General features: G+C 64.3%; 38 protein-coding genes. 15 read left to right on the top strand and 23 right to left on the bottom strand.

The window, feature by feature from the left end; genetic code table 11:
• Positions 1–833 (bottom strand): HD-GYP domain-containing protein (locus C7C56_RS16015; protein ID WP_106758377.1); only part of this gene is annotated, 833 nt, incomplete at its 3' end.
• 68 nt (positions 834–901) lie between these two features.
• Positions 902–1,402 (bottom strand): putative toxin-antitoxin system toxin component, PIN family, encoded by a 501-nt coding sequence (locus C7C56_RS16020; RefSeq protein WP_106758378.1) that lies wholly within the window; start codon positions 1,400–1,402, stop codon positions 902–904.
• Positions 1,403–1,461: 59 nt separating this feature from the next.
• Here C7C56_RS16020 and yaaA point away from each other — a divergent pair, with 59 nt between their 5' ends.
• Positions 1,462–2,232 (top strand): peroxide stress protein YaaA, encoded by a 771-nt coding sequence (yaaA, locus tag C7C56_RS16025; protein WP_106758379.1) that lies wholly within the window; start codon positions 1,462–1,464, stop codon positions 2,230–2,232.
• An 85-nt stretch (positions 2,233–2,317) separates the two neighbouring features.
• Here yaaA and C7C56_RS16030 read toward each other — a convergent pair whose 3' ends face one another.
• On the bottom strand, positions 2,318–3,118 hold the full coding sequence (locus tag C7C56_RS16030; protein WP_106758380.1) for an outer membrane protein assembly factor BamD: 801 nt from the start codon (positions 3,116–3,118) through the stop codon (positions 2,318–2,320).
• Positions 3,119–3,259: 141 nt separating this feature from the next.
• On the opposite strand from C7C56_RS16030, the gene C7C56_RS16035 reads away from it, so the two are divergent.
• Together C7C56_RS16035 and pgeF are read left to right on the top strand one after the other, a co-directional pair.
• On the top strand, positions 3,260–4,219 hold the full coding sequence (locus tag C7C56_RS16035; protein WP_370660216.1) for an RluA family pseudouridine synthase: 960 nt from the start codon (positions 3,260–3,262) through the stop codon (positions 4,217–4,219).
• A gap of 47 nt (positions 4,220–4,266) precedes the next feature.
• Positions 4,267–5,118, top strand: a complete 852-nt coding sequence (gene pgeF, locus C7C56_RS16040; protein ID WP_106758409.1) for a peptidoglycan editing factor PgeF — start codon at positions 4,267–4,269, stop codon at positions 5,116–5,118.
• Between the two features lie 11 nt (positions 5,119–5,129).
• Here pgeF and C7C56_RS16045 read toward each other — a convergent pair whose 3' ends face one another.
• Positions 5,130–5,399 (bottom strand): hypothetical protein, encoded by a 270-nt coding sequence (locus tag C7C56_RS16045; protein WP_106758382.1) that lies wholly within the window; start codon positions 5,397–5,399, stop codon positions 5,130–5,132.
• A 41-nt stretch (positions 5,400–5,440) separates the two neighbouring features.
• Here C7C56_RS16045 and phaC point away from each other — a divergent pair, with 41 nt between their 5' ends.
• The 4 genes from phaC to C7C56_RS16065 all read left to right on the top strand — a co-directional run bounded on the left by phaC (position 5,441) and on the right by C7C56_RS16065 (position 11,187).
• Positions 5,441–7,186, top strand: coding sequence for a class I poly(R)-hydroxyalkanoic acid synthase (gene phaC / locus C7C56_RS16050; protein WP_106758383.1), 1,746 nt, complete (start codon positions 5,441–5,443; stop codon positions 7,184–7,186).
• Between the two features lie 187 nt (positions 7,187–7,373).
• A complete protein-coding gene (phaR, locus tag C7C56_RS16055; RefSeq protein ID WP_106758384.1) occupies positions 7,374–7,925 on the top strand; it encodes a polyhydroxyalkanoate synthesis repressor PhaR in 552 nt (183 codons plus the stop codon).
• 308 nt (positions 7,926–8,233) lie between these two features.
• Positions 8,234–9,646 carry a 30S ribosomal protein S12 methylthiotransferase RimO gene (gene rimO / locus C7C56_RS16060; RefSeq protein WP_229458812.1) on the top strand — a complete coding sequence of 471 codons (1,413 nt, stop codon included), beginning with the start codon at positions 8,234–8,236 and terminating at the stop codon, positions 9,644–9,646.
• Positions 9,647–10,017: 371 nt separating this feature from the next.
• Positions 10,018–11,187 (top strand): cystathionine beta-lyase, encoded by a 1,170-nt coding sequence (locus C7C56_RS16065; protein WP_106758385.1) that lies wholly within the window; start codon positions 10,018–10,020, stop codon positions 11,185–11,187.
• A gap of 218 nt (positions 11,188–11,405) precedes the next feature.
• Here the strand turns inward: C7C56_RS16065 and C7C56_RS16070 are convergent, their stop codons facing one another.
• The 8 genes from C7C56_RS16070 to C7C56_RS16100 all read right to left on the bottom strand — a co-directional run bounded on the left by C7C56_RS16070 (position 11,406) and on the right by C7C56_RS16100 (position 21,959).
• On the bottom strand, positions 11,406–11,765 hold the full coding sequence (locus C7C56_RS16070) for a DUF4870 family protein (protein WP_106758386.1): 360 nt from the start codon (positions 11,763–11,765) through the stop codon (positions 11,406–11,408).
• A gap of 70 nt (positions 11,766–11,835) precedes the next feature.
• The gene (gene trxC / locus C7C56_RS16075; protein ID WP_106758387.1) at positions 11,836–12,279 is read right to left on the bottom strand and encodes a thioredoxin TrxC; all 444 of its coding nucleotides are present in this window, start codon (positions 12,277–12,279) and stop codon (positions 11,836–11,838) included.
• Between the two features lie 24 nt (positions 12,280–12,303).
• A complete protein-coding gene (locus C7C56_RS28230; RefSeq protein ID WP_146204511.1) occupies positions 12,304–12,816 on the bottom strand; it encodes a hypothetical protein in 513 nt (170 codons plus the stop codon).
• An 89-nt stretch (positions 12,817–12,905) separates the two neighbouring features.
• Positions 12,906–13,748 carry a phosphoserine phosphatase SerB gene (serB, locus tag C7C56_RS16080; RefSeq protein WP_106758388.1) on the bottom strand — a complete coding sequence of 281 codons (843 nt, stop codon included), beginning with the start codon at positions 13,746–13,748 and terminating at the stop codon, positions 12,906–12,908.
• Between the two features lie 18 nt (positions 13,749–13,766).
• Complete coding sequence (gene mfd, locus C7C56_RS16085) at positions 13,767–17,213, bottom strand: transcription-repair coupling factor (protein ID WP_106758389.1); 3,447 nt, start codon at positions 17,211–17,213, stop codon at positions 13,767–13,769.
• 225 nt (positions 17,214–17,438) lie between these two features.
• Positions 17,439–18,380, bottom strand: a complete 942-nt coding sequence (locus C7C56_RS16090) for a 5'-nucleotidase (protein ID WP_106758390.1) — start codon at positions 18,378–18,380, stop codon at positions 17,439–17,441.
• Between the two features lie 59 nt (positions 18,381–18,439).
• Positions 18,440–20,860: a penicillin-binding protein 1A gene (locus C7C56_RS16095; protein ID WP_229458813.1), complete on the bottom strand. Its 2,421-nt coding sequence runs from the start codon at positions 20,858–20,860 to the stop codon at positions 18,440–18,442.
• Positions 20,861–21,026: 166 nt separating this feature from the next.
• Positions 21,027–21,959: an NAD-dependent epimerase/dehydratase family protein gene (locus C7C56_RS16100; RefSeq protein WP_106758391.1), complete on the bottom strand. Its 933-nt coding sequence runs from the start codon at positions 21,957–21,959 to the stop codon at positions 21,027–21,029.
• A 104-nt stretch (positions 21,960–22,063) separates the two neighbouring features.
• Here C7C56_RS16100 and C7C56_RS16105 point away from each other — a divergent pair, with 104 nt between their 5' ends.
• Positions 22,064–22,960: a LysR substrate-binding domain-containing protein gene (locus C7C56_RS16105; RefSeq protein ID WP_106758392.1), complete on the top strand. Its 897-nt coding sequence runs from the start codon at positions 22,064–22,066 to the stop codon at positions 22,958–22,960.
• Positions 22,961–23,021: 61 nt separating this feature from the next.
• Here the strand turns inward: C7C56_RS16105 and C7C56_RS16110 are convergent, their stop codons facing one another.
• Complete coding sequence (locus tag C7C56_RS16110; protein ID WP_106758393.1) at positions 23,022–24,527, bottom strand: peptide MFS transporter; 1,506 nt, start codon at positions 24,525–24,527, stop codon at positions 23,022–23,024.
• A gap of 319 nt (positions 24,528–24,846) precedes the next feature.
• Here C7C56_RS16110 and ppnN point away from each other — a divergent pair, with 319 nt between their 5' ends.
• Positions 24,847–26,217 carry a nucleotide 5'-monophosphate nucleosidase PpnN gene (ppnN, locus tag C7C56_RS16115; protein ID WP_106758394.1) on the top strand — a complete coding sequence of 457 codons (1,371 nt, stop codon included), beginning with the start codon at positions 24,847–24,849 and terminating at the stop codon, positions 26,215–26,217.
• A gap of 275 nt (positions 26,218–26,492) precedes the next feature.
• Here ppnN and lysS read toward each other — a convergent pair whose 3' ends face one another.
• From lysS to prfB, 3 genes are all read right to left on the bottom strand, one after another.
• Complete coding sequence (lysS, locus tag C7C56_RS16120; RefSeq protein ID WP_106758395.1) at positions 26,493–28,025, bottom strand: lysine--tRNA ligase; 1,533 nt, start codon at positions 28,023–28,025, stop codon at positions 26,493–26,495.
• A 33-nt stretch (positions 28,026–28,058) separates the two neighbouring features.
• Positions 28,059–28,724, bottom strand: coding sequence for an HAD family hydrolase (locus tag C7C56_RS16125; RefSeq protein WP_106758396.1), 666 nt, complete (start codon positions 28,722–28,724; stop codon positions 28,059–28,061).
• Between the two features lie 3 nt (positions 28,725–28,727).
• A protein-coding gene (gene prfB / locus C7C56_RS16130) for a peptide chain release factor 2 (RefSeq protein WP_109246577.1) occupies positions 28,728–29,832 on the bottom strand; the annotation gives its coding sequence in 2 pieces (ribosomal slippage) (positions 28,728–29,750 and positions 29,752–29,832; 1,104 coding nt in all).
• Between the two features lie 145 nt (positions 29,833–29,977).
• Here prfB and C7C56_RS16135 point away from each other — a divergent pair.
• The gene (locus C7C56_RS16135; protein ID WP_106758398.1) at positions 29,978–31,996 is read left to right on the top strand and encodes a bifunctional 2',3'-cyclic-nucleotide 2'-phosphodiesterase/3'-nucleotidase; all 2,019 of its coding nucleotides are present in this window, start codon (positions 29,978–29,980) and stop codon (positions 31,994–31,996) included.
• Positions 31,997–32,391: 395 nt separating this feature from the next.
• The gene (locus C7C56_RS16145) at positions 32,392–32,892 is read left to right on the top strand and encodes a tetratricopeptide repeat protein (RefSeq protein WP_106758400.1); all 501 of its coding nucleotides are present in this window, start codon (positions 32,392–32,394) and stop codon (positions 32,890–32,892) included.
• On the opposite strand, the gene C7C56_RS16150 is transcribed toward C7C56_RS16145, so the two are convergent.
• The 3 genes from C7C56_RS16150 to C7C56_RS16160 are packed head-to-tail and all read right to left on the bottom strand — an operon-like array spanning position 32,889 to position 34,378.
• On the bottom strand, positions 32,889–33,209 hold the full coding sequence (locus C7C56_RS16150; RefSeq protein ID WP_106758401.1) for a DUF2288 domain-containing protein: 321 nt from the start codon (positions 33,207–33,209) through the stop codon (positions 32,889–32,891). The genes C7C56_RS16145 and C7C56_RS16150 overlap by 4 nt on opposite strands.
• 45 nt (positions 33,210–33,254) lie before the next feature.
• Positions 33,255–33,938: an RES family NAD+ phosphorylase gene (locus C7C56_RS16155; RefSeq protein ID WP_370660215.1), complete on the bottom strand. Its 684-nt coding sequence runs from the start codon at positions 33,936–33,938 to the stop codon at positions 33,255–33,257.
• Positions 33,939–33,940: 2 nt separating this feature from the next.
• Entirely contained in the window at positions 33,941–34,378 is a 438-nt protein-coding gene (locus C7C56_RS16160; RefSeq protein WP_106758402.1) for an MbcA/ParS/Xre antitoxin family protein, read from the bottom strand.
• Between the two features lie 14 nt (positions 34,379–34,392).
• On the opposite strand from C7C56_RS16160, the gene C7C56_RS16165 reads away from it, so the two are divergent.
• Both C7C56_RS16165 and C7C56_RS16170 read left to right on the top strand, forming a co-directional pair.
• On the top strand, positions 34,393–35,070 hold the full coding sequence (locus C7C56_RS16165) for a YybH family protein (RefSeq protein WP_229458814.1): 678 nt from the start codon (positions 34,393–34,395) through the stop codon (positions 35,068–35,070).
• Between the two features lie 114 nt (positions 35,071–35,184).
• Complete coding sequence (locus tag C7C56_RS16170) at positions 35,185–35,943, top strand: SGNH/GDSL hydrolase family protein (protein ID WP_146204512.1); 759 nt, start codon at positions 35,185–35,187, stop codon at positions 35,941–35,943.
• A 103-nt stretch (positions 35,944–36,046) separates the two neighbouring features.
• Here the strand turns inward: C7C56_RS16170 and C7C56_RS16175 are convergent, their stop codons facing one another.
• Entirely contained in the window at positions 36,047–37,054 is a 1,008-nt protein-coding gene (locus tag C7C56_RS16175) for an aldo/keto reductase (RefSeq protein WP_106758404.1), read from the bottom strand.
• 110 nt (positions 37,055–37,164) lie between these two features.
• Between C7C56_RS16175 and C7C56_RS16180 the strand changes: the two genes are divergently transcribed.
• On the top strand, positions 37,165–38,046 hold the full coding sequence (locus C7C56_RS16180; RefSeq protein ID WP_229458815.1) for a LysR family transcriptional regulator: 882 nt from the start codon (positions 37,165–37,167) through the stop codon (positions 38,044–38,046).
• 15 nt (positions 38,047–38,061) lie between these two features.
• Here the strand turns inward: C7C56_RS16180 and recJ are convergent, their stop codons facing one another.
• The 3 genes from recJ to C7C56_RS16195 form a co-directional block, all read right to left on the bottom strand.
• The gene (gene recJ, locus C7C56_RS16185; RefSeq protein ID WP_106758405.1) at positions 38,062–39,756 is read right to left on the bottom strand and encodes a single-stranded-DNA-specific exonuclease RecJ; all 1,695 of its coding nucleotides are present in this window, start codon (positions 39,754–39,756) and stop codon (positions 38,062–38,064) included.
• Positions 39,753–40,787, bottom strand: coding sequence for a hypothetical protein (locus tag C7C56_RS16190; protein ID WP_106758406.1), 1,035 nt, complete (start codon positions 40,785–40,787; stop codon positions 39,753–39,755). The genes recJ and C7C56_RS16190 overlap by 4 nt, the downstream gene beginning before the upstream one ends.
• Positions 40,788–41,407: 620 nt before the next feature.
• Entirely contained in the window at positions 41,408–41,728 is a 321-nt protein-coding gene (locus C7C56_RS16195; RefSeq protein WP_146204513.1) for a S1 domain-containing protein, read from the bottom strand.
• 289 nt (positions 41,729–42,017) lie between these two features.
• Here C7C56_RS16195 and C7C56_RS30735 point away from each other — a divergent pair, with 289 nt between their 5' ends.
• Entirely contained in the window at positions 42,018–42,179 is a 162-nt protein-coding gene (locus tag C7C56_RS30735; RefSeq protein WP_106758408.1) for a transposase, read from the top strand.
• Positions 42,180–42,967: the final 788 nt, after the last annotated feature.

Genomic DNA, 42,967 nt, shown 5'->3' on the forward strand with positions numbered 1-42,967 from the left:
GCGGCGTCGGCGCGCCGCGCGACCACGGCCAGCGCGCCGCCGTCGAGGCGCACCAGCGTGCCCGGCGGCGTGGCGCCGAGCCGCGCCTCGAACAGCGCGACAAGGGCGGCGTCGCCCGCGCCCGGGTGGTCTTCGCGCAACTTGCGCAAGGCCTCGTGCGCCAGCAGCGAACGGCGGTAGTTGCGCGCCGAGACGTAGGCGCAGTAACGGTCGGCCAGCGCGATCAGCCTGGCCTCGCGCGGCACCGCCGCGCGCGCCGCGCCTGCGGGATAGCCGCTGCCGTCGTCGTTCTCGTGGTGCATCAGGACGCAGGCGAGCCACGCCGGGTCGGCCACGCCGGCCGCGCGCAGCAGGTCGGCGCTCTCGAGCGAATGGCGCCGCAGCGCGTCGCGTTCGGCGCCCGACAGGGTGTCGCCCTGGTAGCTGCCGCGCTGGTCGAGCATGCCCGCGTTCATGGTCAGCGCGGCCGCCACCACGCTGTGCAGCGACGCCGGCGCGGCCGCCGGGGCGGGCCAGACGAGCGCCACCACGATCGCCGTTTCGACGCAATGGCGCACCACATACAGGCCCGCGATCTGGTTCAGGAGGATCGCCGCGAGCGCGATGTCGGGGGCGCGTTCGACGGTGGCGGCCAGATCGCGCGCGAGCGCCATGCCGGTCTGTCCGGCGTCGCTGGCGGTGCGCAGCCCGCGCAGCAGCATCTCGAGGCGCTTGGCGTGTTCGTTGAGGGCATGCAGGACGGAGGAGGGGGCGCCGGCCCCGGGGCGCGGGCAGGCGGCCGGGAACGGCTCGGCGCGGGCGGAATCGGGCAGCGTGGGGCGACTGGTCGTCATGGCTGTTTCCTGGGCGGGGGGTGAGGCCGGTATGGGGGCAGTCAGTATAGGCGAAAACGGCGGCCGGTTTAAAGCGCGGGTACGATGCCGCGGGGCCCCGCGGCGGGTGGTCCGGGCGGCGCCGCCGCGGCCGCCTCGGCCCTGACCCAGGCTTCCGGCAGCATGATGCTGAACATGCCGGCCTGGGCGGTCTTGCGCGCCAACCGCAGCAGCGCCTTGTCCTTGGTGATCAGGATCGCGGCGCCGCCGTCGCGCGCCACCTCGAGGAATTTCTGGTCGTCGCGGTCGCTGCACACGGGCAGGCGCGCCGGCTGTTGCGGCGGCGCCACCACCTTGATCAGGGCGTCGAAGCGGGCGCCGGCTTTGGGGCGGCTGTGCTCGTCGAGCGGCAGGTGGGCGTAATGGAGCACCACCAGGTATTCGGCGCGGCAGTCCTCGCGCGTGATCGCCTCGAGCGCGCCGCTCTCGAGCGCGGCGAGCAGCGCGGCCCAGCGCGGATCGTGGAACACGAACAGGTCGAGGCAGACATTGGTGTCGATGACGATGCGTTTTGTCGGAGCGGGTATCATGTCGGCACTATACTTTCTTGTTCACTTTTTTAATACCCTGTTCGCTTGATTGAAACTTTATGCTGATTGTCCTGTCGCCCGCCAAAACGCTCGACCTTGAAACGCCCCCGACCACCAAACTGCACAGCACGCCCGATTTCCTCGACCGTTCGAGCGAGCTGATCGAGGCCCTGCGCGCCTACTCGCCGGACCAGCTCGGCACCCTGATGGGCATCTCCGACAAGCTCTCGGCGCTCAACGTGGCGCGCTACGCGAGCTGGAACACCGGCCCCGCCGACGGCCGCCAGGCCATCATGGCCTTCAACGGCGACGTCTACGCCGGCTTCGACGCGCGCAGCCTCAAGCCGCGCCAGCTGGCCTACGCGCAGGAGAGCGTGCGCATCCTGTCGGGCCTGTACGGCGTGCTGCGCCCGCTCGACCTGATCCAGCCGCACCGCCTCGAAATGGGCACCCGGCTCGCGACCGCCCATGCCAAGGACCTGTACGGCTACTGGGGCGAGGCCGTCACCGGCGCGCTCAACGGCGCGATCGCGGCCAGGAGCGCCGGCGCGCTGGTCAACCTGGCCTCCGAGGAATACTTCAAATCGGTCAAGCCGGAACTGCTGTCGGTACCGGTGATCACGCCGACCTTCCTCGAGTGGAAGAACGGCAAATACAAGATCATCTCGTTCTTCGCCAAGCGCGCGCGCGGCCTGATGGCGCGCTACGCGGCCGAGAAGGGCGTCACCGACCCCGAGCAACTCAAGCGCTTCAAGGTAGACGGCTACGCCTTCGACCGCGCCGGCTCGGACCACGCGCACTGGGTGTTCCGGCGCAAGGCCGCCGCCTGATTCGGCGGCGGCGGGGCGAAAAAAAAGGGACCGACTCGCGTCCGTCCCTGGTTTTATTTTCCCTGCTCGGCGTTTCCGATCCCGCTTAAAGCTTCTTCCAGAACTTCCACCAGGCAACTTCGGCGCCAGGCTTCAGGAATTTGCTGTCAGGGAAGTTTTTCAGGAGGATGCGCTTGGTGTCGTCGCGCAGCACCGTCATGTCCATCTTGTCGTAGTTGAGCATCATCAGGAACAGCGCCTCCTCGACCGCCGGGGCGTCGCGGTAGTCGCGCACGGCGCCCTGGGCGCGGTTGAGCGAGGCGAGGTAGGCGCCGCGCCGGTAGTTGTAGTTGGCCACGTGCACCTCGTACTGGGCCATGGCGTTGACCAGGTAGTTCATGCGCGCGATCGCATCGGGCGTGTAGATGCTGTTCGGGAATTTATCGACCAGCACCTTGAACGCGGCGAACGCCTCGCGCGTGGCCTTCGGATCGCGCTCGGTCGGGTCTTGCTCGTAGATGACGCTCAGGAAGCCGAGCTGGTCGTTGAAGTTGATCAGGCCGCGCAGGTAATACATGTAGTCGACGTTGGCATGGTTCGGGTGCAGCTTGATGAAGCGCTCGACCGCCGCCAGCGCCAGCGCCTGGTCCTGGGCCTTGTAGTGGCCGTAGGCGATCTCCATCTGCGCCTGCGAGGCGTAGGTGCCGAACGGGTAGCTCGATTCGAGGCGCTGGAAGTTCTTGATCGCCGACTCGTAGTTACCGGTGTCCATGTCGGAGCGCGCCTCGGCGTATAATTTCTCCGCGGGCCAGTTTTTGGTCTCGTCTGTTTTTTCCGGCAACAAGCTGCACGCTGACAAACTCAGCAAAACACATGTGATTACGACTGAAGATAATTTTTTTTGCATAAATTGTGCAGAGAGTATTAACCGAGATTCAACGAAAGGCTGATTATAGCCGATGGGACTGCTGTGATATTAACTCCAACGCCGAATTCGGCGGATTTACCCCTAGACACCGACTTCGACGACGACACCGAGCTCGACTTTTTGCCGGTCGCCCCCGGCATCGACTTGTCGCCGATCACGCTCGAACTGACACCGGCCGCCTGCGGCCACCGGCTCGACAAGGTGATCGCCGGCCTGGTCCCGCAATTTTCGCGCAGCCGCCTGCAATTGTGGTTCGACGCCGGCCATGTGCTGGTCGACGGCAAGGCGGCGCGCGGCAAGGATACCGCATATGGCGACGAGACGGTCGTTATCGTGCCACAAAGCGCGCCCGAAGACGAGGCCTACACGCCCGAGGACATCGCGCTCAACATCGTGTTCGAGGACGAGCACATCATGGTGGTCAACAAGCCGGCCGGGCTGGTCGTCCATCCGGGCGCGGGCAACTGGTCCGGCACCTTGCTCAACGGCCTGCTGCACCACTGCCCGCAGCTGGCCGGCGTGCCGCGCGCCGGCATCGTGCACCGGCTCGACAAGGACACCAGCGGCCTGATGGTGATCGGCAAGACGCTCGCCGCCCAGACCGACCTGGTGCGCCAATTGCAGGCGCGCAGCGTCAAGCGCGAGTATTTCGCGCTCGTGTGGGGCACCCCGCAACTGAGCAGCACGATCGACGCGCCGATGGGGCGCCACCCGAAGGACCGGGTCAAGATGGCCGTCTCAAGCAACTTCTCGGCCAAGCCGGCGATCACCCACTACCAGCGGCTGGCCACCGGCATGCTCGACCGCCGACCCGTCAGCCTGGTCCAGTGCCAGCTCGAGACCGGGCGCACGCACCAGATCCGCGTGCACATGCTGCACATCGGCTACGCGCTGGTGGGCGACGCGGTGTACGGCAAGCAGCACCTGACGCCGGTGTTCCCGCGCCAGGCGCTGCAGGCGCGCCGGCTCGGCCTGGTGCACCCGGACTCGGGCGAGCAGTGCGAATGGATCGTGCCGCTGGCCGACGATTTCGCCGAGCTCATCGCCAAGGCCGGCATCGACGAACCAGAGCGGGCCTGATGCCGGGCCCCGCCATGGGCGCGCCCCCGTCGCACCCAATGCATCCCATGCACCCGCTCGACCCGTCGCACCCGCTGCCGCTGGTGCGGCCCGACTGGCCCGACGCGCCGGCCGGGGTCGGCGCGGCGGCCACCACCCGCCGCGGCGGCGTGAGTGGCGCGCCGTACGACGACGGGCGGGGCGGCGGCGGCCTGAACCTGGGGCCGCATGTGGCCGACGACCCGGCCGACGTGGCGCGCAATCGCGCCATGCTGGCCGCGCGGCTGCCGGCGGCGCCGGTCTGGATCTCGCAGGTGCACGGGGTGGCCGTGGTCGACGCCGCCCTGGTCGCACCCGGCGCGGCGCCCGAGGCCGACGCCAGCATCGCCAGCGTGCCCGGCGTGGTGTGCGCCGTGATGACCGCCGATTGCCTGCCGGTGCTGCTGGCCGACGTCGACGGCAAGGTGGTGGGCGCGGCCCACGCGGGCTGGCGCGGGCTGGCCGCGGGCGTGCTCGGGGCCTCCGTGGCGGCGATGCGCGCGGCCGGCGCCGGCGAGATCACGGCCTGGCTGGGACCGGCGATCGGCCCGCGCCACTTCGAGGTCGGGGCCGAGGTGCGCGAGGCCTTTGTGGCCGGCGCGCTCGACGCGGCCGAGGCGCTCGCGCTGGCGCGCGCGTTTCGCCCGTACGCCGGGCGCGAGGGCAAGCGCGAGGTCAAGCGCGAGGTCAAGCGCGAGGTCAAGCGCGAGGTCAAGTACTTGGCCGACATGGCGGCGCTGGCGCGCTGCTTCCTCGCGCGCGACGGCGTGCTGCGCGTGTCGGGCGGCGACGCCTGCACGGTGACCGACATGGCACAGTTTTATTCCTACCGCCGTGACGGCGTCACGGGGCGTCAAGCAAGTTTGATTTGGATCAAGTAAAAGGCGGGTAATTAACCAATACTTGCGTCATTGTTGGGCTGGGACTTGGGCGCCGACGGCGGCGCCGACGCGGTTGCGGCCCTGGCTGCGGCGGCCTTGGCTGCCTCGGCGTTGATCCTGGCGCGGCGGCGGCCGGAGCCGGCCAGGTAGTTCAAAATCGACAACGGCAACACGCAATAGAATAAAAAAGTCATAATTCCGGCTCCGATGGTGGTGGCGTCCGCCTCCACCACGGCCATCAGGCCGACAACAAAAATCCAGGCAACAAACACGATCCACATACGCAACCTCTATCAAAAACATTCAAAAAATGGACGCACAGATGAACATGCCCGATCCCCAAGAAGTGGCCAACGCCTGGATGTCGCAGTTTAGCGACCCCGCCGTCTGGCAAACCTGGTTCAAGCTGCCCGACCAGGCGGCCCCGGCCAATCCGCTCGCCGGCATGCTCAAGGATAGCGGCGTCAAGGTCGACCCGGTCGCGCTCGCCGCGCTCGAGGCCGACTACCTGGCCAAGGTCGGCGCATTGTGGCAGGATTTCATGTCGTCCAACCTGGCGCCGCCGGCCGACCGCCGCTTCGCCGCGCCCGAATGGCAGGCCAATCCGATGTCGGCCCTCGCGGCCGCCTCCTACCTGCTCAACGCGCGCTTTTTGACGGCGCTGGCCGAGGCGGTCGATGCGCCGGCGCGCGAGCGCCAGAAAATCAGCTTCGCGGTGCAACAGATGGTCGACGCCATGTCGCCCGCCAATTTTTTGGCCACCAACCCGGAAGCGCAAAAGCAACTCATCGAGACCAAGGGCGAGAGCCTGAGCAAGGGCCTGGCCAACCTGCTGTCCGACATGCAGAAGGGCCGCATTTCGCTGTCGGACGAGTCGGCCTTCGAGGTCGGCCGCAACGTGGCGACCTCGCCCGGCGAGGTCGTGTTCGAGAACGCGCTGTTCCAGTTGATCCAGTATACCCCGAGCACCGCCACGGTGCACCAGCGCCCCCTGCTGATGGTCCCGCCGTGCATCAACAAGTTCTACATCCTCGACCTGCAGCCCGAAAACTCGCTGGTGCGCTACGCCGTCGAGCAGGGCAACACGGTGTTCCTGGTGTCGTGGCGCAATCCCGACAAGTCGCTCGCGCACACGCGCTGGGACGACTACGTCGAGACGGGCGCGATCAAGGCGCTCGAGGTGGCGCGCGAGATCTCCGGCGCCGCGCAGGTCAACGCCTTCGGCTTTTGCGTCGGCGGCACCATTTTGAGCACGGCGCTGGCGGTGCTGGCCGCGCGCGGCGACCAGGCCGCCGCCAGCGTGACCTTGCTGACCACCTTGCTCGACTTCGCCGACACCGGCGTGCTCGAGGTCTTCATCGACGAAAGCCAGGTCGCCCAGCGCGAAAAATCCCTGGCCGCCGGCGGCCTGATGCCCGGACGCGACCTGGCCACGACGTTCTCGGCGCTGCGCCCGAACGACCTGGTCTGGAACTACGTCCAGTCCAACTACCTCAAGGGCAAGGAGCCGCCGCCGTTCGACTTGTTGTACTGGAATTCGGACAGCACCAATCTGCCGGGGCCGATGTTTTGCTGGTATCTGCGCAACACCTACCTCGAGAACAACCTCAAGGTGGCGGGCAAGCTCAACGTCGCCGGCAGCGCGGTCGACCTCGGCGCGATCGACGCGCCCGTGTTCGTCTACGGCTCGCGCGAAGACCACATCGTGCCCTGGCACGCTGCCTACGCCTCGATGCGGATCCTCAACCCCGGCAACGCCAAGGCCAACCGCTTTGTGCTGGGCGCCTCGGGCCACATCGCCGGCGTGATCAATCCGGCCTCCAAAGGCAAGCGCAGCTACTGGACCAACGATGCCAAGGCCAAGGGCGGCAAGGGCGCCAAGCCGCCCGAGCAGGACGCCTGGCTCGAGGGCGCGACCGAGCACAAGGGCAGTTGGTGGCCCGAGTGGGCGGCCTTCCTCGCCGAGCACGGCGGCAAGGACGTCAAGGCCCGCACCAAGCTGGGCAACGCCAAACACAAACCGGTCGAGGCGGCGCCGGGGCGCTATGTCAAGGTGCGCGCGGATTGAGAGGCTGAGTGGCGGTATTGACGTTTGGGTGCGCTGCAATAAGTGCGGCGCGCCGAAACGGAATGTGGTATTTTTTGGAGTATCCACTCTATAATGCGGGGAGCAGGCTTGACACCGGCGGACCGAAGTTCGCTTTTTCTTACGGCAGCATTCAAAATGCGTTGCGGCGCAATAAGTGGAACTTGAGATGAGTAGTGGAAAAAAAAGCACCGAACGCCTGATTAAAAAGTATCCGAATCGTCGCCTGTACGATACGCAGACCAGTTCGTACATCACGCTCACCGATGTCAAACAGTTGGTGCTCGACGCCGACGAATTCACCGTCATCGACGCCAAGTCGAACGAAGACCTGACCCGCAGCATCCTGCTGCAGATCATCCTCGAAGAAGAAGCCAACGGCGCGCCGATGTTCACCAGCGTGGTGCTGGCGCAAATCATCCGCTACTACGGCCACGCGATGCAGGGGATGATGGGCTCGTATCTCGAGAAGAACGTGCAGGCGTTCACCGACATCCAGGACAAATTCACCAGCGGCCACGCCGGCAACGTCGAGGGCAAGCCGTTCAGCCCCGAAATGTGGACCCAGTTCATGAACGTCCAGGGCCCGATGATGCAGGGCATGATGAACAACTACATCGACCAGAGTAAGAGCCTGTTCGTGCAGATGCAGGAGCAGATGCAGAGCCAGAGCAAGAACATTTTCGGCGTATTCCCGTTTCCGCCGGTGGACAAGAAGTAAACCGTTGTTGGGTGGTAAATTTAATAAATATCCGCGCCCTAAAAATATCAAGCACATCGTCCTCGCGGAGGCGGGGATCCATAGGGCGGTAGCTTAGAGCAACTGTTCCATGGGTCCCCGCCAAGGGGGGCGCCGAGCCCGAGGACGACGTTGGTTTGGTGGTCGGGTACGATGGGGGCGGCGATTCCTGCCGCAGTCCGTGCGCTGCCCGCGCTGCCCGCGCGCCGGCGCCGGCGCCCTCATTTGGCCCGGCCGCGCCCTTGCCGTCGTATAATGGAGGATTAGCCTGCCTTCACGTCGCCTCCACCATGTCCGAACTTCGCCGCATCCCCGTCCCTTCGTCCGCTCCAGCCCCGCTGGTCACCGCGCCCGTGGCCGCCCCCAAGGTCGGTTTCGTCTCGCTCGGCTGCCCCAAGGCGCTGGTCGACTCCGAGCAGATCCTGACCCAGTTGCGCGCCGAAGGCTACGAGACGGCCAAGTCCTACGCCGGCGCCGACCTCGTCATCGTCAACACCTGCGGCTTCATCGACGCCGCCGTGCAGGAGTCGCTCGACGCGATCGGCGAGGCGCTGGCCGAAAACGGCAGGGTCATCGTGACCGGCTGCCTGGGCGCCAAAAAAGACGCCGCCGGCGACGACATCATCATGAAGGTGCACCCCAAGGTGCTGGCCGTGACCGGGCCGCATGCGCTGGCCGAGGTCATGGACTCGGTCCACCTGCACCTGCCCAAGCCGCACGAGCCGTTCTTCGACCTGGTGCCGTCGCAGGGCGTCAAGCTGACCCCGAAGCACTACGCCTACCTCAAAATCTCCGAAGGCTGCAACCACCGCTGCAGCTTCTGCATCATCCCGTCGATGCGCGGCGACCTCGTCTCGCGCCCGATCGCCGACCTCATGCTCGAAGCCGAAAACCTGTTCAAGGCCGGCGTCAAAGAGCTGCTCGTGATCTCGCAAGACACCAGCGCCTATGGCGTCGACGTCAAGTTCCGCCTGGGCTTCTGGAACGGCCGCCCGGTCAAGACCCACATGACGCAGCTGGTCGAGGCGCTCGGCGAGCTGGCCAAGTCCTACGGCGCCTGGGTGCGCCTGCATTACGTCTACCCGTATCCGCACGTCGACCAGATCATCCCGATGATGAGCGGCGGCCATGTGCTGCCGTACCTCGACATCCCGCTGCAGCACGCCCATCCCGACGTCCTCAAGCGCATGAAGCGCCCGGCCAGCGGCGAGAAGAACATCGAACGCATCCAGACCTGGCGCGCGATGAACCCGGACCTGACGATCCGCTCGACCTTCATCGCCGGCTTCCCCGGCGAGACCGAGGCCGAGTTCGAGTACCTGCTCGACTTCCTCAAAGAGGCGCAGATCGACCGCCTCGGCTGCTTCGCCTATTCGCCCGTCGAAGGCGCGACCGCCAACCTGCTGGCCGACCCGGTGCCCGAAGAAGTGCGCGAGGAGCGCCGCGCGCGCGTCATGCTGCTGCAAGAGGAAATCTCGGCCAAGCGCCTGCAGGCCAAGGTTGGCAAGACGATCCGCGTGCTGATCGACGAGGTCAACCGCACCGAGGCGGTCGGACGCTCGTCGGCCGACGCCCCCGAGATCGACGGTGTGGTCCACATCAAGCGTTCGCTGGTGCCGGGCAAAAAGTTGACGGTGGGCGAATTCGCCGACGTCACCGTCACGTCCTCCGACGCGCACGACCTGTGGGCGTCGGTCGCCTAGGAGCCTGTCGGACTTAGGATCGTCGGCTGCAAAAAGTGCTGGACGGGCCATATTTCGCCGCTTTCTCGGCCAATAGCTCGCTATTGGCCCTGCGAAATCGTCAAAACCTGTCCTCGCCCAGCACTTTTTTCGCTTCGACTCCCTAAGTCCGACAGGCTCCTAGGACGGTGGTGATGGCGGCGGCAAGGCCCATTGCCTTGCCCGCCGCCTTGCAGGGCCGGGCCGCATGCTCCCCGGCCACCTCGCGCTGCCGTCGCGCGCACGATTGACCAATGCCGCCGCAAGAACGCCCGCCGCCGGCATAGAATGGTCGCGCGCCGGGCCGCCTGAATGCCGCCGGTCCGGTTCCGCACTTCGATCCCGAGGCGCCCATGAACCAACCCACGCGCTCCCAGCAAACCGCCCTGGTCCACAACGACTACCGCGCCCCGGCCGGCTTCGACGCCTTTCCGACGCCGGTCCACCGCGCCTCGACGGTGCTGTTCAAAAATGTCGAGGCCATGCGCTCGGAGCGCTGGAAGGACAAGAGCGCCTACACCTACGGCCTGCACGGCACCCCGACCACCTTCACGCTCGAGGCGCGCCTGGCCGCGATCGAGGACGGCCGCTTCTGCCTGCTCGCGCCGAGCGGCTTGGCCGCGATCGCGATGGTCAACTTCGCGCTGCTCAAGACCGGCGACGACGTGCTGCTGCCCGACAATGTCTACAAGCCGAACCGCGACCTCGGCAAGTGGCTCGGCAGCGACTTCGGCATCAGCGCGCGCTACTACGATCCGCTGGCCGGCGCGGCGCTCGCCGACCTGATCTTGCCCAACACCAGGCTGGTCTGGACCGAGGCGCCCGGATCGGTGTCGATGGAGGTGCCGGACCTGCCGGCCATCTGCAAGGCGGCGCACGAGCGGGGTGTGCCGGTAGCGCTCGACAACACCTGGTCGGCCGGCCTGGCCCTGCGCGGCTTCGCGCGCGGGGTCGACATCATCATGCAGGCGCTCACCAAATACCAGTCGGGCGGCTCCGACGTGCTGATGGGCGCGGTGATCACGCGCGACGCCGCGCTGGCCGGGCGCATCGCGCTGGCCCATGCGCGGCTCGGCCTTGGCGTGGGCGCGGACGACGCCTACCTGGTGCTGCGCGGCCTGCCCAGCCTGAAGCTGCGCTTCGCCGCGCACGACGCCGGCGCGCGCAAGGTGGCGGCCTGGCTCAAGGGCTGTCCCGAAATCGCCAGGGTGCTGCACCCGGCGTTCGCCGACTGCCCGGGGCACGCGATCTGGCGGCGCGACTTCGACGGCGCCGGCGGCCTGTTTTCGGTCGTGTTCGACGCCCGCTACAGCGAGCGCCAGACCGACCGCTTCGTCGACCGGCTCACGCTGTTCGGGATCGGCTACAGCTGGGGCGGCGCCAACAGCCTGGTCATGCCGTACCGTATCCAAGCGCTACGCGAGGACTGGCAGGGCGCGGGCATTCTGGTGCGGTTCAACATCGGGCTCGAAGACCCCGACGACCTGATCGCCGACCTCGCGAGCGCGCTGGCCGTGCTCTGAACGGCACGGACCAAAGAGCAAAAATGTACACATAGAAGCTGACCGCGGGCTGGGGCGACATGGATTTCAACGTCCACATGCCAATAGCTCGCTATTGGCACTGCGAAATCGTCAAAATATGACCTCGTCCAGCGTTTTTTTTGCCTCGACCGTTTCGCTTCGACTCCCTAAGCCCGGCAGGCTCCTAGCCGCACGCAGCGCCGCGGTGTCTCAGCCTCTCAGTCCATCGAGCGGTTGTTGTTTAGGTCGACAAAGCCGCGGATGACGCGGTAGCAGTACCAGATCCACAGGATGGCGCCGAGCAGCCAGCCGAACGGGATGCCGATGATCGTGAAGATCAGGAGCCAGGCGATCGCCATGCCGATCAGATAGATCCAGAAGGTGCGGATCATCCACGAATGGTGGCTGTAGACGAAGGTGCCGACGGTGTCGGGCCGTTTGACGTAGTTGACGATCAAAGGAATGATCGACAGCATTCCGAGCGAAAAGATGATGATCAGCCCGTGCGCCACGTACAAGATGCGCGCGAACTGTTTCGCGTCTTCGGTCCGGCTGTCGGTGGTCAGTTCTGGTGTCATGGGGAGTTCCTCCGGTCAATATTAGCCGATTGTACAGCGATTGTTGCCGAAGGCGCAGCCCGGCTGCGCCCTAGGAAACGCCCGCCTGCGATTTGGTCCAGGCGACGATGCTGCTGGCGTCCATGGCGCCGGCCTGGCGCGCCACCTCGCGTCCGCCCAGGAACAAGGCCAACGTGGGGATGCTGCGAATGTTGTAGCGCGCGCCCAGGTCCTGCACCGCTTCGGTGTTGACCTTGAGCAGGCGCACGCCCGGTTCGAGCTTTTGCGCCGCCAGGTGGTAGGCCGGCGCCATCATCTTGCACGGGCCGCACCATTCGGCCCAGAAATCGACCAGCACCGGGATGTCGTTGCGCGATATGTGCTTGGTGAAGCGGGCGCTGTCGACGTCGAGCGGCTCGGCGACGAACAGCGCGCGCGCGCACTTGCCGCAGGCCGGCACTTGGTCGAGGCGGGCGCGCTCGACCCGGTTGACGGCGTCGCAATGGGGACAGACGATGTGCAGGGGATCGCTCATGGTGTTTTTAACCTTTTCTGATTTTTAATGCCGGCGTCCGCGGTGGCCGCGGTGTGTGTGGTGGCCCCGAGGGCTGAAACGCCCGCGGTGGCCGAGGTATTGCCTGTGCGCGAAGTACTGCCTGTGCCCAAAATGAAGGCTGTGTTCAGCATCCCAGTGGCGCCCGAAATTGAATCCGAGCCCAAGGCTGATGGGCGGCGCGTAATAGTTTTGCTGCGGCTGGTAGTAGTATGGCTGATAACCCTGCTGATAACCCGGCTGATAATACGGCTGATAATACGGCTGATAATACGGCTGCGGATTGAGCCGCGGCCGGTACACTGGCGCCGGGTCGACCGGGCGCGAGGAGAATTCGACCGCCGTCCCATCGGGCGAGCCCGACGCCACGCGCGCGGCGGTGCCGGGCGGCACCGGCGTGACGGAAACGACGCGCCACTCGTGCGGCGCGGGGTTGGTGTTGGTGGCGTAAGGTCCATACGGATCGGTGGCGCATCCCGTGAGCGCAAGCAGCGCTGCAAAAACGATAGGTACTTTCATGGGGCCCTCCTGCTTCAAATGGTATAACTATAAGAAGTTTTAAGGCGCACCGCCCACGAATTACAGCTTGTTACATTTGGGCCGCAGTTCTAGACGAGGATGGTCAGCAGTCCATCGAGGCCGCTGAAATCGAGCGCGACGCTGGCCTGCTCGCGCACCACCGGCTTGGCGCGGAACGCCACCGACAGGCCGGCGATGCCCATCATTTTAAGGTCGTTGGCGCCATCGCCCATCACGATCGCCTGCGCCGGGCTGATGCCCATCTCGCGGCACACGCGCTCGACCGTGCGCATTTTCTCGTCGGCGTTGACGATGCCGCCAACCACCCGTCCTGTCAGCTTGCCGTCGACGATCTCGAGCACGTTGGCGTGGGTGTAGTCCAGATTGAGGCGCGCCTTGAGCCGCTCGGTGAAAAAGCTGAATCCGCCCGACACCAGCAGCGTTTTGAGGCCGGCCGCCTGGACCGCGGCCAGCATCGCCTCGCCGCCCATCGAAATGCGCAGCCGCTCGTCGTAGACGCGCTCGAGCGCGCCCGCGTCGAGCCCCTTGAGCAGGGCCACGCGGCGCGTCAGGCTCTCGGAGAAATCGAGCTCGCCACGCATGGCCGCCTCGGTGATCGCCGACACCTGCGCCTTGAGCCCCTGCATGTCGGCGATCTCGTCGATGCATTCGATCGTGATCAGGGTCGAGTCCATGTCCATGGCGACGAGCTTGAAGTCGCCCAGCGTGCGCCCGGCCGGGATGAAGGTCGCGTCGAGCCCGGCCGCGCGCGCGGCGATGCTGACGGCCTGGCGCGCGGCGGGCGATTTGTCGACCTGCTCGCAGCGGAGCGCGTGCGCGCCGATCGGCACCATGCGCGCGCCGGCATCGAGGGCGGCGACCCGCTTGAGGGTGTCGGGGGTGGCGTTCGGGCCTTGTAAAACCAGGTTCATCATGGGGCGGGGAGCGTTTTACGCTAACAGTTGTTTGATCGTTTGCTTGACCTGGGTCACGCGCGCGGCGAGGTCCGGCATGGCGGCGGTGATGCGCAGCTTGTCCTGGCCGGCCAGCTTGATGTGCTTGTTTTTCTGGATCAGCGCGATGATGCGCATCGAGTCGATGGGCGGGTTGACCATGAACTGCAGGCTGGCCGCCTCGCCGTGGGCGTCGATTTTTATGATGCCGACCGCCTTGGCGGCGATGCGCAGGCGGTGCGTTTCGATCAGTGCCTTGACCGGGTCGGGTAGCTTGCCGAAGCGGTCGATCAGCTCCTCCTGCATGTCGTCGATTTTCTCGGCGCCGTTGCAGTTGGCCAGCCGCTTGTAGATCGACAGGCGCTCGTGCACATCGCCGCAGAAGTCGGCCGGCAGCAGGGCCGGCACGTGCAGGTTGATTTCGGTGGTCGTCGCCAGCGGCGCGGCCAGGTCCGGCTCCTTGCCGGCCTTGAGCGAGCGCACCGCCTCGCTGAGCATGTCGGAGTACAGCTGGAAGCCGATCTCGAGCATCTCGCCCGACTGGTTCTCGCCCAATACCTCGCCGGCGCCGCGGATCTCGAGGTCGTGCATCGCCAAAAAGAAGCCGCTGCCCAGTTCCTCCATCTGCTGGATCGCGTCGAGGCGGCGCTGCGCCTGTTTGGTCAGGCCGCTCACGTCGGTCACCAGCAGGTAGGCGTAGGCCTGGTGGTGCGAGCGGCCCACGCGCCCGCGCAACTGGTGCAGCTGCGCCAGGCCGAACTTGTCGGCGCGGTGCATGATGATGGTGTTCGCGGTCGGCACGTCGATGCCGGTTTCGATGATGGTCGTGCACAGCAAGATGTTGAAGCGCTGCGCGACGAAATCGCGCATCACGCGCTCGAGGTCGCGCTCGTGCATCTGACCGTGGGCGACGCCGATGCGCGCCTCCGGCAGCAGCTCGGTGAGCATCGCCATGCGGTTCTGGATGGTCTCGACCTCGTTGTGCAAAAAGTAGATCTGGCCGCCGCGTTTGAGTTCGCGCAGGCAGGCCTCGCGGATCACCGAGCTGTCTTCGGAGCGCACGAAGGTCTTGATGGCGAGCCGTTTTTGCGGCGCGGTCGCGATGATCGAGAAATCGCGCAGGCCTTCGAGCGCCATGCCGAGCGTGCGCGGAATCGGGGTCGCGGTCAGGGTCAGCACGTCGACCTCGGCGCGCAGCGCCTTGAGCGCCTCCTTCTGGCGCACCCCGAAGCGGTGCTCCTCGTCGATGATGACCAGGCCCAGGCGCGTGAACTGGACGTCCGGCGAGAGCAGCTTGTGGGTGCCGATCACGATGTCGAGCGTGCCGTCGGCCATGCCCTTGATGGCGGTGTTGATCTCTTTGCCGGTGCGAAAGCGCGACAGCTCGGCGATGCGCACCGGCCAGTCGGCGAAGCGGTCGGCGAAGGTTTGCGCGTGCTGCTCGGCCAGCAGCGTGGTCGGCGCCAGGATCGCCACCTGCTTGCCGCCCATGACGGCGATGAAGGCCGCGCGCAGCGCCACCTCGGTCTTGCCGAAGCCGACGTCGCCGCACACCAGGCGGTCCATCGGTTTGCCCGAGGTCATGTCCTTGATGACGTTGGTGATCGCCTCGGCCTGGTCGGGGGTCTCCTCGAAGCCGAAGCTGTCGGCGAAGTTCTGGTAGTCGTGCGACGAGTATTCGAAGGCGTGGCCCTGGCGCAGCGCGCGCCGCGCGTACAGGTTGAGCAGTTCGGCGGCGGTGTCGCGCACCTGTTCGGCGGCCTTGCGCTTGGCTTTTTCCCACTGGCCCGAGCCGAGCGAATGGAGCGGCGCGTCCTCGGGCGAGGCGCCCGAATAGCGCGAGATCACATGCAGTTGCGAGACCGGCACATAGAGCTTGGTGTCCTTGGCGTACTCGAGATGCAAAAACTCGGTCTCGCCTTCGCCCAGGTCCATGCTGGCCAGGCCCATGTAGCGTCCGATGCCGTGGTTGATGTGCACCACCGGGTCGCCGATCTTGAGCTCGGAGAGGTCGCGCACCATCGACTCGACCTGGGTCGCGCCCTCCTGCTTCTTGTTGCCGACTCGCCGACCCGAGCCCGCATAGAGCTCCGTCTCGGTGATGAAGACCAGGTCGCCGGCCGCGTCGCCGTGGAGCGCGAAGCCGGTCTGCAGCGGCGCCACGCCGAGCGCGAGCGGGGCGTCGGATTGGCGGAAACCCTCGAAGCCCTCGACCGGCGCCGGGGCCAGCGCGTATTCGTTGAAATACTGCTGCAGCGTTTCGCGGCGCCCGTTCGATTCGGCGCAGATCATCACGCGCTGCTTGTTTTGCAGCAGGAACGCGCGCAGGTTGGTGAGCGGGTCGTCGATGCGGCGGTTGACGGCGATGTTCGGGATCGGCGCCGACAGCTCCGACGGCACCGAGTCGGCGTCCTTGGTGACGACCCAGCGGCCGTAGGGCTTGGCCAGCGTGAAGAAGTCCTCGTCGCTCAGAAACAGTTCGTCGGGCGCGAGGATGGGGCGCTCGCGGTCGGCCTTGAGGAAGCGGTAGCGCGATTCGGTGTCGGTCCAGAAGCGCTTGATGGCGCCGTCGATGTCGCCCACCAGCGCCAGGCTGGCGCCGGCCGGCAGGTAGTCGAACAGGGTCGCGGTTTGCTCGAAGAACAGCGGCAGGTAGTACTCGATTCCGGCCGAGGCGATGCCGCTGCTGATGTCCTTGTACACCACCGAGCGCGAGGGGTCGCCCTCGAAGCGCTCGCGCCAGCGGCTGCGGAAGGTGGTGCGCGCGGTGTCGTCCATCGGGAATTCGCGCCCCGGCAGCAGGCGCACCTCGCGCACCGGGTACAGCGAGCGCTGGGTGTCGGCGTCGAAGGTGCGGATGGTTTCGATCTCGTCGCCGAACAGGTCGAGCCGGTACGGCAGCACCGAGCCCATCGGAAACAGGTCGAGCAGGCCGCCGCGCACCGAGTATTCGCCGGGCGACATGACCTGCGAGACGTGGGTGTAGCCGGCCAGCGTCAGTTGCGACTTGAGGCGCGCCGCGTCGAGATTTTCGCCCTGCTTGAAAAAGAAGGTGTAGGCGGCCAAAAACGCGGGCGGCGCGAGGCGCACCAGCGTGGTGGTGGCGGGCACGATCAGGACGTCGCAGGCGCCGCTTTGGATCTCGTGCAGCGTGGCGAGGCGCTCCGAGACCAGGTCCTGGTGCGGCGAGAAGGCGTCGTAGGGCAGGGTCTCCCAGTCCGGCAGCAGGTGGCAGGCCAGCTTGGCGTCGGCGAACCAGGGGATTTCGCCGAGCAGGCGCTGGCCGTCGCTGGCGTTGGCCACGACCACGGTGAGCATCTGCTTGCGTGATTTGAGTTCGAGCGCCGCCATGGCCAGGGCGTAGGCGTCCGCTGAACCGTACAAGGTCGGAAGGGCGAAGCGGGTGCCGGCTTTGGGCAGGGATTTTATTAAATCGAAAGGCATGCAGGCGGCGGAGCGGGGTGGGGTTTGGTGGGCTTAATTATAGTCGAACAGGCCACGCGGCGTTGACGCGCCGCCGTCACCACATCGTCCCCGCGAAGGAGGGGATCCATAGATCATTTGTTCATCGGTAAACCAAATGAAATACGCTAGGCTCAACGCAGGCGCACTATGGGGGCAGGCATGCCTCCCCACCAAGGGGGGGCGCCGAGCCCGAGGACGACGTGTTTAAGGCAGTGGCCGGCGGTTGGCGATGCCGAAGGGAACGTGCACCATCGGGATGGTGCCGCCGGGCGAGGCCTTCAAGTGCGTAATCTGGTCGTCGAAGAAAATGTGCGGCTTGAACACGCCGAGCACGCGCGCCTTGTCCATGCCGCCGAGGAAAAACGTCTCGTTGGCCGACACGCCCCAGCTCTTGAGCGTGGTCACCACGCGCTCGTGCGAGGGCGCGTTGCGCGCCGTGATGATCGCGATCCGCAGTATCTTTTTATACGCCGGGTCGCGCCGCTGCATGCGCTCCTCCATGCGCTGCATCATCGCCAGCCGCTGGAACATGTCGGCCAGCGGGCCCGGACGGTGCGGTGTGGCCATGTGCAAGGTCTCGTGCGCGTGGAATTCGTCGAGGTCGTTGTTTCTCTTGAACACGGTCTCGGACTCGTCGTCGGCGATCACGCCGTCGAAGTCGAACGCGACCCGCAACTCGGTGTCCTCGTCCTGGTCGTCGATCGCCGACGGCAGCACCAATCCGGCCGGGTAGTCGGCCGCGATGGCGTTCTTGACATCGTCCTCGTTGGCGCTCAGGAACAGCGAGGCGTTGAAGGCGGGCAGGTAGGTGTAGGGCGACTTGCCCGTCATGAAGGCCGCGCGCGAAATGTCGAGCCCGTAATGGGCGATCGAGCGCATCACGCGCAGACCGGTCTCGGGCGAATTGCGCGAAAACAGCACCACTTCGACCGGCGTCTGGCGCGGGAAGCACTTGTTGATGTTCAAGAAGCGCCGGATGAACGGGAACGCCACCCCCTTGTCGAGGATGACGTCGAGATTGCTCTCCTGGTACTTGCGGTATTCGTCCGGTCCGCTGTCGAGGTAGACCTGGTGCGATGCGGTCAGGTCGAACAGGGCGCTCGAGGCGACCCCGATGACCAGCTTGTGCTCAATCTGAAACGGCATCGTGATCCTTGTTTTGCGGTTGCAATAAAAGCCATTTTAACCGAGCGCGCGCGGCCGTGTCAGTTGGCGTGCGGCAGCTCGATCCGGACCTCGGTCGGCCCAGCCGACGGGACCTGTGGCAGCGGCGGCAATGGATCCGGCGCAGGCGCGTCCATCGGCTCGTCCATCGGCGCGCCGTCCGGATCGCCCGGCGCGCGCGGCAAGTCCCAGGGGTCGACGTCGATCGCGCGGACCTCGGGCTGGCCCAGGTATTCGGTGTAGTTCCAGTCGTCGCCGTCGCGGGTGAGTCCCTCGGGGACCGGGCGCTCCTGCTCGGGGCGTTTGGCCAGCGCCACGCGCATGTAGTCGACCCAGATCGGCATCGCCAGCGTGGCGCCGAATTCGCGCCCGCCGAGCGACCTCGGTTCGGCGTAACCCATCCACGCCACGCCGACCACGTCGCCGCCGTAGCCGGCGAACCAGCCGTCGATGGCGTCGCTGGTGGTGCCGGTCTTGCCGGCGATGTCGGCGCGGCCCAGCTTTTGGGTGGCGGCCGCGCCGGTGCCGTAGCGCGCCACGTCGCGCAGCATGCTGTCGACCAAAAAGGCGTTGCGCTCGTCGATCACGCGCTCGCCGCCCTGGCCCGCGACCGGCGGCGTGGCCTGCGCCAGCAGCTTGCCATTGCCGTCGCGGATGCTGGCGATCAGGTGGGGCTGCACCCGGTAGCCGCCGTTGGCGAACACCGCGTAGGCGACGGCCATCTGCTGCGGCGTGACGGCGCCGGTGCCGAGCGCCATGGTCAGGTTTTGCGGATGGCGCGCCGCGTCGAAGCCGAAGTGCCCGAGGAACTGGTGCGTGAAAGGGATCGAGGCGGCGCGCAGCACGCGCACCGAGACCACGTTCTTCGAGTGCGCCAGCGCGTGGCGCATCGTGATCGGGCCTTCGAACTTGAAGTCGTCGTTTTGCGGCGACCAGGTGTTGCCGGCGTTTTCGCCCGGCAGGTCGAGCGCCTCGTCGAGGATCAGGGTGCCCGGGCCGAAGCCCTTTTCGAGCGCGGCCGAATACACGAACGGCTTGATGGCCGAACCGGGCTGGCGCCAGGCCTGGGTCACGGCGTTGAACGGGCGCATATTGAAGTCGAAGCCGCCCACCAGCGCGCGGTAGGCGCCGGTGTTGGCGTCGAGCGCGACAAAGGCGGCCGACACCTGCGGCACCTGGCTGATGGCCCAGGCCTTTTTGGCGTTCTGGGTGATCCGGATCACCGCGCCCGGCACCAGTTTGAGCGCCGGCTTGGCGTTGGCCCTGAGCGCGGCCGTCGCCAGACGCAGTCCGTCGCCCTTGATCTCGATGATGTCGCCGCCGGCCGTTTCGACCGACACCAGCTTGGGCGTGGCGTACCTGACCACCACCGGGACCAGGCGGTCGACCCGCGGCCGCTTGCCCAGCGCCTCGTCGATCGCCTCCTCGCGCTCGTCGTCGGCCGCGGGCAGGTCGATGAAGCCCTCGGGCCCGCGGTAGCCGTGCCGCAGGTCGTAGTCGAGCACATTGCGGCGCAGCGACTCGTAGGCCGCGTCCTGGTCGGCCTTGCGGATCGTGGTGACGACCACGATGCCGCGCGTGTAGGCCTCCTCCTTGTACTGCGCGTAGACGGCCTGGCGCGCTAGTTCGGCCACGTACTCGGCGCGCGTCTCGAACTCGAGTCCCTTGGTGTTGACGCGCAGCGGCTCGGCCAAGGCCTGGCGGTACTGCGCCTCGCTGATCTGGCCCTGGCTGCGCAGGCTGCGCAACACGCTCATCTGGCGTTGCTTGGCCTTTTTGGGATTGACCGCCGGGTTGTTGCGCGCCGGGTTTTGCGGCAACCCGGCCAGCATCGCGGTCTCGGCGAGCGAGAGCCTCTCGAGCGGCTTGCCAAAATAGGTGCGCGCGGCGCTGCCGAAGCCGTAGGCGCGCTGGCCCAGGTAGATGTGGTTCAGGTACAGCTCGAGGATCTGGTCCTTGTTGAGCGCGCGCTCGATCTTGTAGGCCAGCGCGATCTCGTTGAGTTTGCGCGAGACCAGTTTTTCGCGCGAGAGGAAGAAATTGCGCGCCACCTGCATCGTGATGGTCGAGGCGCCCTCGCGGAAACGCCCGCCCATGTTCGACCTGGCCGCGCCCAGCGCGCGGATCCAGTCGATGCCGCCGTGCGCGTAAAAGCGCTTGTCCTCGATCGCGAGCACGGCCTTTTTGATCATGTCGGGCATTTTGCTGACCGGGATGAAGTCGCGGTGCTCCTCGCCGAACTCGCCGATCAGGACGTTGTCGGCGGTATAGATGCGCAGCGGAACCTTCGGCTTGTAGTCGGTGACGGCGTCGATGTCGGGCACGTTTGGCGCGACGACGATGAAATAGTAGGCCGCCGCGCCGAGCAAGGTGATGACGCCGGTGGCGAACAGCGCGGCAAGCGTGATGAGGACGGTGCGGCGCCTCGGCCAGGTCCAGGAGGAGATGTTCGTTAGGCTCAACTGATGCTTTCAGGGCGGAGCCGGTCGGGGAACGCCGGCCCTACGCAGGAAATTATAAGTCATCGTTCTGCGCGCGCGCAGCCCGGCGATCTCTCGGTGCAAGTTTGTGGGGAAGTACCTCCGGGCGGTACGCGGCGGTGCGCCGCGCGCCCCCGCGCGCGAATGTTTACACGTAGGCGAGGTCGTGTTGGCGGATGGTGCGCTCGAGCCAGTCGTCGCAATCGCTGAAGCGAAAGCCGAGGCCGGCCGCGCGGGCGGTGTCGAGCATGAACGGGTACGCGTAGTCGAACGGGCTCAGCACGCCTGTCGGCGCCGCGGACGCGGCCGGCAGCGTGCGGACCGGGGCGTCGAGCGCCATGCCCACGCGGTGCGCCAGGTCGAACGCCGACAGCGCCCCGCCGCAGGCCGCGTTGACCGGGCCCTTGAAGTCCTGCATGCCGACCCAGGCCAGGAAGCAACTGGCCGACTGCGCGCTCAAAAACGAGCTCGCCGCCGCCGAATTCGAGTAGCGCAACGGCGCGTAGGTCCGGACCAGGTCGACGTAGTGCGCGGTGCGGCCCGTGAAATCCTCATCGGGGCCGCCCAGCACATGGCCCAGGCGCACCGTCACCAGCGGCAGCGAGCCGTCGCGGTACAGGTAGGCCTCGGCCTGCAGCTTGCCGGCCACGTAGCTCTGGCTCGCCAGCGAGGTGTCGTGCCACGGATAATTGGTGTCGATGGGCTGGGCCATGATATCGAGGTCGGCCTCGGCGAAGGCGCCGTCCTGCCGGCCAAGCAGGCCGCGGTAGACCTCGATCGAGGAGGCCATGACGTAGCGCCCGACCTTGCCGCCGAAGACCTTGGTCGCAATGGCGGCGTCGCGCGGGTTGTAGCAAAGCTGGTCGTACACCACGTCGTAGGCGGGCTTGCCGGCGAAGGCTGCCAGCATGGCGCGCTCGTCGCGCCGGTCCACCACGATGCGCGCGATGCGCGCGCCGAACGGGTCGTGGGTGCGCCCGCGGGTGGCGATCGTGACCTGGTCGCCGGCCGTGAGCAGGCGCTGGACCAGCATTTTTCCGATGAAGCGGGTGCCGCCGACAAGCAATATATTCTTGCGCATGGTATTTCTTGGGAGAATGACGTATATTTTCTTATCATTGGATCAATACATCAAGCGAGAAAAAATCACCTTATGACTAAGAATAACTTACGCTCGGGCGTGCCATGAAGCAACTGCGCAGCCTTTCAGGCCTGCTCGACTTCGATTGCGCGGCGCGCTGGGGCAGTTTCAAGCTGGCGGCGCAGGAGCTGCACAAGACCCCCGCCGCGATCAGCCAGCAAGTCAAGCATTTGGAGGAGATGCTCGGATTCGCGCTTTTCATACGCCACCCGCGCCACATCACGCTCACGGCCAAGGGGCAGGAGCTGGCGATCACGGTCGGGCGAATGCTCGGCGAGCTGCGCGCCAAGATCGGCGCGCTCGAGGGCGGCGACGAGGAGACCATCTTGCGCATCTCGACGACGCACTCGTTCGCGATCAAGTGGCTGGTGCCGCGCATGCACCGCTTCACCAAGCTGTATCCCGAACTCGACATCCGGCTCGACTCGAACGACGCCCAGGTCAGCCTCGAGGACGACAGCACCGACGTGGCGGTGCGCTACGGGCCGGTGACCGACGGCGACCCGGCACTGCTGTTCCGCGAGCGCCTGATCGCCGTCTACAGCCCCGACCTGCTGGCAAACGGCCAGACCGAACTGACGCTGGCCGACCTGCCCAGGTTCCCGTTGCTGTACGAGACGTCGACCGAGATGTGGCTGCATCTGCTCAAGGAGAACAAGGCGTTGAAGGGTAAATACGACTTCTCGCGCGGCTACAGCCATTGGGGCGTGCTGGCGCAGGCGGCGGTGGCGGGGCAGGGCATCGCGCTGGTCGGCTACGGGATCGCCTGCCAGGATATTTTGAAAGGCTCGCTGCGCCAGATTAACTGCCGCAGCCCGGCCTTCGGGCGCGGCTACCGGTTTTTGGTCAACAGCCGCAAGGAGGGCATGCCCAAGGTGCAGCGCTTCCGCGCCTGGCTGGTGGCCGAGATGGACGAGATGCAGCGCACCCTCGGCGCGTAGGCGCGGCGGGCGAAAAAAAACGGCGGCCCGGAGGCCGCCGTTTTCATGTGCGGTGCGCGGTTTACTTCACGCCGTGCATCAGCTTCTGGATCAGCGGTGCGATCAGGAACAGGATAATGCCGGCGCCAAGCAGGCAGAAGAAGCCCATCTTGTAGCCATCGAGCGCGGATGTCACGGTCATGCCTCCGGCGCCGCTGACATGGCTGGCGAAGATGCCCGACAGGTTGTTGCCGATACCGGTCGAGAGGAACCAGCCGCCCATGCCGAGGCCGACGAGGCGCACCGGCGCGAGCTTGGTGACCATCGACAGGCCGATCGGGGACAGGCACAATTCGCCGACCGACTGGATCACGTAGACCATGAACAGGGTCCAGAACGGGATCTTGCCGCTGCCGTCGACGAGCTGCGACAGTGCGAACACGAGCAGGGCGAACGCGGCGGCGTTGCCCAGCAGGCCCAGGCCGAATTTGCGTGGAATCGATGGATTGGCATTGCGCTTTGCCAGCACGACCCAGAGCCAGGCCATCACTGGTGCGAATGCGAAAATGGCGATCGAATTGACGGACTGGAACCAGGCGACAGGAAACTCCATGAAGCCGAGGTCGCGGTCGACGATTTCGTCGGCCAGGAAGGTGAACGAACTGCCAGCTTGTTCGAAGAACATCCAGAACATGATGTTGAACACGAAAATGATCAGCATGGCGATGGTCTTGTCGCGCGCCACTTTGCCGTCGCGGATGCCTTCGGCCATGATCACGATCATCAGGCCGACCATCAGCGCGCTCAGGATCCACTGCAAGGTTCCCGCGCCGAGCGCGAGCAGCATGAAGATCACTGGAATGACGCACAACGCGCCGACGGTCACATAAATCATGCGCTTCTTGTCTTGCTGATCCGCTTCAGGGGCGCCGATGCCTTTGAGCTGGGCGCGGCCGATCACAAACCAGATCAGGCTGATCAGCATGCCGATACCGGCGGCGATGAACACGACCTTGTACGATGGCATGTCACCCGTGTTGAACACGCGCTTTGCGAGGATCTCGGTGAAGATCGGTGCGAAGAAGGCGCCAAGGTTGATACCCATGTAGAAAATCGTGAAACCGCTGTCGCGGCGCGGGTCGTCGAGCTTGTACAGCTTGCCGACCATGGTCGAGATGTTCGGTTTGAACAGGGAGTTACCGACAATGATCGTCGCCAGGCCGGCGTTGAAGATCATTTGATCTGGCATCGAGATCATGAACAGGCCGGCCGCCATGAAGACGGCGCCGACCAGGATCGAGCGCTGATAGCCGATGACCTTGTCGGCGACGTAGCCACCGAAGACGGCGCCGGCATACACCAGCGCGAGATAGGAGCCGTAGGTCAGGTTGGCGGAGCTTTGGCCCGCCTTGTCGCCGCCGTGGAACTGTTCGACGATATAGAGCACGAGGGCCCAGCGAATGCCGTAGAAAGCGAAACGCTCCCAGAATTCGGTCATGAACAACATCCAAAGCGGGGCTGGGTGGCCCATGATCTGCTTGAATTCTGGAATTTTGACTTCCTGGATAGGTGTGGTAGCCCCGCTCATGCGGTATCTCCTAATTTAGTTTTTATGAATGGTTAAATCATATGGTGCTCACAGACCCACCCGAAGCGAGGTTGTGCTTGGGGCGACCTTGGGAATTCCAATAGGGCTGCATTTTAATGTAAATCGGCGATTGCAAGCGAACTTTTGCCCGATGTGGTATTCGGAGCGCCCAAGGAGCGGCATACCCTGCGCTCGCTCAGTTCAATCGGCAACACAGAGGTGGCCGAGTTGTCGTATATTGGCATTGCACACTGGCGCTGCACACATTGGCGTTGCACACATTACTGTTACATCCGAATTCGAAAAAGGAATCTGCCCTATGGAACACGACGTCGTAGATACCCTGATTTCACCGGAGGGCCACCTGGAGGTGCTGTCGAAGGCAGAAGTGGCAAAACTGCTCGACACCAGCCAAAGCGGCCTGTATAAAATTTTCCGCAGTTGCGCTCTGGCGGTGCTTAACTGCGGCAGCTCGAGCGACGACGGCAAGGAATTGCTCGAGCGCTACAAGTCGTTTGACATCACGATCGTCCAGCGCGAGCGCGGGATCAAGCTCGAGATCAAGGGCGCGCCGGCGATCGCCTTCGTCGACGGCAAAATGATCAAGGGGATCCACGAGCACCTGTTCGCCGTACTGCGCGATATCATTTTTGTAAGTAACGAGGTGATTGGCAATCCCAACTTCAACCTCGCCACGAGCGAAGGGATCACCGATTCGGTGTTCCACATCCTGCGCAACGCCAACATCATGCAGCCGGACCTCAATCCGAACCTGGTGGTTTGCTGGGGCGGGCACTCGATCAGCCGGATCGAGTACGACTATTCAAAAATGGTCGGCTACCAGATGGGCTTGCGCGACCTCGACATTTGCACCGGCTGCGGGCCGGGCGCGATGAAGGGGCCAATGAAAGGGGCGACCATCGGGCACGCGAAACAGCGTTTGTCGGGCGGGCGTTATTTGGGCATTTCGGAGCCGGGGATTATCGCGGCCGAATCGCCCAATCCGATCGTCAACGACCTGGTGATCATGCCCGACATCGAAAAACGGCTCGAAGCGTTTGTGCGCACGGGGCACGGGATTATCGTGTTCCCGGGCGGGGCGGGGACGGCCGAGGAGATTTTGTACATACTCGGCATCCTGCTGCATCCCGAAAACGCCGAAATGCCGTTTCCGCTCTTGTTCACCGGGCCTGAAACGTCGCGCGAGTATTTTAGGCAGATCAACCAGTTTATCGGCGATACGCTGGGGCCGGAGGCGCAAGGGCGCTACAAGATCATTATCGACGATCCGAAGGCGGTGGCGCAGGAGATGGTGGTCGGGATCCGGGCGGTGCGCGAGTTCCGCAAGTCGCGCAGCGACGCTTATTACTTCAACTGGCTGCTCCGGATCGACCACGAGTTCCAGCGTCCGTTCAAGCCGACGCACGAGAACATGCGCAACCTGAGCTTGCACAAGGACCAGGAGGCGCATCTGTTGGCGGCCAACCTGCGGCGCGCGTTTTCGGGCGTGGTCGCCGGCAACGTCAAGGATGAGGGGATTCGCGCGATCGAAAAGCATGGGCATTTCGAGATTCACGGGGATCCGGCGATCATGGGGCCGATGGACAAGCTGCTGTCGTCGTTCGTGTTGCAGAGCCGGATGAAGTTGCCGGGGAAGGAATACATTCCTTGTTATCGCGTGATTCAGTAAGTGACGATGGATAAAAAAACGCTGCCCTCGGGCAGCGTTTTTTTACATCGTCATCCCCGTGCCACCCGGTCCGTCCCGCGCGCCTGCCTCGTCATTCCCGCGCCCCTCCCTCGTCATTCCCGCGCAGGCGGGAACCCATGCTGAGCATCCTGTCACGCAGCGCATCCAATTTATTGTTGAGCGCGATTGCCGCATGTCTGCACGCTCAGCATGGGTCCCCGCTTTCGCGGGGATGACGACAAATTTTTTCGCGGGGATGACGGGTAGGCAGGCGGCTAGTCCTCGCGCCGCAGGTGCGGGAACAAAATCACGTCGCGGATGTTCGGCGAATCGGTGATCAGCATCATCAAGCGGTCGATGCCGATGCCGCAACCGCCGGCCGGCGGCATGCCGTATTCGAGCGCGCGGATGTAGTCGGCGTCGTAGAACATCGCCTCCTCATCGCCTGCATCCTTGGCCGCGACCTGCGCCAGGAAGCGCGCCGACTGGTCTTCGGCGTCGTTCAACTCCGAGAACCCGTTGGCAATCTCACGCCCGACAATGAACAGCTCGAAGCGCTCGGTAATGCCCGGAACCGTGTCCGAGGCGCGTGCCAGCGGCGACACTTCCGCCGGGTAGTCGACGATATAGGTCGGCTCCCACAGCTGCGACTCGGCCGTCTCTTCGAACAGCGACAATTGCAGCGCGCCCAAGCCGGCGGTGGCGAACGGCTTGACGCCGAATTTCTTCAGCTCGGCCTTGATGAACTCGGCGTCGTGCAGCTGCTCGTGCGTGTAGTGCGGCGCGTACTTGTTGATCGCGCCGACGATGGTCATGCGGTGGAACGGCTTGGACAGGTCCAGCTCCTTGCCGCCATAGCTCAGCACCGCGGTGCCGTGCGCATCGACCGCGGCCTGGCGGATCACCGCCTCGGTGAAGTCCATGAGCCACTGGTAGTCGACATACGCCGCATAGAACTCCATCATCGTGAATTCAGGATTGTGGCGTGGCGAGACGCCCTCGTTGCGGAAGTTGCGGTTCACCTCGAACACCCGGTCGAAGCCGCCAACCACCAAGCGCTTGAGGTAGAGCTCCGGCGCGATCCGCAGGTACATCTCCATGTCGAGCGCGTTGTGGTGCGTGACGAACGGCTTGGCCGCGGCGCCGCCTGGAATCACGTGCAGCATCGGCGTCTCGACCTCCATGAAGTCGTTTTTTTCCATGAAGCGGCGGATCGACGACATCGCGGCGGTGCGCGCTTTGAACGTGCGGCGCGTCTCTTCGCTCATGATCAGGTCGACGTAACGCTGGCGGTACTTGGTCTCCTGGTCGGCCAGGCCGTGGAATTTGTCCGGCAGCGGACGCAGCGACTTGGTGATCAGGCGCAGCGCCGTCACCTTGACGGTCAGCTCGTCGGTCTTGGTCTTGAACAGCGAGCCCTCGACGCCGAGGATGTCGCCCAGGTCGTAGTGGTGCAGGGCGGCCATCGCCGCCTCGCCGGTTTTGTCGAGCGTGACGTAGATCTGGATGCGGCCGTCGGCGCGCGCGCCGGAGGAATCCTGCAGCACCGCGAACACCGCCTTTTTGCCGGCTTCGCGGCGCAGCATCATGCGGCCGGCAATGACGACCGGGACTTCGTCGGCTTCGAGTTCCTCGCGCGTCTTGGCGCCGAACCGTTCCTTGAGCTCAGCCATCTTGTGCTGCGGGCGGAAGTCGTTCGTGAAGGCCACGCCTTGGGTGCGGATCTGCGCCAGTTTGGCGCGCCGCTCGGCGATGATCTTGTTTTCGTCTGCCGGCGCTGCGGCTTGGTCCTGGATGTCGGTCGTCATTGTAGGTGTCGATTAAATGTATGAATGGTGTGGTCAGGCGGCGAACAAGGCGTCGATCGTGAACGCCGAAAAATCGCTGGCGATGTGGATTACGTTGTCGAATTCGGCGAACGCGGACGCGGGCAGGGTGGTCGTGAGCACAACGGCGCGCATGCCGGCGCGGCGCGCCGCCTCCACGCCGAGCGGGGCGTCCTCGAACACGATGCAGTGTTCCGGCGCCACGCCGCAGCGCTCGGCCGCGAGCAAGAACACGTCGGGCTCGGGCTTGCCGCGCGCGACATCTGCGGCGCCGACGATGGCGTCGAAATGGCGGCGCAGGTCGAGACCGTCGAGCGTGAACACGATGTTGGCGGGCGGCGCGGCGGTGGCCACGGCCAGCGCGACGCCGGGCCCCTTGGCCAGGCCGACCAACTGCTCGAACCCGGCCACCGTTTTGCGGTGCGGCTCGTACAGTTCGCGGTAGACCGCTTCCTTCTCGTGCACCAGCGCGGCTATTTCGGCGTCGTCGAGATGGTCGCCAAGGTAGCTGTGCAGGATCTCCTTGCCCTGGCGGCCAGCCGTGGCGATGAAGAACGCATCGGGGTCGATGTCCTTGCCGCGGCGCTGGAAAAACGTGATCCAGGACGCGGTGTGGAAGGACATATTGTCGACGATGGTGCCATCCATATCGAAGATGAAGGCGCGTTTGCTCAGTGCCATCGCTTACACGCCTTGCTTGAGCGAGGCTGCGATGAATTCGTCGAGGTCGCCGTCGAGCACGCCCTTGGTGTTGCCCGTCTCGAAGTTGGTGCGCAAATCCTTGATGCGCGACTGGTCGAGCACGTAGGAGCGGATCTGGTGTCCCCAGCCGACGTCGGTCTTGGAGTCCTCGAGCTTTTGCTGCTCGCTCATGCGCTTGCGCAGTTCGTGCTCGTACAGCTTCGCCTTGAGCATCTCCATGGCCTCGGCGCGGTTGCGGTGCTGGCTTCGGTCGTTCTGGCACTGCACCACGATCCCGGTCGGGGCGTGCGTCATCCGCACCGCCGAATCGGTCTTGTTGATGTGCTGACCGCCGGCGCCGGACGCGCGGTAGGTGTCGACCCGGATATCGGCCGGATTGACGTCGATCTCGATCGAGTCGTCGACCTCGGGGTAGACGAACAAGCTCGTGAACGAGGTGTGGCGGCCGTTGGCGGAGTCGAACGGCGACTTGCGCACCAGGCGGTGGACGCCCGTTTCGGTGCGCAGGTGGCCGTAGGCGTAGTCGCCCTCGACCTTGAGCGTGGCGGTCTTGATGCCGGCGATCTCGCCGTCGGACTGCTCGAGGATCTCGACCTTGAAGCCCTTGCGCTCGCAATAGCGCAGGTACTGGCGCAGCAGCATCGAGGCCCAGTCCTGGGCTTCGGTGCCGCCGGCGCCGGCCTGGATGTCGATGAAGCAGTTGTTCGGGTCCATCGGATGGTTGAACATCCGGCGGAACTCCATGCCCTCGATGATTTTTTTGAATTCGTCGGCGTCGACGATGATCGCTTCGAGCGTGTCGTCGTCCTGTTCTTCCTTGGCCATTGCGAACAGGTCGCTGGCGTCGCGCAGATTGGCGTCGGCCTTGGTCAGGGTGTGGACGATCGCCTCCAGCGCCTTTTTCTCTTTACCGAGGTCCTGGGCGCGTTTTGGATCGTTCCAGACGGTTGGATCTTCTAGTTCTTCGTTGACTTGTTCGAGCTTCTCTGACTTTTTATCGAAGTCAAAGATACCTCCGAAGTTCGGCTTCACGTTGCGTGAGGTCGTTGAGCAGGGCGGAGAGGGCGTTAATGCGTTCGGCTTCCATGGCGTTCCGGTCTTATGAATTGGTTGAATCGAACCTTCGATTATACCCTAGCGCGGCCCTTTGCCCGAGCGGTGCCGCGGCGCGCTTGATCAGGCCGCCGGGGCTGCCGTATGATGCATGCGACATTCACACTTCGGACCTGCCCATGCGCGCTCAACTACGTTATCAATTTGGTATTTTGATGGTGCCGGCCGCGCTGGCCGGTTGCGCGCTGACCAGCCAGGAGAGGGCGCCGCTTGGCGCCACCGCGACCCTGGCGCTGCTCGAGACGACCGACATCCATTCGAATGTGGTTGGATACGATTACTACAAGCTGGCGCCGGACCAGTCGCTCGGGTTGGAGCGGACCTCGCACCTGATCGCGCAGGCGCGCGGCGAGTTCCCCAACAATATGCTGCTCGATAACGGCGACACGATCCAGGGCAGCGCGCTGGCCGACTACCAGGCGCTGGCCAAGCCGCTCGCCTGCGACCAGACGCTGGCCGTCTACCGCGCCATGAACCATCTCGGCTTCGAGGGCGGCGGAATCGGCAACCACGAATTCAATTACGGGCTCGCCTACCTGAGCCAGGTCACGGGGAGCCGCTTCGAAGTCGACGGCGTCGACCCGGCGCGCCCGCGCTGCGCGGGGCCGGCCTTTCCGCAGGTGCTCGCGAATATTTACAGCGTCAAGTCGAAGCAGCCCCTGTTTGCGCCATACCGGATCATCGACAAGCGAATCAGCGCGCTCGATGCGAACGGCAAGCCGATCAAGGCCGCGCTCAAGGTGGGCATTATCGGTTTTACGCCGCCGACCATTTTATCGTGGGATAAGCGCTGGCTCGACGGGAAGCTCTACACCGAAGGCGTGGTTGAAACGGCCAACAAGTTCATCCCCGAGATGAAGGCCAAGGGTGCTGATTTGATCGTGGTGATTTCGCACGGCGGGCTCAACGACACGCCGTATTCCCCGTCTATGGAAAACGGCAACTACCATTTGTCGAAAGTGGCGGGGGTTGACGCGATGCTGCTCGGGCACTCGCACCAGGTATTCCCGAATGCGAACAGCAGCATCGCCCAATTCAACCTGCCCGGCGTCGACAAGGTGCGTGGGCTGGTCAACGGCGTGCCGACCGTGATGGCCAATATGTGGGGCAAGCACCTTGGCGTGATCGGCCTGCGGTTGCGTTTTGACGGCAAAAACTGGATGGTGCAGAAGGACCGAACCACGGTCGAGGCGCGTGACACGCAGCTTGCGGACAAGTCGTTCGTGGCGCCCGATACGGTGCTGGCGAAGCTGGTCGCGGCCGAGCATGCGGCCACGATCGACTACGTCAAGACGCCCGTCGGTTCGACCACCTTCCGCATGTCGAGCTATTTCGCCGATGTTGGCGACGTTTCAGCGCTGGCCGTGATCAACGAGGCGCAGGCCGACTATGTGCGCAAGGCGGTGCGGGCGAGTTTTCCGCAGCATGCGGCGCTGCCGGTGTTGGCGATGGCGGCGCCGTTCAAGGCCGGCTTTTCGGGTGTGCGCGACTTCACCGATGTGGCGGCTGGGCCCTTGGGCATTAATAACGCGGCCGATTTGTACCTGTTCCCGAATGTGCTGCACGCGGTGAAGGTCGATGGGGCGGGGCTCAAGGCCTGGCTCGAGAAATCGGCGGAGCGGTTTAACAGGATTGATCCGGCCAAGACCGGGCCGCAGGAGTTGATGAATCCGGCGCACCCGGCGTACAACTTCGATTCGCTCACTTCAAACGAGGTGCGCTACGAGATCGATGTCACGCAGGCGCCCGGGCAGCGCATTAAGAATTTGATCTTCCGTGGCGTGCCGGTGAGCGCGTCGCAGGAGTTTTTGGTCGCGACCAATAACTATAGGGCCGGTGGCGGAGGCAATTTCCCGGGGCTCGACGGCAGCAAGACCGTCATGGCCTCGCCGGATGCGGTGCGCGATGTGCTGATCGACTATGTGCGGGCAACCAAGACGCTGACACGGGAAAAGCATGGCCAAGCGCGCAGCTGGCGTTTTGCCAAGGTGAGCACGGCGGGTCCGGTGGTATTCCACTCGGCGCCCGGCATGCTCGACCTGGCCCATCAGGCGGGTCTGCACAATGTATCGATGCTGCGCGCAGATGATGGGCTTGGCAAAGGCAATGCACTGTATGGGATCGAATTGTTCAAATGATCGTCGCACCCACGACGCTTACTACGCCCACGACACCCACGACGCTCACGACACCCACGACGCTCACTACACCCACGACGATCACTACACCCACGACGCTCACTACACCCACTAAAATTGCCGTCATCCCCGCGAAAGCGGGGACCCATACTGAGCTTCGTGACACGCGGCGGTATTCCAAAGCATCACTGCTCAAAGGTGCTATGGGTCCCCGCCTTCGCGGGGAGTCATTTCTGCCAATGGCAGGAATGACGGTGGGGGCAGCGGGGTTGACGGTGGGGGCAGCGAGGTTGGCGGTGGGGGCAGCGGGGTTGACGGTTGGGATGGCGCGGATAATGGTGGGGCCGGCCCCGATAATTGTGGGGCCGGCGGGGCCGTAATTGAGGTGATGTGCGATGTTTAGAGCCAGCGTTCTGTTATTGCTAATTCTCTGCGCCCCCGCACAGGCACATGACGCGCTCACATCGGCAAAACTGGCAATGCGCGGCCCATCATCCGGCTGGCCCACCGCAGTCGAACAGTTCAAACGCGCGGCAATGGCCGGCAACCCCGGCGCGGCCTACTACCTCGCGCGGATGACCCGCAATGGCATGGGCACCCCCCGCGACAGCGTGCAAGCCGCGCACTGGTTCAAGGTAGCAGCGAAAGGCGGCATCGCCCCCGCCATGTTCACCCTCTCGAACATGCTGCGCGCAGGTGAGGGCCTGCCAAGAGATGACGCCGCTGCCCGCGAAATGCTCGAAGCCGCGGCGGAGCTTGAATCCCCCGAAGCGCTCCAGCAACTGGCGCTCGCGGTCGAGGAGGGCGCGCTGGGATTGGCGCGCGACGAGAAATTAGCCGCGCAACTGATGAAGGAAGCCGCCCACGCCCTCAAGCACAGGCCACAGGAACCTTAATGTAGTTTCGATTTCTCTGGCTGCACGAGCACGAACGGGCTCACAACCGCAGTCCACAACGATGCCTGCGCCGCAGTCCACGCCTGCGTCTGCTCGTCGTTGACCTTGGCGATCTTGCCCTCGGCCATCCAGCGCACGATGCTTTCCTTGTCGTCGTGCGAAACACGCACCGCGACATCGACCAGATCGAGCTCGACGCTCACAAAAATCACCGAGCCCTGGGCAAAATGGCGTTCGAGCTCCGCCCATGGCAGGCGCGCCGTTTCGCGGTTGATCTTGATGCGCAGTTCGGTGTCGTTTTCAGGCTTGGTCTTCATGCTGTAGTCGTGTAGTCGTGTAGTCGTGTAATCGTGTAGATATGGTCAAATAGATTCGATCACCGGAACCGGCGAACCCGCCCATGTTAACCGATAGACAGGTCCTTTGCGCGCATTGCCGACCAGGGCAGGCCGAAAGCACGCAAGGTTGATGCCGCCGGGGCCACGCACGCTTGGGTAGATAATCCCCATCGAACCGGCTTCGAGCAGCCGTTCGGCCAGCAACTGCGAATGGATATAGCTGCGCGGGTCGAGGCATTTGGCAAAACCGCGCGTATCGCGAATGTCGTGGAAGGTGCTGGTGAAGTCGGCCAGCATGGCCTGGTAGGTCACGCTGTCGTCGAAGCGGTCGATCTCCTGGTATTCGACGGTTTTATGAAAGGTGATCTCGGCCAGCGCGGTTTCGGCGTCGAAGGCGCAGTACCACGCGCCGCGCTCGCTGTCGTTGAAGCGGCTGCCCTCGGGCCGCGCATAGGTGAACGCCGCGTTGATGATGCGGAAATTGGGCACGCCGAACACCAGTTCGTCGACGCCGATGCCGGGCAGGCCGCCGTACTCGCCGCGCAGGCGCTCGTTGGTGGCGTTGTCGAGGTCGAACAGGTCGCGCAGCACGTCGGTGGTTTCGGCGAGCGGGCTTAGCACCGAGTCTTCGACGTCGGCAAAGCGCGACGGGATCAGGCGGCAGGTGTCGAATTGGCGCAGTTGGGTCAGTTTGGGTGCAAGTGCCAAGATCAGAGCCCCCCGCGCCGCGCGTCGAGCAGTTTTCGCACCGTCTGCATGGCCAGCAGGCCGCCGGCCAGCATTTGCGACAGCGGTGTGCGTCCGCCAAACACGGGGTTTTTGTTCGGCAGCGCGACCCACTCGTCGGCCAGCTTGTCGCCATAGAGGATGTGCAGCGCCTTGTAAACGCCGAGCAGGTAGGAGATGCGCGTGATGCGGTCGACCTCGAGCACCCGGTCGGGGTTTTTCTTCCACTCGTAAAAGGTCGACGACGACAGGCCGCCCAGCAGTTCGCGGGCGTCCTCGTCGCGCAGTTGCCAGGCCGCCGCAAGCTTGAAAAAACCCTTGAGGGCGGATTTGGAAAGGCGTTCGCGTTCTTCCCTGGCGTTCAGGTCGACCAGCACGGCTGGTTCGAAACGGCTTTTGGGGTAGGCGTAGGCTAGGCTCATGATAGGCTCCGGTAATGGATCATTTATACTCCGGTTTCGCAAATCATGCAAGCATGGTCGCGAACGAATCGCCAGAAAGCTTGCTTTTAAACATTCGCGTGTCAGAATGCTTCGAAACCGCCGGTATGTTTGCCCTTTTCCCATTGGGAGGATTAGCTATGCGTTTTAGAAATGGATTGATGAATGCGGTTGTTGCCTTGGGCCTGGCCATGTTCGCGCTCGCCGCAGCCGCCGCGCCGATGAGCAATGCCGAACTCAAGAAGCAGGTGGCCGACACTGAGCGTGCCTTTGCCGCGTCGATGAAGGCGCGCGACCATGCCGCTTTCGTCAGTTTTCTTTCGGACGAGACAATTTTCTTCAACGGCAAGCAAGTGCTGCGCGGAAAAACGGCCGTCGGCAAGGCGTGGAAGCGTTTTTACGAGGAGCCGCAGGCGCCATTCGCATGGGAGCCCGATGAAGTCGAAGTGTTGGACTCGGGCTCCCTCGCACATAGCAGCGGACCGGTGTACGACCCGAGTGGCAAGCTGATCGCGCGCTACAACTCGATCTGGCGGCTCGAAGCCCCGAACACCTGGCGCATCATCGTCGATAAAGGGGCGGAAGTGTGCAATTGCAAGAAGGAGGCCGACCCCGACAAGAAGGAGCCAGACCCCGACAAGAAGGAGCCAGACCCCGACAAGAAGCAGCCTTGAGTCGATGAGCCTGCCGTACTAACTTGCAAATTTCCGCTTGTTAGATCGAATCATTGGTCAAGACTGCGCTGGTTCCGACCAGTCGAGACAAGCCGTCGATGTGGGCCAAACCCTATGCGTGGTTTCATCGTTGCACTAATACTCTGCACCCTGAATGGCGCCTGCGCGTCGGCGCAGCCTAAGCGTGAGCCCGTTCGCGTCCTGTTTGTCGGCAATAGCCAGATGTATGTTGGCAATCTCCCCGCCGTATTCGATGCGCTGGCCGCCAGCAATGGGCGTGACGCGCAAAGCGAGATGATTGCGAAGGGCGGCCATACCCTGGCCCGACACCTGTCCGATGGCGCCGCGTCAAAGGCGCTGGCAACCGGAAAATTTGACTATCTTGTGCTACAGGAGCGAGGCGGAGACATCATCGGCTCGTTCGGTCAGAATGACCGCGATGGTGCCAAGGTTTCATTGCAGGAGTTCACGAGACTGGCGACTGCCGCGCGCGCTGAACCCATCTATCTGGGGACCTACCAGCCCCTGCCCGCAGTGTCAGACGCGCTGTTAAAAGCCGAGGGGAGTCTGGCCGATCGGCTCAAGCTTGCCTATGTACCCGTCTCGGGACACTTTCGGACGGCGGTCGCGGCGGCCCCCGAGGCGGCATGGCTGGACAAGGACGGCATGCACCCCGGCCGCGACCTGACGTTTCTCAAAGCCGTGCTGCTATACCGGCAGATTTTTGGCGCGCTCCCCGCCGCAACGGCGTTTGCGGTAGAGGCTGTGATGGCAGCGCCGCGCACTTCGGCAAAGTCGACCCACGTCTATTCCAAGGAACGTGTGGCCGTCGTCCTGGAAATTGCGGCCACAAAAGACGCTATACAAGAATGAATGAAGGTTGCTTCTGTCATGCATAATCGCATAGCCTGTTCCAAGACCTTCCAGCCCCGTTTTGGATCCCGCGATAAGCGCCCGCCGTTTGCAAGCACCAGCTTTAGTGGTCGACCATCGCCATCCGTTCCTCGCTGTAGCGCGGCCCGGCCACCTGCAGCATGGCGCGGTCTAGCCGTGCGAGCTCTTCTGCGCTCAGGGCGACAGTGACCGCAGCGACGTTCTGCTCCAGGTAGCTGCGCCGTTTGGTGCCGGGAATGGGAACGAGATCGCCGCCTTGGTGCAGCACCCACGCCAGCGCGATCTGGCTTGGCGCCAGGTTCCTTTCTTTGGCAACGTCGATGACGGTCTTGGCCGCCAGCTTGTTGATGTCGAAATTGGCGCCTTGAAGGCGTGGGTCGAGATGTCGGAAATCCGTGGGGGGATAGTCCTCGGCGCGTTTCGCGCTCGCTGCCAGGAAGCCGCGGCCCAGCGGGCTGAAGGGAACCAAACCGATGCCCAGCTCGCGCAGCACGGGAAGGATCTCCGCTTCGAGGTTTCGTTCCCACAACGAGTACTCGCTTTGCAGGGCGCTGATCGGATGGACGGCATGCGCTTTGCGAATATTGGCGACGCCGGCTTCGGACAAGCCCAGGAAGCGCACCTTGCCTTCGCGGACGAGGTCCGCCATGGCACCGACCACCTCCTCGATCGGGACGTGCGGATCGACGCGATGCTGGTACAACAGATCGATATAGTCGGTCCCCAGTCGGCGCAATGAGCCTTCGACCGCCAGCTTGATGTGCTCCGGGCGGCTGTTGGTGCCGGTGGTTTCGCCGTTCTCGATCCTGAAACCGAATTTTGTGGCGAGCACAATATGATCACGCTTGCCTTTCAACGTGCGTCCCAGCAGCGACTCGTTTTCGAATGGACCGTATTGTTCGGCCGTGTCGAAGAGGGTGACGCCGAGGTCCATCGCCCGATGGATCGTGGCGATCGATTCGGCCTCGTCGACGTCGCCATAGGCATCGTCGCTCATGCCCATGCAGCCAAGGCCGATGGTGGAGACGACCAGTCCGCATTGGCCGAGGCGTCGTTGCGGTACCGCTGTGGTGGTTCTACTCGGGTTCATTTATTTGCTCCGGTTATGTACGCCAGCGAAGTATGATCGTTGAGTCATCGGCCCACAATTGCCTTATTATGCAAAGGATTGTTGATTCTGGCGCAATAAAAGATGATTACATGGATATGCTGAAGGAGATGGCGGTTTTCGCGCAGGTGGTCGATAGAGGGGGATTTTCCGCGGCGGCGCGGCAACTCGGACTGACGACATCGGCGGTGAGCCGGCACGTCTCCCGCCTCGAGGCCCACCTGGGCGGGCGTCTTTTGCATAGGACCACACGCTCCCTGACCACGACCGAGCTCGGACTCGAGGTGCATGCCGGCTGCACGCGCATGCTAAGCGCCGCGCGCGAGATCGAATCGCTGGCCGGAACCTACAGCGCGCGGCCCAACGGCATCCTGCGCATCACGGCGCCGGTCGTGTTCGGCCAAGTGTGGCTGGCGCCGAAGCTGTCGCACTTCCTCGATCTGTTCCCGGAAGTCGATGTGCGCCTGACGCTGGTCGACCGCACCGTCGACCTGATCGAAGAGGGCGTCGATGTGGCGATCCGCATTTCGCGCGAACTGGCGCCCGGACTGGCGGCGCGGCCCTTGTGCGAGATGCGCTATGTGCTGGTCGCGTCACCAGCCTACGTGGCTCGGAACGGCTTGCCGGACAGGCCGGAAGTCTTGCAAGAGCATCGGTGCATCTACCTTGGCTACGGCGCGTTTGGCGAGCAATGGACGCTCCAGCGCGACGACGAGCGGATCGGCGTTCGGGTGCCGAGCAGGCTGACGATCAATAACAGCGCGGCGATCCTTGCAACAGTGGAAGCTGGCGGCGGGATCGGGCTGGTGCCCGATTTTGCCGCGCATGCGGCCCTCGGCGAAGCGCGGGTCCAGCAGGTGCTCGGCGACTGGGATTTTTGCGAGCCCTATGCCGGCACCGTGCACGCCGTGTATATTCCTGGGCGCCATTTGGCGCTGAAAGTGCGTGTGTTGATTGATTATCTCGTGGGCTGATTGTGCAAAACGCGGTCACGCCGGCTCCGCGTGTTCCACCATGAGCTGCACTTTGGTCACGCCGTTGTACTCGTTGGCGTCGAGGCGGAACGCAACGCGCGCGCGTTCCCCCATCGAGGCGGTGTGGCCGAACCAGATCGCGTCGTAGCGGTGGCCGTTGCGCTCCAATAGCAGCTTGAGGTGGCGCTCCTTGAGGATGCGCTGGCTGACCACCCGGAACTCGTCGCAAAAGACCGGCGGCGCGAAGCCCTGGCCCCACACCTGGCCGTCCATGAGCGCGATGAACTGGGTGGTGTAGTAGGCGTCTTCGAGTGGGCCGTCGGTTTCGATCACGCGTTCGAGCTGCTGCTCGCTCAGCCAGGCCCGCCCGACCGCCTCGAACGCCTCCGAGAACGCCTCGAAGGCGTCGGCGCGGATGGTCAGCCCGGCCGCCATCGCGTGGCCGCCGAACTTGTCGATCAGGTTAGGGGCGCGCTTGGACACGAGGTCGAGCGCGTCGCGCAGGTGGAAGCCGGGAATCGACCGGCCCGATCCCTTGATCCAGCCGTCGGCGCCGGGCGCGAAGGTGATCGTGGGGCGGAAGAATTTTTCTTTCAGGCGCGAGGCGACGATGCCGATCACGCCCTGGTGCCAGCCGGCGTCGAACACGCTGATCGTGCTGCTGTTGGCCGGCTCGAACGCGTCCAGGTGCAGCAGGGCCGCGTCCTGCATCTCGGCTTCGATCTCGCGCCGCTTGAGGTTGATCTCGTTGAGCTGCTGGGCGATCGCCCAGGCGCGCCCCTCGTCGTCGGTGACCAGGCATTCGATCCCGAGCGACATGTCGTCGAGCCGGCCGGCCGCGTTCAGGCGCGGCCCGAGCGCAAAGCCAAGGTCGAACGGCGAGGCGGTGCGCGCCTCGCGTCCGGCCACGCGGAACAGCGCGGCCACGCCCGCGTGCATGCGGCCGGCGCGCATGCGCTTGAGACCCTGGGCGACGAGGATGCGGTTGTTGGAATCGAGCCGCACCACGTCGGCCACGGTGCCCAGCGCGACCAGGTCGAGCAGGCTATCGAGCTTGGGCTGGCTCTGGGCGTCGAACACGCCGCGCTTGCGCAGCTCGGCGCGCAGCGCGAGCAGCACGTAAAACACCACGCCCACGCCGGCCAGGTGCTTGCTCGGAAAGCCGCACTGGGGCTGGTTCGGGTTGACGATCACGCGCGCCTCGGGCAGCGTGTCGGCCGGCAGGTGGTGGTCGGTGACGACGACCTCGATGCCGCGCCGCTTCGCCTCGAGCACGCCGTCGATGCTGGCGATGCCGTTGTCGACGGTGATGATGATGTCGGGCGATTTCTCGCGCGCGGTCAGTGCGACGATTTCGGGCGTGAGGCCGTAGCCGTATTCAAATCGGTTGGGGACGATGAAGTCGACGGTCGCGCCCATCGAGCGCAGGCCGCGCAGGGCCACGGCGCAGGCGGTGGCGCCGTCGCAGTCGTAGTCGGCGACGATCACCATTTTTTTGCCGGCCGCGATGGCGTCGGCCAGGAACACGGCCGCCGCGCCGATGTGCAGCAGGCCGCCGGGCGCCATCAGCGCCGTCAGCTCGCTCGACAGTTCGCGCGCATCGGTCAGGCCGCGCGAGGCGTAAAGGCGCGCCAGCACGGGGTGGACGCCTTCCTGGCGCAGCAGTTCGGAGGTGCGGAAAGAGCAGGGGCGGGTGCTGATGCGGGTCATGGAAGCAATCGGTTCAGAGTGGGGCGGCGCCAGAAGGCGCGTTGGGACATTTTGGTGGTGGCAAAGGTGGCCTGCGCGTCGCGCCGGGTCAGCACCAGGTCGATCCGGCTGACGGCGCCGCGGCCCAGGGCGGCCAGCAGCGGCGCGAACAGCTCTTGTTCGAGGCGCTGCATCTGCATCAGCCAGCCCGACCAGTCGGCGGCGATCGCCGCTTCGCCCAGGCTGCCGACAACGAGCTGCGTGGCTTGCTGCGCGCTGCCGGGCGCGGCGGCGAACTGGGGCGCGGTGGTCGCGGCGCGCCCGGTGGCGGCCGTCAGCCATGGCGGGCAGTTGATGCTGGCCAGTGCGCCCGGCTTGGCCGGCGCGTCGCGCTGCGAGGCGGGCGCCCACGGCCAGAACGAATTGACCGGCGGCTGCCCAAGCGCGGCGCGCGCGAGGTTGGCCGGGTGCTCGAACCAGAGCATCTGCACCTCGTTCTGGAGCTTGCGGTATTCGGCCGCGACGGCGCCCGAGGGCAGCCAGTCGGTCACGTTCTGGCCGGCCGCGGCGTCGGGCGAGGCGGTGTCGAGTTCCGCCCAGGCGTCGGCGCGCATGAACCAGGTGTTGGCGTCGCCGTACAACAGGGGCTTGTCGATCTCGTCGAAGTACGGCTTGGCCGACTCGAACAGGGCGCGCGCGTGCGGCTCGCTCAGGTGCAGCCGGCGCGGGTCGTTCATCGACAGGTGGCTACGGGCGATTTCGATGTGCGCCGGGTTGACGATGAACCAGGTGCCGTCGCCCGTGTCGAGGCCGAAACCGCGCATCGCCGCCACGGCGAACGGGCAGTTCTCGCCCGCCGGCAGGCCGAGCGCGCGCGCCAGCCACAACTCGTGCGGCAGCGCGCGCGCGCCGGGGTGGAACGTGGTGACGGTGTGGGACGCGGTGCGGGTCAGCAGGGCTGACAAGGCGGGCGCTTGCAGGGCGCGCGCGAGGTCTGGGGCAAGTTCAGGCGGGGGCAGGGCGAAGGGCAGGACAAGCGTGATCTGGGTCATCCCGCATTGTAACGGTAAAAAATGTGGACCGGAAAATAGCGAATCGCAGCAGTGGTTTGCGGTCCGCCACAAAAATGGCCTTGATCGGTGCTCGTCCGAACTCGGTTCCACATGCACCTTGCGCTGCCGCTGCCGATAGCGCCAGAATGCCTGGTTATTCGAGGTGCCCCCAAATTATCGGCTATGGAAGAACGCATGACGCACGTGCCCGCACGTTCTTTTGCGCTGGCGTTGACATCTTATAGATTGATGGGAAATTGCCAGCCGTGGGGATTTGATGGTGATGGTGATCATGAACGGCCAGCCGGGCAGTCAGAGCAATGACGCAAAAGTATTGGTGGCGGCGGTTCGTCCAATAAACGCACTGAGAGGCTGAGAGTCTTTCGATCATGCCCACTCAGCACGCCAGAAAGCGCCAGTTCGTCGTTGCAAATGCTCGCCATAGCCCGCTATGGCTGTGCTTTGCGCCTCGATCTGCCGCTTTCGGGCGGGCTGCTCGGACACGCCCGAAAAACTCTCAGCCTCTGACTTGTCGTTGCCAGGGGGGCTGCGCGAGCAAGCCCCCCTTTTACTCACGAACGACCGTTGGTCGTTCCTCGTTCCTCGTTCCGTAGCATCTATTAGAATTCAGCCGATATTTCAACCTTCAGTGGTTTGAATGTGATGGTGACGGTTACCTTGATCTTCTTTCCAACCAATTCCTTGGGGTTCGCATCCTTGGCGATGGGAAGGATAAATTCCTGGCCGCCTGCCATAATCGTCATCGTGCCTCTATTGACTGCCTTGACGACGCCATCGAGCTTCCTGGACTCGCTTGGGCCGGCTCTCTCCAACATCCCAGCGCTCTTGGCAGGCGCTGCTCTGTCCATCTGGCCATGGGCAAGCACCGGAAATGCGAGTGCGACGGTGGCAGCCAAAGTAGCGATCAGTTTATTGTTCATGTTTTTATCCATTTCCGTTTTGGCGGGCTTGTTTGATTGAATTGCTTGCATCCCCCCAGCACAAGCCCTTCGCTAGAACGACGTCCATCGCAGTCAAAACACGTCCGACTTATCCCCAGACACACAAGATTACCACATAAAATTCCGGAAAGTTGATTGTCGGTATCAATCTACGGCATTTTATTTTAGATGGAGAAGATTGTATAAATTGCATAGTAAAACTGGGGGGCAGGGTTGCTCCAAAAACGCCGCGGTCTATTGTTCACCTCGAAAAACCACGCCGGGTATATTGCCTACCAGGCAACTATTTGATCTAAGCGACAAGCAGATGGAATTTCGATGGATCAACCGTCTGAGCTTTCATCGTTTCGATGGGTTGCACACAAGCCGCCAGATACCGGATCGGACGACGATCAGGACCTTCAATGAGCGCCTGATGCGGGCCGGCTGAGCAAGCACGGTTACATCGCTCGCGGCGGGCGGATGGCACGATGCGGGCATCATGCTGGCACCGAAGCAGTCGCTAAGCATGAAGGAGGGCGAAACCAAGAGCGGTGCAAACCACCACATTGCCAAGACCCTCGGCTTGACGGGTCGACGCAGCAACTGAATTGGAAGGTCGCTGCCTGAATTTGCAGCGTCTGGACTACCTGAAGGAGGTTAAGGAGTTGTTCAAGAATAACTGTAGCAATTGGATCGGCCCTGACGGGCGCGCTGCGGCCTCGGCGTTCGTGCAGACCGCCCTCGTCGTCGCCATAGCGCGCTATGCCTCCTTCCCGCGCCTTGCATCGCCGCGAAGAATTTGCGGTGCCCGGATTGCCTTGCAATCCGGCCCGCCAGAGCCGCCCAATTGTCACACTCATTTATTCACGGCTTCTTCTAAGGTCGGGGCGTTCTGAGGCCTTAGAGGCTGAGAGTTTTTCGGACGTGGCCGAGCAGCGCGCCAGAAGGTGGCCGATCTAGGCGCAAAGCACAGCCATAGCTCGGGCTATGGCGAGCATTTGCAACGACGAGCGGGCGCTTTCCGGCGGGATGGAAGGGCATGGTCGAAAGACTCTCAGCCTCTTAGTCCGTGTTGATTGCCAAAATCGCAGGTGAGCTCCACGAAAATGCTGTTTTCGGCGCTCGCCCAACTCGTTTCCACGTGAGTCATAAGAAGCTTATTGACACACTACACTAGACCGCTGCGGTTCAGGACCCTCACGGCGACATCTGCCAGGGCGATTGCATGAAGCCAAA

The sequence above is a fragment of the Massilia glaciei genome (genome assembly GCF_003011895.2).
Lineage (GTDB): Bacteria > Pseudomonadota > Gammaproteobacteria > Burkholderiales > Burkholderiaceae_D > Telluria_A > Telluria_A glaciei.

What these genes read in the sequence shown, in the direction of transcription:
- phaR (WP_106758384.1), top strand. Translation starts at nt 7,374, where the DNA reads ATGAGTAGTGGAAAAAAAAGCACCGAACGCCTGATTAAAAAGTATCCG.
- C7C56_RS16125 (WP_106758396.1), bottom strand. Translation starts at nt 28,724, where the DNA reads ATGGCACTGAGCAAACGCGCCTTCATCTTCGATATGGATGGCACCATC.
- C7C56_RS16090 (WP_106758390.1), bottom strand. Translation starts at nt 18,380, where the DNA reads ATGCCGTTTCAGATTGAGCACAAGCTGGTCATCGGGGTCGCCTCGAGC.
- C7C56_RS16105 (WP_106758392.1), top strand. Translation starts at nt 22,064, where the DNA reads ATGAAGCAACTGCGCAGCCTTTCAGGCCTGCTCGACTTCGATTGCGCG.
- serB (WP_106758388.1), bottom strand. Translation starts at nt 13,748, where the DNA reads ATGAACCTGGTTTTACAAGGCCCGAACGCCACCCCCGACACCCTCAAG.
- C7C56_RS16070 (WP_106758386.1), bottom strand. Translation starts at nt 11,765, where the DNA reads ATGACACCAGAACTGACCACCGACAGCCGGACCGAAGACGCGAAACAG.
- C7C56_RS16135 (WP_106758398.1), top strand. Translation starts at nt 29,978, where the DNA reads ATGCGCGCTCAACTACGTTATCAATTTGGTATTTTGATGGTGCCGGCC.
- C7C56_RS16150 (WP_106758401.1), bottom strand. Translation starts at nt 33,209, where the DNA reads ATGAAGACCAAGCCTGAAAACGACACCGAACTGCGCATCAAGATCAAC.
- C7C56_RS16145 (WP_106758400.1), top strand. Translation starts at nt 32,392, where the DNA reads ATGTTTAGAGCCAGCGTTCTGTTATTGCTAATTCTCTGCGCCCCCGCA.
- C7C56_RS16030 (WP_106758380.1), bottom strand. Translation starts at nt 3,118, where the DNA reads ATGCAAAAAAAATTATCTTCAGTCGTAATCACATGTGTTTTGCTGAGT.
- C7C56_RS16160 (WP_106758402.1), bottom strand. Translation starts at nt 34,378, where the DNA reads ATGAGCCTAGCCTACGCCTACCCCAAAAGCCGTTTCGAACCAGCCGTG.
- recJ (WP_106758405.1), bottom strand. Translation starts at nt 39,756, where the DNA reads ATGACCCGCATCAGCACCCGCCCCTGCTCTTTCCGCACCTCCGAACTG.
- C7C56_RS16045 (WP_106758382.1), bottom strand. Translation starts at nt 5,399, where the DNA reads ATGTGGATCGTGTTTGTTGCCTGGATTTTTGTTGTCGGCCTGATGGCC.
- C7C56_RS16065 (WP_106758385.1), top strand. Translation starts at nt 10,018, where the DNA reads ATGAACCAACCCACGCGCTCCCAGCAAACCGCCCTGGTCCACAACGAC.
- C7C56_RS16100 (WP_106758391.1), bottom strand. Translation starts at nt 21,959, where the DNA reads ATGCGCAAGAATATATTGCTTGTCGGCGGCACCCGCTTCATCGGAAAA.
- rimO (WP_229458812.1), top strand. Translation starts at nt 8,234, where the DNA reads ATGTCCGAACTTCGCCGCATCCCCGTCCCTTCGTCCGCTCCAGCCCCG.
- C7C56_RS16180 (WP_229458815.1), top strand. Translation starts at nt 37,165, where the DNA reads ATGGATATGCTGAAGGAGATGGCGGTTTTCGCGCAGGTGGTCGATAGA.
- pgeF (WP_106758409.1), top strand. Translation starts at nt 4,267, where the DNA reads ATGCACCCGCTCGACCCGTCGCACCCGCTGCCGCTGGTGCGGCCCGAC.
- C7C56_RS16110 (WP_106758393.1), bottom strand. Translation starts at nt 24,527, where the DNA reads ATGAGCGGGGCTACCACACCTATCCAGGAAGTCAAAATTCCAGAATTC.
- C7C56_RS16170 (WP_146204512.1), top strand. Translation starts at nt 35,185, where the DNA reads ATGCGTGGTTTCATCGTTGCACTAATACTCTGCACCCTGAATGGCGCC.
- C7C56_RS16195 (WP_146204513.1), bottom strand. Translation starts at nt 41,728, where the DNA reads ATGAACAATAAACTGATCGCTACTTTGGCTGCCACCGTCGCACTCGCA.
- C7C56_RS16020 (WP_106758378.1), bottom strand. Translation starts at nt 1,402, where the DNA reads ATGATACCCGCTCCGACAAAACGCATCGTCATCGACACCAATGTCTGC.
- mfd (WP_106758389.1), bottom strand. Translation starts at nt 17,213, where the DNA reads ATGCCTTTCGATTTAATAAAATCCCTGCCCAAAGCCGGCACCCGCTTC.
- phaC (WP_106758383.1), top strand. Translation starts at nt 5,441, where the DNA reads ATGAACATGCCCGATCCCCAAGAAGTGGCCAACGCCTGGATGTCGCAG.
- yaaA (WP_106758379.1), top strand. Translation starts at nt 1,462, where the DNA reads ATGCTGATTGTCCTGTCGCCCGCCAAAACGCTCGACCTTGAAACGCCC.
- trxC (WP_106758387.1), bottom strand. Translation starts at nt 12,279, where the DNA reads ATGAGCGATCCCCTGCACATCGTCTGTCCCCATTGCGACGCCGTCAAC.
- C7C56_RS16175 (WP_106758404.1), bottom strand. Translation starts at nt 37,054, where the DNA reads ATGAACCCGAGTAGAACCACCACAGCGGTACCGCAACGACGCCTCGGC.
- C7C56_RS16190 (WP_106758406.1), bottom strand. Translation starts at nt 40,787, where the DNA reads ATGACCCAGATCACGCTTGTCCTGCCCTTCGCCCTGCCCCCGCCTGAA.
- C7C56_RS16165 (WP_229458814.1), top strand. Translation starts at nt 34,393, where the DNA reads ATGGATCATTTATACTCCGGTTTCGCAAATCATGCAAGCATGGTCGCG.
- ppnN (WP_106758394.1), top strand. Translation starts at nt 24,847, where the DNA reads ATGGAACACGACGTCGTAGATACCCTGATTTCACCGGAGGGCCACCTG.
- lysS (WP_106758395.1), bottom strand. Translation starts at nt 28,025, where the DNA reads ATGACGACCGACATCCAGGACCAAGCCGCAGCGCCGGCAGACGAAAAC.
- C7C56_RS28230 (WP_146204511.1), bottom strand. Translation starts at nt 12,816, where the DNA reads ATGAAAGTACCTATCGTTTTTGCAGCGCTGCTTGCGCTCACGGGATGC.